Genomic DNA, 50,290 nt, shown 5'->3' with positions numbered 1-50,290 from the left:
CAGGGAGCAAGCTCCCATCCGTCCGCTCGACTTGCATGTATTAGGCACGCCGCCAGCGTTCGTCCTGAGCCAGGATCAAACTCTCCATATAAGAGTAAGATTTAGCTCTGATAAAAAATCAAGATTAACGTTGACGTTTTTGTTCGTTCAGTTTTCAAAGAACAATCTCAGTCGCTCTCTTAAAGCAACTATATTAGAATAACATTTCTTGCAGTCTTCGTCAACAACTTTTTTCAAAACTTAAGTTGAAAGCTTCTGGCGAAAACGACTGCTCACCTATAGTAACACCGATCCTGTATACACGTCAACATCACAATAGATGTTTTTATACATGAAATTTATTCCATTTTTAAAGGCCGGCCGCTGTCTGCGGCCGGCCTTATATATATTATTGAAGGTTATTTCTTAATCGTAATAATATCTTCTTCTTTTATATCTACGCTGCCGGTTTTGTTAATAACAACCGTTTCGCCTTCAGCCAGATTAGTAAATACAATCGGCGTCATAATGGATGGCGCATTTTCTTTTACAAAATCCAGGTCGACCTTCAAGAGAGGCTGTCCTTTTTCCACTCTGTCATTTTCTTTAACAAGTGTTTCAAAGCCCTGGCCTTTCAGGTTGACTGTATCGATGCCGACATGGATCAGTATTTCGCGGCCTGAGTCTGAAAGAAGGCCCAGAGCGTGCTTCGTTGGGAACAGATTGACTATCTTTCCGTCAACCGGAGAAACGATTGTCCCTTCACTTGGAACGATCGCGAAGCCATCGCCCATCATTTTACCAGAGAATACAGCATCCGGAACATCTGTAATCGGCTTGATTTCTCCTTTAATAGGAGAAATAAAGATATCTTCTCCTTTGTGCTCCGTCTGCAGCGCTTCTGGATTTACTTCCTCAATTTGCTGCTCAACACCTTTTTCAGGGGCCTTTTCTACCGGACGCGGTTTTTTGCCGCTCATAATATCCTTCATTTGGCCTTTGATCGTTTCAGATCTCGGACCGAAGATTGCCTGAATATTGTTTCCAACTTCAAGTACACCAGAGGCACCGAGTTTCTTCAGACGGTTTTTATCTACATCTTTAATATCATTTACAGATACGCGCAGTCGCGTGATACATGCATCAAGGTGCGAAATATTTTCCTGTCCGCCCATGGCTTCAAGTATTTCGTATGGAAGATCTCCGCCTTTGCTTGCTCCTCCAGCCTCTTCCTCTTCTTCTTCAACATCTTCGCGTCCAGGAGTCTTAAGGTTGAACTTGCGGATCGCAAAACGGAAGCCGAAGTAGTAGATAACTGCAAAGACAATACCTACCGGGATGACAATCCATGCGTTTGTCTGAGGATTGATCAGACCGAACAGGATATAATCGATCAAACCGCCGGAGAAGGTCATGCCAATTTTTACGTCTAATAGGTGCATTGTCATAAAGGACAATCCGGCAAAAATAGCATGGATACCGAAAAGTACAGGAGCAACGAATAGGAATGAGAATTCCAGCGGCTCAGTAATACCGGTCAGGAACGAAGTCAAAGCTGCAGAAGCCATCAGGCCTCCGACAATTGCTTTTCTTTCCGGACGGGCTTCATGGTAGATCGCCAAAGCAGCTGCCGGAAGACCGAACATCATGAACGGGAATTTACCAGTCATGAAAGTACCAGCCGATAGATCTTGAACACGGTCCTTGATTTCAGCCATGAAGATCCTTTGGTCACCACGCACCAATTCACCTGCATTTGTTGTATATTGCCCAAACTCATACCAGAAAGGCGAATAGAAGATATGGTGCAGTCCAAAAGGAATAAGAGAGCGTTCAATAACACCAAACACAAACGCAGACAATGTCAGGTTGGCGTGAACCATGTTTTGAGAAAAAGCGTTAAGTGCAGATTGGATTGGAGGCCAGATGATAATCATCAAAAGCCCAAGAACTACTGCACTTGCAGCAGTCGCAATAGGTACAAAGCGCTTTCCTGCAAAGAATCCTAAGTAAGACGGAAGCTCAATTTCAAAGAACTTATTGTACATGGATGCTGCGAGAATACCTACAATAATACCGCCGAATACACCAGTCTGGAGAGTCGGTATGCCAAGGACATTGGCATATTCCATACTTCCTTCAAGGTCTTTTGCTTCTATCCCCAAAACGGTACCCATCGTTACATTCATAATCAGGTAACCGATGATGGCAGCAAGGGCGGCTACACCTTCCCCGCCTGCAAGGCCGACCGCAACGCCGACCGCAAATAAGAGGGCAAGGTTGCTGAAGACAATATTACCGGCGTTTTCCATGACGGAAGCGACCATTTCCACTCCGCCATTTTCCAGGAATGGTGCTAAATCCAGCAGCGCAGGGTTTTGCAGGGCATTACCGAAGGCAAGCAGGATACCTGCAGCCGGAAGAAGCGCTACCGGAAGCATCAATGCCTTGCCGACTTTTTGCAAGACACCAAAAGCTTTTTTAAACATGTGAATTCCTCCTTTTTTTATAAGCTCATAAAGCGTTTCCAATACTGAGCACAATTAAGCAGAAAGCAAAAAAGGCATGAGGAAAAAATAACTGAAAGAAGCTGTACAGGTGTATATTACCCATAAAACTTGTTTTCAATTATCTAATCACTCATGCCTGATCGTATCAGTAACACGTAATTATGATATCTATTTGATTTTCTTTTGAAGCCTCTGCAGGTGCATCGTCAAATACACCGCTTCTGCATCAAAAACCTTTTTTCTCAATGCTTGCTGCATCACTTTAATGAGCTTCCAGGAAAGATTGTAACACACAGGATACTCTGACTTCAAGAGGTCTGCAATTTTTTCTGGCTCTTCCACCTGCTCGCCGGTATGGACCCTCTCGATTGTAAACCTTAGATGCCGGACAAGCCTCATATAATCAATGCTTTCTTTATCGATTTTTATATCAAGCTGCTCTTCAATCATATTAACCAGATGGGTCACAAGCTGCGAGTGCTGGTTGACCTCTGAAAGATTCCGGTTCATGACGGCACTGTGGATATGGAGGGCGATGAATCCAACTTCCCCTTCAGGCAGGTGCACCCCCGCCCTTTCTCCAATCAGCTGGACAACATCCTTGGCGACATCATACTCAAAAGGATACAGCGCTTTCGTTTCAATCAGGAAGGGATTTCGCATTTCCATGCCAATGGACAGCCTGCTGACAGCGAACATCAGGTGGTCGGTCAGTGCCACATGGATATGCTCATTCAATTCTGAGTTAGTCCGCTGCTTGATCAGTTCAAGAGAGGAAATGATAACATCCAGCAGCTCATTGTCCACATGCGGGAGAAGCTTAATATAGTTTTCCTGCTCTTTTTCATTCTTCAGGATAAAAAGCTTTTCGACGGAAGCTTCATCAATAAAATCACCTTTCTTATGGCTGAAGCCAATTCCCTTTCCTATGAGGACAACCTCGCCGTGTTCCCGGTGATGGCCGATCAGTACGTTATTGTTTAGTGCCTTTTTCACTTCAAGCGTTTTCATATCCTCTTCCTCTTTTCAGTCTCCATCAAGTAGTTTCATGTTATAAAAGACAAAATCGGAAGTCAATAAAAAGAAAAGCGGAGGGCGCTTGCTCAGCCCCGACAAGCATAAGACGAACAGAGCGAAAGGTTGTTCTTTAACCTTTTGATCTGTTTGGCTTATGACTCGAGGGGCTAGCGCCCGGAGCTGGACAATAAGAAAAGCGGAGGCGACTGTTCAGGTGCGACAAGCATAAGACGAGCAGGACGGAAGGTTGTTCTTTAACCTTCTGGCCTGATTGGCTTATGACTCGAGCACCTAGGAGCCGGAGCTGGACAATAAAAAAAGCGGAGGGCGCTTGCCCGGACCCAGAAGCCCTCCATTACAAAAAATGTATCTTCACTTTCCCTATACACAAAAACAAAAAGAGCCCCCCTAAAAGGAGGCTCCCCAAATGATTATTTCAAGAAGACAAAGTAAAGGACAAACACTGCAAACAGAAAGTACATGATCGGGTGGATCTCTTTAGCTTTGCCTTTTACAATCATGGTGATTGGGTAAAAGATAAAGCCGATTGCGATTCCGGTTGCAATGCTGTACGTTAGCGGCATGGCTATGATCGTCAGGAAGGCTGGAACGGCGATTTCGAATCTCTTCCAGTCAATCTGCCCAAGCGATGATACCATCAGGACGCCCACAATGATCAGGGCCGGAGCTGTAACTGGCGCTGTGATTACATCGAGCAGCGGGAAGAAGAACAGTGAAAGCAGGAAGAATACAGCCGTCACAATGGCCGCGAATCCTGTCCTTGCCCCGGCAGCCACCCCAGCGGAAGATTCAATATAAGATGTTGTTGTTGAAGTTCCAAGTATGGCTCCCGCTACAGTGGCACAAGAGTCAGCCAGCAGTCCTTTGCCTGCGCGCGGAAGTATATTACCCTTCATGAGACCTGCCTGGTTAGCAACCGCGACGAGTGTTCCTGCTGTATCAAAGAAGTCAACGAACAGGAACGTAAGAACAACGACCAGCATTTCGGTCGAAAAGAATGAACTGTCGCCAAATGCTGTAAAGGCAGCTCCGAATGTAGGCTCAAGGCTTGGTACAGCCCCTACAATTTTTTCAGGAGCATTGATCAGTCCGAAAATCATACCGGCTAGAGCAGTCACTGCCATCCCGATGAAGATACCGCCCTTGACGTTTTTTGTCATTAGAATGACCGTAATAACAATACCGAAGATGGCCAAAAGGACATTTCCGTCTGAAAGATCGCCAAGCCCGAGCAGGACAGCATCATCATTGACAATGATCCCGGCGTTCTGGAACCCGATAAAGGCGATGAACAGCCCGATTCCCGCTCCTACTGCAAACTTCAGTTCAGCAGGAATGGCATTGATTATTTTTTCCCTGATGCCCGAAAGCGTGAGAAGTATGAAAATCAGACCGGATATGAGCACTCCGCCGAGTGCATGCTGCCAGGAAATCCCCATCGTCAATATGACTGTATAGGCGAAAAAGGCATTCAAGCCCATCCCCGGCGCAAGGCCGATCGGATATTTAGCAATCAGCCCCATTAAAATTGACCCGATGGCAGCAGCAAGGGCTGTCGCCACGAAGACTGCACCCTGATCCATCCTCATGCTGTCAGGAAGATCCGGAACCGACTGCAATGATAATGTGAGCGGGTTGATGGCCAGGATATAGGCCATTGATAAAAAGGTAGTTAATCCGCCGATGATTTCGCGGCGGTAATTCGTGCCAAGCTCTTCAAATTGGAAATACTTTTTCATTCTTTTCCCCCCTAGTGTAAAAAACCAAATAAAAACGCCCGCCGGTTTCCGGGAGCGTGACAACAGGTTCCTGCCTATAGGGGGAATTTATAATAAGTTCTGTAAAATGATCCCTATAAACATTTACCTCGTAGTCAAGCTATTTACGGCAGCTCGGTAGAAACTTTCAGGCCATATCCCTGATATTATACGACGTAATACGACATATTCAGTTCTTCTTCATTTTAGCAGGAGCTCTATTTTCAGTCAATAAAAAAACGAACATTTTTCATGTTCGTTTTTCTATCGTTCGTATTTTTACTCCCACTCAATTGTTGCAGGCGGCTTACTTGTTATATCATACACAACACGGTTAATATGATCCACTTCATTGACGATTCTGGTGGATATGATCTCCAGCACATCCCACGGCACCCTTGCCCAGTCTGAAGTCATTCCGTCAATAGAGGTTACCGCGCGGATACCGATTGTATAATCATAGGTACGGGCATCACCCATCACTCCTACGCTGCGGATATCAGGAAGAACAGTAAAGTACTGCCAGATATCGCGGTCAAGCCCGGCCTTCTTGATTTCGTCCCGTAAGATGGCGTCTGATTCCCGAACAATTTCAAGCTTTTCGTCTGAAATTTCTCCGAGTACACGGATTCCGAGGCCAGGCCCAGGGAATGGCTGCCTCCATACCACTTCATCCGAAATGCCCAGCTCAGTGCCCAATGCCCTGACTTCATCCTTGAATAAAGTATTCAAAGGCTCGATCAGTTTAAACTGCATATCTTCCGGCAATCCCCCGACATTATGATGGGACTTGATCGTCTGCGCAGTAGCAGTGCCGCTTTCAATAATATCGGTATACAAAGTGCCCTGGGCAAGGAACTCAATTCCTTCCAGCTTGGCCGCTTCATCATCAAACACATAAATGAATTCGTTCCCGATGATTTTCCGTTTCTGTTCCGGGTCGCTGACACCTTTCAGCTTGTTGAGGAAGCGGTCTTTTGCATCTACTTTAATGACGTTCATGTTGAAGCCTTCAGAGAAGGTCTTCATAACACTTTCGGCTTCCCCTTTCCGGAGCAGTCCATGGTCGACGAAAATACATGTCAGCTGATCGCCGATCGCTTTATGAATGAGGACAGCGACAACTGAAGAATCTACCCCGCCGCTTAGTGCGCATAAAACCTTCTTGTCACCGACAGCCTGGCGGATTTTTTCTGTCTCGATTTCAATGAAGTTCTCCATTGACCATTCGCCTTTGCAGCCGCAGACACCAAAGACAAAGTTCTTCAGTATATCATTTCCATATACAGAATGGCGGACTTCCGGGTGGAATTGAACCGCATAAAGCCCGCGCTCTTCATTGCTCATCGCAGCGATTGGGCAGGAAGGATTGATTCCATCAACAGAAAAACCTTCAGGTGCTTCTGTAACAAGGTCCCCGTGGCTCATCCAGACTGTCTGTTCATTCGGAAGTCCCGCAAAAAGCTTTGACTCATGTTCCAGTGTCAGAACAGCCTTGCCATACTCTCTGTGCTTCGCGCGCTCTACTTTGCCTCCGAAGTGCTTGGTCATCAGCTGCATTCCGTAGCAGATGCCGAAAATAGGCAAGCCAAGCTCAAAGATCCTTTCATCGCAGCCGAAGGCATTTTCGCCGTATACACTGTTTGGACCGCCAGAGAAAATGATGCCGCTCGGGTTCATTTCCTTGATTTCTTCTGCTGTGATTGTGTGGGGATGCAGCTCGCTGTATACCCCAAATTCGCGGATCCTTCTAGTTATCAGCTGATTATACTGACTGCCAAAGTCAAGCACGACAATCATTTCCTGGTTTTGCAGTTCTGTTTTCCCCGTCAAATCTGTCCACCTCGGTTATGTTATTTTTTCTTATCCTGCTCTCCCGTCCCTTGCTTTAACCGCAGTCCGAGACAGCATTCCTTATCTCCAGCTCCATATATCCGGTTATCGTTGTCCAGCTGGCTTGCCGTATGCCTGTCCAGCAATCGCCAAGTCAAAAAAAAAACCGGAACTCTCCTCCGCAAATACGCTGAAGGCAGAATTCCGGTTTTTAAGCATAAATGCCATAAAACACTATATAGAATGACCTGCCTTCATAGTCAAGTCATTTAAGGTGACCTGGTAGAGACTTTCGAACCGTATTATCGAGGATATATGAAGGTGCATATTAAATTATGATTCTCGTGAACATTGTATCAACAGGTCATTTTTTTGGTCAAGCTATTGTCTTTTTAATTAAATTTTCCCACAATTCCCGCATCTCTTCCCAGCGTCCTTCTTCAAGGCTGCCTCTGTACAGGACCCTCTCGTACTGGGCAGTGATCCTGCTCATTTCCTGTGTAGAGAAGAAACGATCGATATAAGCAGCATACTCCCTCAGCGTCTGGTCCTGTTTCCTCTTCAAGCCGTAGCGTTCAAACTGTTTGAGCAGAGTCAGATAAGCTGAAACAAAGCGGCCATCCTTCTTTTTCATCCGCCTGAACTTCCAGATGAAATAGGCCGGGAGCCATCTGGACCTTTTCAGGTAAGCCGCCGCTGCGCCCGCAGCAAGAAGCAGCAGGATCAGAGACAGCGTCTTCCAGGAGCCAGCGAAGAATCCTTTTATCTTTACACCCAGGTCAGCCAGCGTAAAGGATGATGCCGTATCGCTATTTTCCTCCGGAGATTCGGGAGCAGCCGGCTCTTCTTCCGGCTGGGCCTCAGTTTCTGCCGTATCCGTTTCAGCTGTGTCTGATGACTGAGTGTCATAGGAATACTGTACATTATTTGAAAAGCCCTGTGTCGGCTCAAAAGGAACCCAGCCAATCTCAGGGAAGTAAACCTCCACCCAGGAATGGGCATTATTGTTCGTGACTTCAAAAACCCTGCTTGTTGCGCTTTCCCTTGCCTGGTATTCTCCTTCTGTATAGCCTTTCACCCATCTGGCAGGGATGCCGAGGCTGCGCACAAGTACGACCATTGAGGAAGAGAAGTTATCGCAATAGCCCCTTTTTGTATCAAACAGGAATTGATCCACATAGTCGTCGCGGGCACCAGGAACGGCTACCTCCGTCTGGTCATAGGAAAAGCCTGACATCCTGAAGTAGCGCTCTATCTCTCTTGCCTTATTGAACCAGTTCGATTCTTTGGCTGTTATCTCCACTGCCAGCTCTTTCACCCTTTCAGGAAGATTATTAGGCAGCTGGGTATACCTCTCAAGGAAACCGCCGTCCAGGGTCTGGGTATCCCCGGACTCCTGGAGTGCAGAAACACTGTATTTCGGCACCTCATAGCTCACACTGTATTCCTTCAGGGGCATCGGCTGGACAGCATAGACTTTTTCAATAGCCGGATCAAGCTCAAAGCTCACATCCCCTTTGGGCTGTATGCTCTCAACACCAAGCGGGTATACAATATGCGGAGATGATTGATACAGATATACTGAACTTGTCTCCGGATTGGTTGTCATCCCCTCTCCAGAAAAAGAGGAAATCGGCACTTCATCTTCCTCAGTGAACGGAATGCGCTCTTCCCCTTCTTCAGAAGCAAGCCATCCCTTGCCTGTATACACATCCTTTGTTTCAACCTTCCAGTAATGGCGCGACTTCACTTCAGTCCGGAAAACAACCTGGTTGTCTCCAATGAAGGGTCCGCCAAGCCTGGAATCATCGACTCCATAGCCTACCCTTGCAACAGAACCGCCTGGTCCGTCCCCGCTGTTTTGGCCATATGACTTTATATACGGAACAGGATCGGGCCAAATAGGCGCTGCCTTGGGAGCGGCAAGGCCGACCGCCACACTCAGGGCAATCATCACCGCAAGCGGGGCCATCCATTTTCTCGAGAAAGTCCTCTTTTTCAAGATCGTCTCCCGCTCCATAAGCCTGTGGAATGTCAGGATCCCCATCACACCGAATCCGGCGATTACAGTACGGACAATGGCGCCGTCTGCCTGGTAGGGAGTAAAGGTATCAAGCACAGTGATATAGGTCAGTGTCATAAAAAAGAAGATAAAGATCTGCCTTCTATTGATCAGCCAATATTGAAGCAGATAGGTCATCAGCCAAATCAGTACAAAGAACAGAAGGCTTCTGAACAAATCCGTGAGCTGCGGCCATTCAGCTGCCGACACAAATCCCAGATTTTCTTTAATCTCCATGAAAAACGGCAGCACCCATTCCGGTGAAAAAAAGGCTCCCTCATAATAAAGATAATGCAGGGAATACAGGATATACAGGCATTTGACAAAGCCGCTGACCACCATATTTACATGAAAATAATACATCACAAGGCCGAGAATAATGAACAAAATAAACACAAGGATGTTAGATGTATCTGTCAGCTGCTCAAGCGGGCGCATCCACTCCCACAGAAGCAGGAATCCGAACATATATAAAATGACAGAAGTCATGGTGCGTCTGTTCTCATCTGCCCTCATCCTCTATTCACCTCCGAAAAAGCCTCCGAAAATTGGCCTTCGTGGACAAGCACAACCTTAACCCCGCGCGCATTGGCAGAAGCCCTCAGTGCGATTTCCTCCTTGGCTGCGGCCTCTCGCTCATTTTTCAGCAGAAAAATGGTGACGGCATTCTTATTGGAAGCATAGTAACTGGCCTTTTCCACCAGCCGCTTCGTCAGCTGGGCCGTGATCAGCATGAGCGAGACATTCTGCTGGGCGAGAAAATTCTCCGTTTCCAGCACCCGGTCAAAGGAAACCGGACAGTCATCCTTCACTTTCGCGAGGTGGTAAAAGAGCTGCTGCTGCTGTCCTTCCCCGCCTCTGACAGGAAATGCCGCCCTTTCTGCACCCATCGTGATCAGACCGGTCTGGGCACCCTTGCGGATGATACCCCTGATGACTGAGGCTGTAAATGATACAATCCCCTCAAACCTTTCGTCAGGGGCGCAATCCATCATAATATACACGTCATGTGATTTCCGCTGCTCAAATTCCTTTGTCATGATGTCATTCCGCCTGGCGGTCGCTTTCCAGTTGATCCAGGAAAAACGGTCTCCGGGCTGATATTCCCGAATCCCGACTGCCATGGAAGTATCCCTCTGGACCCGCTCCTTCGATGCAGTCATTCCCTGGTCATAATGATTGTCGGCCGGCTTATAGATGAGCTCTTCATAAGCAGGATAAACCATGATCCGGCCCTCCAGCTCTACAAGCTTCTCTTTTTCAATCAAGCCGATCGGGTCACCCGTTTTCAGGCGTATATTCTCGAAGATATGCTCGCCGCGCGGCAGTCCATCCACTTCATACTCAAAAGATACCTCCCGCTTGAACCAGGGAAAAACAAAGGATTTTGCCTTATTCCCTTTTGAGGAAAAAGACAGCGCCTCATTCAGGCAGTCCTCGGCAATGAGAAAAAATAGCGGGAAAGAGTTGTCCCGCTTCAATGTGATTTTTACCTTCAGCTTTTCACCGGCATTATAATCCGTCTTTACAAGATCCCTTTCAGCCCGAAAGGTGCCGACTGAATAAAAGGACAGAGCAAGTCCGTACAGGGCAAAAGGAAGGAAGCTGTAAAAAAGGAACCAGCTCACAAACCCTCCCTGGAACATCGCATAAGAAAATGTGGTCAGAATGAGGAGAAATAATACAATCAGCTTCCAGACATTTTTGCCCAGATGTATCAGCTGCTTCATCTTACTTCACAAGCCTTTGGACAGGGACCGGCACTCGTGCAATTACGCGGTCCACAACTTCCTCGGCCGATATGCCTTCAAATTTGGCCTCGCTCTTCAGGATGATGCGGTGGGCCAGCACAGCAGGGGCCAGATACTGGATATCATCAGGAAGGACATAATCCCTGCCGTACATGAAAGCAAAAGCCTGGGCCGACTTCATTAAAGCGATTGACCCGCGCGGGCTCGCTCCCAGATAGACACTGCTGTGGGTCCTTGTTCTGTTGGCAATATCGACAATATATCTCTTAATGGTTTCATTCACATGGACTTCTTTGATCTGCTGCTGCAGCTCCCTCAATTCTTCAAGGTCAATGACGGGCTCCAGCTCATCAATCGGCGGCACCTTCTGCGCGCGGTTCAGCACTTCCATTTCTTCGGCGACTTCCGGATAGCCCATTTTCATCTTCAGCAGGAAGCGGTCCAGCTGTGCTTCAGGGAGAGGATATGTCCCTTCATACTCAATCGGGTTCTGGGTTGCCATGACAAAGAACGGCTTTTCCAGCCTGTGCGTCACCCCGTCTATGGTCACACTGCTCTCTTCCATCCCCTCAAGCAGGGCAGACTGAGTCTTAGGCGAAGTCCGGTTGATTTCATCAGCAAGAATGATATGCCCCATGATCGGCCCGGGACGGAACTGGAACTCCATTTCTTTTGGATTATATATAGAAACGCCTGTCACATCTGACGGAAGCAGGTCGGGAGTAAACTGGATACGGCGGAAGTTGGCACCAACCGATTTTGCCAGCGCCCTTACCATCATTGTTTTTCCAACGCCCGGGACGTCCTCAAGCAGAACATGCCCCCCTGCAAGAAGCGCCACAAGGCTGAGCTCAGCCACATTGCGCTTCCCGATCATAACCTTCTCGATATTATGCAAAATCCTTTCAGCCGCGGGATTCATTTGATCGCGCATCTATATCCCTCCTGTATTATGTCTATTAAGCATGCCAAAAGGCGCGTACTTAACATCAATTTCTCTTGAATTATGATACTAATAACTTATATTCGACAGATTCCATTAAAAACCTGTAAAAAATACGTACCTGGTAAAATATTAAAAAAGAAGGCCAGCATATCTATTGTAGGTAATTTTCAAAAATATGTAAAATGGAAAGATTTCCGGGCATGCCGGAGACGTTTAGGGGCAGTGAGGATTTAAAGAATTATACTTTTCATGAATATGTATTTCCCGCTTAAGGTGATTACAAGCTTAGTAATGTGCGGCATCATAAATTAATGAAAGCATGCCCGCATTAGGCAGGGCATGCTTTCACGTACAATTAATCAAACGTTTGATTAACGATTTCCCCTTAATTTTTCCATCCGTTCAGCCCAGTCATTGATCTTATGGTCGATCCTGTCTACTTCATCATCAATTTCCTGATGCTTGCTGTTGATGATTTCTTCCTGGAGTCCTTCCAATACCTTTTCATGTTCTTCTGTCTTTTGGAGAAGCTCCTCTTCCATGGCGGCATCGATCCATTCATTTTCCTTTAGGTTCGCAATGCCATCCCGGATGCGCCCGGCCTCATTCCTGATTGCGTATCCAAGCCCCATGCCCATCTGATCAATGTCCATCTTCTGGAATGAGACAGCAAATGTATTTTTGGGAGTGGACCACTTAACGCCAATGATGTCTATCAGCCCAGGCACCCACTCATTGGAGATGCTGCTGTTCAGCTGATCGGCATTGTCGGCGCCGATATATTCGCCCTTGCCTGCCTCTGCCACCTTCTTGAGCTGATCCTCTGCTTTCCTATCCACATTAAAGCCGATGATGTTCACCTTCCGGCTTTCGTTGGTTTCAGCAAACAGCCTGGCTTCCTCCACCGGATTTCCGTCGCAAGTCTCCGCTCCATCGCTGACAATATAAAGGGTAATATCCCCCTCATAGTCCATGCTCGCCTCCCTTGCAGCCTTAATGGCACCGGCAAGCGGGGTCCAGCCTTTCGCCTCAACCCCTTCAACAGCCTTGAAGAAGGACTCTTCGTTATAGGACTGAAGAGGATAGACTTCATCAATCGTCGTACAGGAAATCTGTTTGTCCTTGTCCTCCTGTGTGCCAGCATGCCCATACACATAAAGGGAAACATCATTTTCTTCGCCAATGGTCTTGGCAAAGCTTCTGACGGCACTCTTGGCAATCTCCATTTTCTGCTTTCCGTCTACATCAAGCAGCATGCTGGAGCTGGCGTCAAGGAGGAGAAGCGCCTTCCCGTTTTCCCGCTCTTTGCCGGTTTCAGATTCTGATGCCTGCTCCGGCTCAGGCAGGAGCGGTTCATCAAATTGCGGCTCGTAATCCATGATCCTGCCGATGGATTGCTGATAGGCACTGTTGCCAAGATAATAAAGCAGTGCCTTGAATATCATATCCGGATCATCCGTTTCCTTTGTGACCTTTTGCATATGACCCTCAAAGTCCTCCCTGATCCCTGAAAGCGTATTGAAGTCCGGCCAAAGCGCGGTTTCCTTCTCATAGCTGAAGTCCTTTGTCAAAAGACCCGGCTCTGCATTCCGGAACTCTTCCACCGTAGAAGGGATCACAACCGTGCTGATTTCATCTGTGACTTTACTGCCTTCTCCTTTATTATCCTTCTCGGCCTCTTTTTGTTCAGCCGAATCAGCATCGGACTGGGCTGGTTCCGCCTTGTCCACTTTCTTTTCCCCAGAGCAGCCGGCCAGTATAAAGAAGACGGCAAGCATCATCAGCATATATTTTTTTAGCATCTTTCAGCCTCCCTGATCATATTTCTTTTTCAAGTGTTAAAGAATGGTCCTGCCTTTGCTGCGGGACCCTGATGCCTAAAGCCCCCGAGATAATATATAAAACACTTGGCACGAACATCAGAAAAATCGAAATCGGAAAGCTCAAAACGCCAAATGCGATCATCAGCCCTCCAAATAGCTTGTGATTCATTCTGTTTACCAGACAGCCGACAATCAATGCCCCAGCCTGGATCATGAAAAATAATAGCGTGACTATAAAGATAATGCCTGCCGCCTGCTGGTCGTCTGAGGCAGCTGCCACAAAAGCAATAAAAAAACCTAAAAATGATAATAAAATGCCGATGATGCCGCCCACCAGCCCTAACACAAATTCCGCTGTCCTTTTCACTCAATCCAACTCCTATGATGATGCATATATTAATAACTTTTGATAATTGCCTTCCATATTTTTACGTTTGCAGTTTAGTTTCGTTCCTGGGTTTTTGGTCCTGTTTTTTGAATTTCTATTGGTGATTTAGGCCTATCAAGACACGATATGCACTGTATTATTTCTTGCCTCAAGCCAGGTCCCCCAGGAATGCTATTTCACCCTAAAGCGTTCTCAATATCACCCCTGCTGCCATTAGCAGCATAAACACCACCGCAACGAAGATTAACATTGGCAAGGGTTTTTTTCTTGATATAATCAGCTCCCTTTTGATATATTGTTTTGTTTTGGATAATTTTTCTATTTTTAAAAACAAACTTATATTCCCTTTTACCTGCCGATTAAACATAAAAAAAGAGTTCTCCACCGGAAAACTCTTACTTCCCCTTATTCAGCTTATAGCAGCCCCATTGAAAGCCGCCACAAAAGAAAGAAAACTGCAATTGAAATGCCGCCATATACTGCTTTTTTACTTACCCTTTTCCCCTCATCCTTGAGAGAGGCCCCGCTTATGCCAGTAAGAATAAGTCCGATTGAAGCTAACACAACAAATGTGACAATCTGGCTGAAGTACTTTTGGGTATCAATAATCCAGTTTTCCTGGATTGTGTAGGCTTAGATGATGAATCCTCCGAGTACCACTAACGTGTAAATCGTTGCAATACGGGATAGTGTTTTTTTGTTCATTGAATCCCCCCTAAAAGTTCATACTATGCGCCAAAGGAGAAAGAGCATCGCGATGACCGCCCCAGTGCAGAGTGCTTTATTATTCAGCTTCCTGCCTTTCTCCCTTTCACCCGCAGCATCGACTGATGCCAGGAATAGACCAACAAAGCCAAGGACACCAAACAGCAATAATTCATAAAAATGCTCTCCCGTGTCGATAGACCCGCCTTCCTGAACAAAGTAGGCATATATACAAAAGCTAACTAAGACCAATATGGTATATGACACAGAGATAAAAGTGAAAGTCTTCTTTTTCATGATCCTCTCCCTCCCATCTTGAGCTGTTGGAGCTGGAGGCTTAAAAAAGGGAAGCTCCACAAGGAAGCTCCCATTTCTATGATACAGCTAGACCAGGCTTTTCAAATAAAATAAACTGCGAGCCTCCAGACAACTAAGAAGATTGCTAAGGACACTCCTCCATAAACAGCCTTTTTACTGATATTGCTGCCTTTATCCCGTAAAGAAGCTATATCAATAGCGGCCAATATCGCTCCTATCAGAAAAAGAAAGCCAAACAGCAGCAGGTCATATTTGTATTTTCCGGTATCTATCTGACCATCCTCCTGCACCCTGTAATAGTATACGAGGAAGCTGGCAAAAAGCGCCGCCACATAGGTATGTTTAATGATGTTGAGCGTTTTTTTCTTCACCACTATCTCACCTCAAGGGGTTTCTGCAGAAGATAGGCTGTTCCGGCAATGCATTACTTATCTTCTTTAAGGCTGAGGGAACAGGTGGCCCCATCTCTGTTTTAAAAGCTCAAGCAGGTAGTTTACCAGATTAGAAATTTTCTCTTTCACATCCGGAGTCTTCGTAAGCGGAGAAGGAATTTCTTCTCCTTTAGAGTCAGTGAATAGAATATCTGAAGTGTCTACATGCTTTCCGACACTCCATTTTTGTACGTTTTCGGCGCCTCTGATTTCGGCTACTTTGTCGCTGTCAATTAAGACTTCTTTGACTTCAGTTCCTGTGAAGTCAACAATGCTGCCGTGGGCGGCCGATTTGATGATAACCTTGGTTTTCTTCAGGCCTTCCCCTTTAAGGGTGGCGTTTTTCTTGATTGTGATGCCTTCTTTGATTTCAGAGGCGGCATCCATCATGACCAGTGCATTTTTCTCGTTGACAGTAAGCTTTTTCGCTTTATAGCCAACCAGGTTGTAGATTTTATCGTATTCAGGCTCTTCCGGCTGTTCTGGTTCTTCCACGACTGCCGGCTTGAGCGTTGTCTGAATCAGCACTGGATCATGGTCGCTGGCACGGCCGTGTTCTTCCATGAACGCAGAATTGATGTGGACGATGTCGACCTGTGTTCTGTCTGCCAGGTTATTGGATACAAGGATATGATCCAGTACCTGGGCATTGCCCTGGTAGGAGTAAGAATAGCGTTCCTCGGCAGGGACTTTTTCGATCATATTGGTCAGTTCCTGGCCTTTTAGTACCTGCAGCGGGTTCGAGAATTCAAAGTCGTTGAAGTCGCCAAGCAGGACGATATTGGCTTCAGGGTCATCCGCGAGAACGTCTTTTACAAAACCGTTCACAATGGCGGCAATCTTCATGCGCTGTACTTCGCTTCCAAGGACCGGCGGCTGATTTTTGCCGAACAGCGGCTGGTCTCCGCCTTTGGAGTTAAAGTGGTTAGCAACGACAATAACCTTTTCTCCATTGAATTCGAACTGGGCTGCAAGCGGCTTTCGGCTTGAGTCAAATGCCGGGTCAGTCGGTTCGATGCGTCCAGGGTTCAGTGTAAGCTGGCCATTTTCAAAGTCTACAGATTCAGTTGCCGTACCTTTAGTACCTGGCACCAGTGTAACGCGATCTGCTTTATAGAGGAAGCCGACGCGGATGTTTCCGCCTGGCGCTCCGCCGTCCTGGTTATTGACTGGAGCAATATCTGTATAAGAATACTCAGGTCCGCCAAGCTCTTTGATTTTGGCAATCAGTGTTTCATAGCTTTGGCTTGCATCTGTATTTCCGCTGTCTGTCTGGCCGTCATTGTCCTGAACCTCAGTAAGTCCAACGATATCCGGCTGCTTCAGGTTTTGGACGATTGCTTCTGCCAGTCTTGTCACTTTTTCATCATCTGTCTTGGTTGAAAAGTTCTCTACATTGTATGAAGCGATTGTAAGCTTGTCATCGACTGGTGTAATGTCTGTTGTTTCCCGCTCATTATCGCCTTCCACAAATTCCGGAAGACTATTTTTTTCAACGATCACCTTATAGCCGCTGAAGCCGTAGCTCACCACACCTGTGATGCTGCCGTTGAAGCGGTCGCCCATTTTGGCAACAAAGCTTTCGTCATCAATATCTAGTGTGATTCTTTCCGGGTTAAAATCGTCTTTTGTAATGCGAAGTCCGCCTTCATCTGTGTTTGTTGGGACAGATTCAGGAACGACTGTCAGCTCGCCGTATTTCTGCGGCGCGACAACTTTAGGGTTGTCCACCTGGATCAGCATGCCTTCCAGGCTTTCGAAGAAATCGATGCCGTCTTCTTCAGGATCGAATTCTGTCAATCCGTCATTATCAATGATTTCTGTTGGAATCTTACGGTCTGCGCCGATGTTCACCGGCTCCGGAAGCTCCTGGCTGCCTGCAGCAGTGACTGTTGTGGCTGCGATCTCCGTTACCGGCAGATCATTCTGCAGTCTGTCAGAATAGCCTTCCATGACATATTCCTTCACCTGGCCGGATGCTTTGACAACATCGCCAAGCTTTACGCCATGGGCTTTTTTATACACAAGGATACCTTCTGACGTTTTATCATCTTCATCAGGCTGGAGGTCTTGCATGTAGAAATTATTGGAATCCAGTACTTTCACTACAATTCCTTCAATATCATTTACATTCTGGCCTTGATATGGAGAATAATGGCCTGCCCCCTGGATATCATGGATGCGGACATTTTCTTTTTGAATGATATAATTCAGGACTGCTGGCTTGCTGTTTTTCAAGCCTTCTTTTACACCAATGGCTTTGATGGTTGTATCTTTTGTAATCTCGATTGGCGTTTCATACAGCGTGCTGTCCTCAGTAGGCTCGGTGCCGTCAGTTGTATAGTAGATGGCGGCTCCTTCAGTGCCTGTTGAGAGTGTGACTTTATCGCCTTCTTTAATCAGTCCTGGTGCCGGCGAGGCAACGATCGGCTGGACAGTCGAAGAATCAGCGATGATATCCCCTGCGTTGCGCGGGATCAGCTGGTATACATCCCTGTAAGAACCAAGGACTCCTGTAATAGAATCATAGGAAGTATTGATAGTAAGCAGTCCTGCTTCCTCTGGGCGAATCTGGAAGGACACGCCGTTTTCATCAACAGCTGTGTAGTTGCCGCTGCTGAATGACTGGATTTCAACATTTTTCAGAGTCAGCAAAGTGGCTTCTTTGTCTTCTTTCAGGTCAGCAGCAGTTACTTCCTCTGCTGCAGGGAGTTCTGTTTTTTCTAAGACCTTTACATCGCTTGCTGCTACTTCAATCTCAAGGAGAGAATTGTAGTCTGTCAGTTTGCCTGAAGCCTTGACTAAATCGCCCGGCTCCACATTCAGGCCATTCCCGTACAGCACGATGCCGCCGGTCTCATCCTGAATATAAGTGGCAGCGCCAAGAACAGCTGTCACTGTTCCTTCTGCAAAAACAGTAGTTTCAAGCGGAAGCGCTCTGACTTCAGAAATCGTGAGCTGCTCTGCAATCGTATAGTCGAATTGTGATACTTCGCTATTGTCCAGCTCTTCGGCTGAAGCAAAAGCTTTGATGGTTGCTGGTTCATTAATCGTGATTGGGCTGCTGTAAACAGGACTGCTTTCGTCCGGTTCGGAGCCGTCAAGGGTATAGTGGATCACTGCATTTTGTGTAGCTGTCGAGAGTGTTACTTCGGTGCCAGCAGGAACTGCGCCGGCTCCTGGTGAGGCAGTGACACGTTTGACGGTTGTGGTGTCTTCTTCAATGATTGAAAAAGCGGTTGGGCTTTTAAGGCCTGGGACCGAGAAGTAAGACTGGAGTGCTCCTGTAATCTGGACTTTCTTGCCCAAGTTTTCCGGGTGGTCCACAAGATTGAGGGCTGTGCGGATGCTGCCTGTTGGAAGCTGCACCGGCAGGATTTTCTTTGTGTCTGTTTCAGAGGGAGAATCAGCTATGCCCAGGTTGGTATCCACAGTGAATGGTGCCGCCTGTTCATAGGTTGGTCCTGATTTCGCCCCTCCGACAATATAGCCTTCCACTGTTGCCGTGCCTTTATTGTTGGCAATGGCATCTGCAACCGAAATAACATCAGCCGCTTTCGCAGTGGAGGATTGAAATGGAGAAACAAGGCTAAAGATTAGTGCAAAAATGAGTACAAGGCTGAACGATTGACGCTGTCGTATTCCCATCTTTTTGATCCTCTCCAGTATGAGTTTTTTAGCAGGATGCTTAAGTCCCGGGCTCTAGCCCAAAAGGCTGAAGACATCCTGTTCCATCTACTAGTAAAGCACCCCGGAATTAGGGTTTCAATAAATTATTGTAAATTTTGTGTAAATATCGAAAAATGAGATTTTGGCACTATGCGTGGGGTGGGTAGAAGGTTGGGTGCTGCCGGCTGACACGGGTGCCAGGTACCGTAAAAAGACACTTTCCTGTGTTTTGTCCTTTTATGGTGCCAGGTACCACAAAAAGACACTTTACCTCTATTTGTCCACGGGGGTGCCAGGTACAGATTTTTTGCGCTTTTGTGAATCCCTGCTTTATAATTCCCCTGATAAACAGTAGAATAGAGACATCTATGGGGTAAGCGAGAAAGGCAATGGAGGCTTTGCAATGAGAGCACGCTATGAATTGAATGATATGAATCTGACATTGAGCAATGTCACGCTGAGGGATGCGGCTGAAAGCTATGTCCTGCTGAAGGCTTCCGATGAATCCGGCAATGAAGTGACCATCAAGATTTCGCACGATCAGGCGGAGTATCTGGAAATGGAGTTCAAGGATCTTAACAGGCGCCGGCATGGGCACAGGCCAGCTGAAGTCCGCAGGCAGGATCCTGTTGAAGAACCAAAAGAAGACGCAGCGGAAGAAGAATACAATTTATTCAATATGGATCTGTTTCCGGACGAATAAACAAAGAAACCCTCACAAAAGCCTTATTGGAGCAAGGTTTTTGTGAGGGTTTCTTGTTTTTTGTTATTGGCGGTTATGTGCGGTGCCAGGTACCATAAAAAGACACTTTACCACTTTTTGTCCACGGGTGGTACCTGGCACCATAAAAAGACACTTTACCTCTTTTGTCCACGGATGGTACCTGGCACCATAAAAAGACACTTTACCGCTTTCTGTCCACGGATGGTACCTGGCACCATAAAAAGACACTTCACCGCTTTCTGTCCACGGACGGTACCTGGTACCTAATACACACCTACTGCATACCCTCTATCTCCATCCCCCTTACCGGCAGGGAGCTTTCTCCTGTGTCGAGGTAGGTGACGTTTACTTTGTCATTTTCCTGAAGATAGATGCTCATTGGGCTGTTTTCTGATGAGACGATATAGCTTTTTCCATCATCGAGCAGGAAGTAGACGGTTGTGTAGTCGCCGGTTTTTTCTTTGTAAACCCGTACGACTGTGCCGCTGATCTGCTTTTCTTCGGCCTTGGAGCTGCCATTGACGCTTCCGCCGCCGCGCTGCAGGGCTGTTTTATACAGCTTGAGCGCCTGGTTTGGCGTATTGGCATAAGCGGAGATTTCCGGGTTTGCCGCTGAAACGATAAAGTAATTCTGCAGGAATCCGTTCGCATCCAGCACCGGCGTCAGCCAGCTGGCTTCTCCGTAGAAGTTGTACAGGATCGGCATTTCGCCGCTCCATTTTTTCTCAATGAATTTCTTTTCTATAATCTGCAGATTGCCCTGTGAATCCATATAAGATTCTTCCAGATTTCCTGTGTAGAAGGTCGCTTCGCCGGTCCTAGAGTTTGTCAGGGAGTAGCCAAGCATGCTGTCCACCCCTTCTTTCGGCGAGGTGAAATCTGTGAAGTAATACATATCACCGTTCTCGTCGAAGATCGGGCTCACGTTCACCTCGGTACCTTCATCTGAAGGCAGCTTCACTTCAGATTTTCCGAAGACGCTGTTCCAGAAGCCCTGGACATAATTTCCATAATAGCTGTTCTGCAGGCTGACGGTTTCAGGTGATACCGCGCCATCGATGAAGCCAGGTGCATCTGCCAGTTTATACGACTTCATTTTTCCATTCTGCGGATCAACCACTACGATTCCCTCCGCATTAAATCCATTCCTGGCAGAGATAAACTCTCCATAGGTGCGTACATAATAAGGCTTTCCGTTATCATCAACTTCAAGCTGCACATCGCCGTTGAATATTCTCTTTGGATAGTTGTTCCGGATATGGCGCTCAATGTTTTTGTTAAAATAAGATGAAGGCGTGTAGGTCATCTTTTCCTTCATAAACTTAGGATTGGCATTGGAATCCGTCGCACTGATGGTAAAATAGCCCGGCGTTTCGTCGCCCTTCATCCACTTGAAGAATCCCGAGAACTCGACTGGAGCAATAAAGACATAATCGCCGTTCACCTTCTGGATCTGCAGGCTGCCGAGCTCATAATAACTCGTATCCGGCACCTGGCCAAATGCCTTTTTCATCTTATTGCGTGCGAATTTCGGCGGCACGCTTGCCGGTGTCTTTTCTTCATCAAAAGCTTCGATTTCCGTCTTTACATCCATCTTCGCTGATTCATACTTTTCATCTGCGTTAAAAACGAATGCGGTCAAAAGGTAAATTCCGGCCAGCAGTGATACCAGGAACACAATGCTCTTTACAAGCCGCTCCCTCCCTGCCGCCAAAAAGGCGCCAACACCTGAAGCCAGGATCAGAACCAGCCAAACGGAAGAAAAATTCCGGTCCAGGTTTGTTAAATAGTAAAAACCGAATGCGGTGATAATAGATATTATTGCTACCACTGTCATGCCAACGGGGCTGAAGCGGCTCTTCTCTTTTTTATCCTTTTTCCCGCTCCTCCCGCCTTGAAGCGGCACAAGCAGAACTGCAGCCACCAGTCCGATTATAATTGAAAATATAAAAATGCTTCCCATATGCTTCCCCTTTCAGGAGTTAGTATTTCTTGATGCATAGTATGTATACGGATGAGGGGCGATGGGGTTTCGTTTTGTTGGGAAAAGGCTCAGTTCATGTCACTTGCGTGAATTCCTCATTAGAGGCAGGCTTTTTTCCTTGAAGTCCTTTTTCCCCTGTACCTCCCTATTAAGCCGGAGCGATTCCTGGATATTCTCCTTATCAATCTTTAGTTCCTTTCCATCGAGGCCTATTTCAAAGGTGGACATGGACTTTTCTAATTCTTTCTCATTGGTTTCCATCGCTGCTTTCAGGAGGCCTTTGAGCTTAGGAGCATTCACTTTACCTGAAGAGACCAACTCATAAATACGTTTATATGCCGGGGCCATTGTCCGCTCTATCAGCCCGAAAGTGTACATAATAATACTGTACCTTTCAAACTCTTCCTCCATTTTCCGCAGAAAAGCCAGGTTAAAATAGCCTCTTTCCCTCGTAATCTCCCTTTGATAGGCCATCGCCTGTTTAAGGCTGAATGGCTCCTTATCAGTTTTAACAACATTTTTTCTCCATTCTGCTTTATCCAATATTTCTAATTCAACAATGTACTCCCGGCCTTTAATTGGTGATCCTTCAGGCCAGCGGGTTATTCCATTGCCATATTCGGAAGTAAAACTGATTGTGTGGCTGTTGTTTGTTCCTTTTATACTAACGGAATACCTCTTGTTTCGAACTTGATATTATATATAGCCAGATCGTACGATTCTCAAATCACTTCGGATTCATCAGAAGCCTATAAAGATCTTCCTTATTATCCAGCTCATCCACTGGAGTATCTTCCTTCACCATTTCCCTGAGCTCAGGCATCTCCCTCCCTGTTTCAGAATCGCTGCTCAGCATTTTAGGTTCATTTCTCATGAACCAGATATAATCCAGAAGGAGAGATGGCTTTTTGAAAAATACGGTATGTAGGTAGGCTAAAATTTCCTTACGATCTCTTTCCGTCTTAAGCTGCTCATCATTTTTACGGACGGCTGCCCTTACCATTTCCACCACACAGGCTCTTACTTGCTGTTGGGTTTCCTCTGTTACGATCTCTGTATCATTGGCCTCTACCAGAAGGTCTGTTCCTTTTTCGACGCTGTTAAAAATGATATCCTGGTCTTCCCTTAATCTTTTGGCAGAGTCCAGGCAGTGGTTTATGCTTTCCATAATTTCTGGAGGAGCAATGGCTTGAAGCTTGCTCTTCAGCGATGTGAGGACTTTTTCCCATCTACGGTACAGTTTGGCTGAAGGTGACAGCGCCCACTCTGCTCCGGTTGTGACTATAGTTGCGCCTGCAGTCTGATAGACATGGACAATGAGAGTTGCCCGTTTCACTTCTTCGTAAGGAGGGACGGAGCCATCCTCCCTGATATAAAGGTCCTGAAGGGTTGGATAGTAGCTTATCGCGTAGTATATTTGCCCATTATAATGAAATTTTGAAGGCAGGCAGTCGATCCTGTTGCTGGAGGGGTCGTATTCTTTGGCTACTTTTTTGATATGGTCTGGCAGTTTTTTATAGTCGAGCATCGGCATATCCCCTTTCACTATATTTTCGCTTCAAATTCCCGACTATTTTTATAAAAAAGCCATTAAATAAAACCCGGGATTTAATATTCCGGGTCTTATTTATTTGCGCTTATATCATTAGTTCTCAAATCTTATTTTCTTAAGGTGATTCTTCCTCATAAAAGGAAAGACTGCTCCTATAAACAGGGGTATTAGAGGCAACTTCCCATCCAACACTAGCCAATCTAATAAGAATGCGGGAATGTATATAAGATAGATAAACACCATGCTCAATAGATAAATCCATTTCCACTTTCTTTCTTTTTTTGAAACGATTTTCCCCATCCCTTTCTTAACTATGAATCGTTAGACTGCCTTCCACTCATTATATAGATTGGTCACAATGATAGTCTGCAGTGGAAGCAGCAGCATAAGAAGCAGAATTTTTACAATAAGTAGTGTGAAATATACATCTGTATAAAAAGTCAAAAGGGTTATCAAAACATTTTCAAAAAACAATTGAGTAAAAGAAAGCAGGATAATTAAGAAAAACGCCTTGAAGAAATTTTTCTTCATAAAGCTTACTGATTTCTTGATGGCAACTTTAAAACTTTTCACGCTATCAGTAAAAAAGTAAGGCACAAAGTAAAACAGCAGCAATACTGCTAATCCAGGCAAGACAAAGAAAAGTCCTCCAATAAAAATCAGCAGAGAGTAAAGGCAGGCAAAAAGATAAACCGGGATCGCCTTTTCAAGAGAGAAGGAAATAGCTTTTTTCAACAGGTTTTCCTCTCCCTCATCCTCAAGTAAGGTATATTTGATAAAAGGAATTTGCGCTATAGTCAAGAATATCAGCATAAAAACACCATTGGCTACATCTCCTATTAAGTTAGGATAGGCAGTATACAGCGTTTGCTCATAAATATAGTTGACAATGAGTGCATGTGCCAACAGCAGCGGAACATAGGTAAGCAGCGACAGAAAAATAAGTTTATAAAATTCTTGTGCATACAGGCTGAATGAATTAGAGAAGATTTTTTTCATGGGCCTCTCCTGATTTATGATTTCTTATTAGCAGTGCTGATGTTTTTTCGAAATCTTTTTCGCCCTGAGCCGACCTATTTTGACTTAGAGATTCTTTTATATTATTTATGTCGATATCTAGAGAAACTCCCTCAGAATCCTTCTCATAGGTTGACATGGATCTCTCAAGCTCTTTTTCATTTGTCTCAATAGCAGCCTTTAATAGGCTTTTCAATTTTGGTGCCGTGACTTTCCCTGAATCCAGAAGACGATACATCCTTTGATACTCCGGCTGCATTTTACGCTCCCTAATGCCGTACGTATATTTAATTTCGCTGTATCGCCCGAATTCATTTTCCATTACTCCCAAAAAATCCTTGTCAAAGTATCCTCTTTCTCTGGTTACTTCTCTTTGATAGCCGCCCAAAGTATAGACGATATCTCTTACATAAGATGCTTCCTGGATATTCTTCTGGGTATAGTCGATTATTTGGTCTATAGCTCCGCTTAATCCCGGATCCTGTTGAACGAGCTCGGCTTTATGGGTATTCAAAAGCTCAATCATGTCCTCATGAGGCTTCATATTCTCATTCATTCGCGGTGCAATGCCATTAATGGTGTTATGCACCAATGTGTTATAACTGATCAGATAATAGGCAGGCTCCTTTGCCAGACTGTAAGGCACTTCATCACCATTTTCATTTAAAATCAAATAACCGGTGATGCCACCGGTTATTGAATTATAGGCAGTCATAAAATAGTATGTGCTGCCGTCATAGTAGGCAAAGTCCCACATGTCCCACTTTTCCAAAAACTTTTTGTGTTTCTTTATGTTTTTAATATGTTCTTTTGTTGGCTTTACATTAATCATATCTGCACCTCATTATCCAAACACTGACTTGAAGAAACCTTTTACCGTATCTTTTGCTTTATTAAACTTCTTTTTGACATCTTTGACAATTTTCTCTCTGTTTCTATACATTTTATGCCCAAGGCTCGCAAGACTTAATACGCCGCCTACAACAACCATTCCAGCAGCAATCGGCTGCGCTCCTGGAATCAGTGCCACTGCCGGGGCTAGACCTGTTATAATTTCTCCGGAATTGCCCACAAGATCCCAGGCTGCTGCGGTTTTCTCTTCTGATGTACCGGCACTATTGAATTTCTTAACGTTATTCACTGTATCATTGACAGCAAAGGGCAGTGTTACAGCCGAAACAATAGCATTCCCTGGAGTAAAGGTTTTACCGGCCCGGTATAGATCATCGAATTTTTCCGCTGCCTCTATAATATCTCCAGCTTTTTTCAGGTCGTTAATTTTCCTGAACTCATCGAAGGTTTTAGCCTTTTGATAAAGATCCTTTGAACTTTTATATATTGAATGAGAATCATGGATGGCATCTAAAGTAGGATCTCCCTTTGTTAATGTCTTAAAACCATTAACCGCGAGACCTTTTTTATAGTCCAGATAATCTTTAAGCTCCAGCTCATTCCCTCTCACAACTTTATCTGCCAGATTAATAGTTCCACCTACTATATCTTTCGCAGAATATTTTAGGACATTATAAGGATCTGGAGGATTGACAGTTAGGAAAGGATCTTCAGGCTGATTACTTTTATTTGACGGTGGGTTTTTTGTCTGATTCAGCTGGTCAAGTGTTTCCAATCCGGGGTTTTTATAGTCTTGGCTGTAAGGCGGACCAGGCGGGGGATTGTTGGTGCTGCCGCCAGGCACTGTTGAAGGGTTGCTGGGATTGCTTCCTGGATTGTTTCCATTCGGGTTGCCGGAAGGCCCATTTGGGTTATTACTGCCAGGACCTGAATTCCACTCTGGCTTAGTTTCCCACGGTTTGGTGTTCCATTCAGGTGCTGTCTCCCATGCAGGTTTGGTCCAGTCTGGCTTTGTTTGCCATTCAGGTGCTGTTTCCCATGCAGGTTTGGTCCAGTCTGGCTTTGTTTGCCATTCAGGTGCTGTCTCCCATCCGGGATTTGTCCATTCAGGAGAGCTCTCCCAGCCAGGACTGCTCCAGGTTGGGTTGTTATTCCAGCCAGGATTTGAGTTCCACGTTTCCCAGGCATAAGCATTTATAGCCAGAAATCCGGGGTTCATGAAAAATAGCACTGCCAATGCCATAAGGGAAACAAATATCCTTTTGACACTCTTCATTTTTTACCCTCCAATCTTTTTAAAGTGGCGACAGATTAAGACTCCAACTCATAGCTTCTGCAAAATCAAAACTTGGGCCCTGCCCTCTTTGTTTGATGTAACGCTGATTTTCAGAAAAATACTCGTCGAACTTTACTGCCTTATATCGTGTAGAGGTTTCTACCTCGATCCTGTTTTTATCGTTTAGGAAGATGGCTGTTTCTTCAACCTTTCCATTATTTCCCGAAATATTTGCGCCGACTTCATAGGGGATTTGACTCTCCGCATTAGTTAATTCAGCCAAAACCTTTTCTTGAAGCAGCCCATTGCCTGGAAGTTCTCGTTTGAGGACATTATTAATTGCAATATGTTTCTTTTCATATTGCTTGTAGTCCGCTGGCAAGGCATTAATTTCATCGTCAACCTTTTCCCGCAGCTTCTCAAGGTCCAAATCCGGATCTTCCAGAAGGCGTCTAATAACCTCTTTATCGTATTCAGATATCGCTGTATTAAGAGCCTCCAATATAATCCCTGATGCTACAAGGCTTGCCTGTTCGGCATTATTCGAAGCATGCTGCTTTTCAATTAGTACATTTGCAAAGTTTGCAATCATCATAAACATCAGGGCAAAAATCCCAAAAAAACTAATCATAAATAAAGTAGTATTGCCTTTTTCATTATTCAAGTGTTCCACTTAATCCATCACCCTGCCATTGATCGACCTGGCAAATGATATATTCGGCATCGATCCCGTATATTTTTCAGGAATAAAAATCAGTCTTAGATCCACATTGAGTGTAAGTGTAAAGTTCTTGCCGTCTCCTCCGCTTTTAGCGACTCCGTTGAAATTAAGATTCCCTCCTGCGTTAGATAAGACAGTACTTGCTGCAATATTAGCTTCGCCCATATCTCCTGAGGTTGAATAAACCTTGGCTGCCTCATTCACTGCAGACTGAGCCACCATGACGGCGTATCCTGCTACCAGAAATTGAACAAAAATCATCAATATCAACAAAACAAGGGGCACCATTGCGAGGAATTCAATGGTGGCCGAGCCCCGTTCACTTTTCAGCTTTTTCACAATGCGCCCCCCCCTCTTTGCTGTTTAATTGGATACATTTTTTTCATATAATTCATCTATTTGCTGCCTAATACTTTCCATATCAGATTGTTTTGCATCAATTAATACGTTTGCCAAATCATCAATTACTTCCCTTTGGCTTTTGTAATAGTCATCTCTGAAGTCAGTTAATTGCGAAAGCTGCTCATCAGTTATTTTGCCCTTTTGCTTTATTTGACTTAATGATGTCGTGATTTTTGCCTTTTCAATATTATGATTCTTCACCCAGTCGTTCTTAATGGAACGGATATCCAGTTTCTGAGAATTGAAGTCTTCCAGGGAATTCATTCGTTCTTCGTAATACCAGGTCCGCCATTTTAAGGACTCCTCTACAGCCTTATTCAGCTCATTATTGAGCTGCTGCTGGCTGGTAACATTCTGATAGGTGCCTCCTGCAGCTTTTGCTACTTCCTCCAGCTGCTGCTGATCCTTCCCCTTAACATCAAATCCAATGATATTGACAACAGGGGCTACACCGGAATCTTTCAGATTTTTTGCAGCCTCTACTGGATTACCGCCGCATGTCTCAATCCCGTCACTGACTACATAAACCATATTCTTATTATCCTGCCCTTCAAACTGGGACAAATCCTTTTGGGCTTCTATCAGGGACTGTGCAAGCGGCGTCCAGCCCGCTGGATTGAATTTATCCAGTGCACTGTTCAGTTCACCTTCAATATAAGGCTGGGGCGAATACACCAGCTCATTGGATGAGCAGGACATTTTTTTATCTGAATCTGATCCTGTTCCTTTATGCCCATATACTCTTAAACTTATATTTGCTTCTTCAGGGAGGGAAGAAGCAAATTCTTTTATAGATTCTTTCGCTAATTCCATCCGGGTCTTGGAACCTAGTTTATTAGCCATACTTCCGCTGGCATCCAGGACAATCTCAACATTAAAACTGGCGGGTGATTCCTGGGATCCGCCCTCTGATTCAGGTCCTTCCACCTCAGATGCTGAATCCATGATAGCCCTTGGGTCCTGATATTCCATTTTGTACAGAGAATACAGGTAACCAAATACCTCTTTAACCTCTTCATCAGATGCATCTTCTGGCACTGCAGGAACTGCATTCAACGCAGCCTCTGTATCTGCAGTGTCTATGCTTAAATCCTCACTGGAAAAGGATCCCTCAGGATAAGAGAAGATTTCCTCCAATGATACGGGCAAAGGAGGACTTTCAAGCTTTGTCGGGTTGTCAGCATTGCCAACAGCCTGATCAGCATCAGCCTTCTCTTTCTCGACTTCTTGTTTTTGAACCTGCTTATCATCTTCTCCTCCGCTTGCGGAGCACCCGGAAATGATACTCCCAATGAGAAGAGGAGCAAAGAGAATTCTTGATAATTTACGCATAGATGTCCTCCAAGCTTACTAAAACAAAATTAGTTCCCAATTGACTCGATCATATCTGAGATTTTCCCAACGATAGCACCTGCGAGTCCGCTTCCCTGTCCACTCATCGCTCCGGCAACTGCAAACATTAATGCTACAACAACTGCTGCCAGTCCAACCCATTCAATTGTTGAAACACCTGCTTCATTTTGAACCTTGCTTTTTGCATTCGCATATAGCCCAATCACACAATTGTTCATTTTTGTTAACATCGTTTTCATTATAAATTCCTCCTAATTTTTAATTATCTATTAAATCCTTAGTACACATTCATCCGGAACGAATAATTTTCGGCATCACCCCTTCCAAGTTTCGGCATTAAGGATACTACGTGGTGAAGAACTGTAACAGACTATTTTCACCGTAAATCATATTCAGCAGCACCAGCCCGATAATCAGCAGCATGATTAATGGAGCAATGATGAATGATGTGATCATTGTAACTTTAGGCGATGCTTTTGCTGCCTTTTCTTTCACCTGCTCCAAGCTGATTTTCCTGATATCCTCCGCCTGGCTTTTTAATGTAGAGGCCATCGGAACTCCCAATCTCGTCGCTTGAATTAATGACTTTATAAAACTTTGAAACTCTTCGTTGTCATTTCTTTCGAGCAGGCCTCCATAGGCTTTTTCCCTCGGAACCCCTAAGTCGATCTCCTGCAGGAATATGGAGAACTCCTCTTTTATTGGGCCTGAAAAATATTTAATGACTTCCTTTAAAGCACTATCCAGATTGGAGCCCGCTTGCAAGCTCACGCTAACGGTATCCAGAAAATCTGGCAGATCACTCCTTAACTGCTGCTGTCGTTTTTTTGCCTTTGAACGGACCAGGAGTATAGGAACGAAGAAGCCAAAGATAGGAAGTGTTACAAACGCTATATTGGATAAAGGAAGCCCTAGTAATACCGCGAACAATCCAGCAATGAACCCTATAATCACACATACAATTTTAAAACCTTGAAAGCGGCCAACTGTCATCTCAAATGGATTGCCTGCTTTCCTAAGGAGTGTTTGAATTTCAGCTGATTCGCTTAATAAGTTCACTCTCTCACCAATAGTAGAAAAATCGTCAGCATATCTCGCTAAGAAAGTGATAATTTTTTCGGATCCACTCGTCTTCTTGGAAACGTCGAACGCAGAGGAAGCGGCAATTTCATCAATATGAAGCTTTAAAACTTCCTTTCTTTTGGCAAACTGGTAAAGGTTAATTAATCCGAGGACTAGCGTCAGCCAACAAAGTATAACAGTAATCAAAATGATGGAATCCATAGCTACACCTTGATATTGGTAACAGCTCTTACCAGAATAAGAGCTACTGCCATCCCGATTATAAATATTGTCATTAAAATAGCTCCTGGAACTGTAAATATAAGGTCGATAAATCCATCCATAATATTATTCAGCATGAATAATAAAAAAATAGGCATCGCAGGCAGAATATATGAGACAAAACGCTGCTCTGCTGTTGCTGTTTTTATGGTTTGCCGCAAAATTTTCCGTTCCTCAAGTGTTTGCGCCATTTCATAAAGTACTTTTGTTAAGTTTCCTCCCGATCTTTTTTGGATCATCAATGCGGAAATAAAAAGCTTATATTCTCTCGTTTTAATTCTTTTTTCCATCTCGGCTAGAGCACGTTCAAAATCCAGTCCAAGCCTGATATTTTGCGTTAACACTTTAAATTCCTCTCTTGCGGGGGAATTTATTTCTGAGGCAACAACTTCCAGCCCCTGAGTAATGGTCATTCCTGATTTTGTAGCATTTCCAAGCAGTCTGCATGCCTCTGATAACTGATTATTTAATTGCTCTGTGTACTTATTTTTTCTGATAAAGAATATGAACCAGTATGCTGCAAATACCCCTATGGCAGATATTCCAGCACTAATGATTAACGGTATGTTAAAAAAGCCAAATAATAAAATTGACATCAGGAACCCGATAAATATGAGGATTGCATAAAACTCGGAAGGCAAAATAGGGATATTAGCCTGAACCAGCTTCTTTTTCAAATCCATTGCATAATCTGTTTGATCGAAGCGGTCTCCAACTTTTGCTATAAAACTGCTTCGCTGTTTTTCTGTTTTAAAAAGTTCTTCGTATTTCTTTTGAATTTCCTTCTTCTCTTTCCTGTACCCAAGGTAGTTGTACATCCCCCAAATAAACAGCAGCACAGCTGCCCCGAATAAGACGGCACTTTCCATCAGGCTCACCTCCTATGCGGTAAATAGTGTATCTGGAATATCAATTCCAAAGACCTTTATTCTTTCCAGGCACTTTGGCAGATGTCCTGTAGGGGTAAAATACCCGTCCACCTGGCCATTGCCCTTCAGTCCATTCCTTTTAAAAGTAAAGATTTCATTTATTGTGATTTCACCGTTCTCATTGCGGTAAATTTCGCAGATAGAGGTGATCTTTCTTGTGCCGTCCGTCAGCCTGGAGCTTTGGACTATAATATCAAGGGCACCGACGATATATTCACGGATGATGCTTGAAGGAAGATCCATTCCTGCCATAATAACCATCCCCTCTACACGCCTAAGGGCATCAAATGGGGTATTGGCATGAACTGTAGTAATAGAGCCTTCATGTCCTGTATTCATAGCCTGCAGCATATCAAATGCTTCAGCTCCACGGACCTCACCGACAATAATTCGATCCGGTCTCATCCTCAGAGAGTTTTTCACTAGGTGACGAATAGTGATTTCTCCTTCGCCTTCCATGTTTTCCGGCCTTGCTTCCATTCCTACAACATTGGGCTTATCCAACCGAAGTTCAGCTGAATCCTCAATAGTGATGACCCTTTCCTTAGCGGGTATGGAATTTCCAAGTACATTCAGCAGTGTTGTCTTCCCGCTTCCTGTTCCGCCCGAAATCAGTACATTGAGCTTAGACTTTACGATGGCATCCAAGAATACTGACATGTCATCATTCAAAGTTTCAAAGTTTAAGAGATCTGACATTTTGAACGGGTCTTTCCGGAATTTACGTATAGAAACAAGAGGCCCATTCAAGCTGATTGGGGGAATGACTGCATTCACACGGCTCCCATCCGGAAGCCTTGCATCGACCATTGGCGAGCTGTCATCAATTCTTCTGCCCAGCGGAGCGACGATCCGGTCAATCACATGGCGGACATGACTGTCGTCCCGGAACGAAATGGGTGCAGGCTGCAGCTTGCCGAGCTTCTCAATATATATTTCTTTCGGTCCGTTAATAAGTATCTCTGTAATGGTAGCATCATTCAGAAGAGGCTCTAAGGGACCATATCCTATAGATTCGTCAATGATTCTCGTGAGCAGCAATTCCTTGTCATGCCTAGGAAGGATAATTTTTTCCTCACTCATATATTGGCTGATTAGCTGTTCAATTCTCAGCCTCATTTCTCCCTGCGGCAAATTCGTAAGAACCTCGAGATTAGCCTCCTTCAATATCCTTGTCTTATAATGGTCTACCAGTTCAGAGATATAATGATTTTCCAATAGTGTTCTGGAAGATGATCGGCTTGCCTTTTTTTCTGTTTTTTTTTCAAATAGTGACACAGCTCATCAACCCTTTTACTCTAAAATTTGGCTTACCCATTTTTTAATGGATTTAGTGAACGGGATAAGTTTCTTTTCTGTGGCTTCTTTCCTGAATGGCTCGCTTTTATTGATATGGGCCTGAACCCCTTTGATATCCCGAGGAATTTTATAAGCTACCGGATATTGGATGACACTTTTAAGATCAGCGGGATTAATTTCATTCTCACGTCCGACTTCATTAAGAAGAAGTTCCATTCTGCCTTCTGTTTCAATTCCGAGCCTCAAAAATAACCCTTCTACCTGCTTCAGCATGCTTATTGATGGCGTATCCAGATTAAGAGTATAGTAAATTTTATCTGACTCCTCTAAAGCGGAATAAGTATGCTCATTCATGGCTGCAGGCAAATCCACAAGCACAAAATCATAACTTCTCCTGCAAGTCCGCAATAAACGGGAAACAAAGCCTTCCGGCAGATTTTCCGCAACTTCGGCATCACGCGGGCTCAGCAGAATTTCCAATTTGGAATACCTCTCCTTCTCCGACACATTTCGGATATGGCTTTCATTTAGTTCCTCGATTACAGGGAGCAGATCAGCCAAAGACCTGTTTGATTCAATAGATAGGTAAGTTTCGACTCCGCCGAACTGGAGATTCAAATCAATCAAGATGACTTGGGCAGTAGATTCCAGCTTTAATGTTTGAGCAAATGCGCTGGATATAATCGTTCTGCCGCTTCCTCCTTTTCCGCTGTAAAAAGAGAAGATTCTTCCCCTCCCCCTCTTAAACGACTGGCTTGCTGAAGCGGTCTCCGATAGCTGCTGCTTTCTTTGCACAGCCATCTGTATGATGCTGTCCAATCTTCCATAAAGCATTGTATTTTCATCTGGCAGGACAAAATAGTCCACGACCCCTGCCCTAGTAACATTTCTTAATAAGTCAAAGTCCTGCGAGAAGGCAATGAATACAATCGGAAGCATTGGGCTTGCCGCATGGATATAATCAATGGTATCAACAGTAGCTTCTCCCTCAGACTCAATCAAAAACACCAGGTCAGGCGCCAAGCGGTCCAGTTCAGTCCTGACCTCATTGTGGCTTATCATCTCTACCTGTTTAAAATCTGTAAAAAGACCTCTGATACTTGTGAGTGATTGTTCTTCATCGCTTACAAGCAGAATTTTAATTTCGTCACCCATGTTCGTCCTCCATTACTATCTGGTTGATTGGCCTTTAACTTCCCGTGCCATTGGTTTTCTGCTGCTCTTCCTGTTTTTTCTTGTCTTCCTGCTTCTTTTTTTCTGCAGCAGCTTTTTGTTCTGCAGCTTTCTTATCTGCAGCTGCCTTCTGCTCTGCTGCTTTCTTATCTGCAGCGGCTTTCTTATCTGCAGCAGCTTTCTGCTCTGCTGACTTCTGTTCTGAAGCCTGGGCTTCGTTTGCCTCAGCAGCTTCTCCTTCTGCCGGTTCATCTTTGCCCACATTGGCTTTTAGTATTCTCATGCTATCTGCGTAATTTTGCATGTGTATGACTTGCGGAGCATCTTCATCCGCAATCTCTACAACAATTCCTTTAAACTTTTTATTGCTTTGAAGCACCGCTGCTACTGGAACATCCTTCATAAATGTCTCTGTTACAGGCTTGTCATTAAATTTGTGCGATACGATAATGTCAACCCTATCTAAAGCTTCCAGCTGCTGATCGAAATTGACTTTATCTGACTGCGGAATCATCACAAGCCTATTATTCTCGTCTTTGACATTAGATACAGGCTTAATCATCGTTTTAGTAATAACATCCTCTGCAGCTAACGGTACAACTAGTACCTTGTTAATTAGTTCTTCAACATTGGTTACATGGGAGTTATTTACATACCTCTTAGGAATTTCAACAGTTTTCACCTGTTCCCTCTCAATAAGGGTCCGGGAAGGTATATCACTGGCAGCTACATAAACCTCTGTCATCCCTCCTAGCTCCGAATTCAGCTCGCTGACTTTCTTTAATACGAAAAATCCCGCTGCTGCTGCTAATAAAACTGATACAAGAATAAATATGATAGCTCTCCTCTTCGACTCCAACATCCTGCGGCTTCTCTCCTATAGGTAATTTTTATTTTTACAAGAAAATCTTTCCTTCAATTTCACTACTATTTACCTTGTTTAAACCGTTCCAAAACAAGTGAACTTCAAAATTTTTCTTTTTATATACTATATATTAACTATCACGCGTTCACATTTCCGTCAAACAAGCATTCAGTTTTGTCGAATTTTGTCTGTAATTTTCTGCCTAGCATCCCTTTAAATCAAGATTTTTTTCCGAGACAAAAGTTGGGCAAGCAAGCAGGTGAAGAGTTATATTACCGCCTTTATATTGGAATATTTTAGGTTGTTTATTTTACAAATGTTAAAATTTCTGGGTCTTTGGAATTGTTTTTTAGGGAAATGTATCTAGAACCCGCTTGGGCAGCGTTTTGCCAGTTTAACTTTTAATTTTTTTGCTTTCTAAAGAGTAATTTTTCACTAAATGTAATTGTTTAACTCATTAAGAATATTTCCTGGTCTGCCAAAAGTCTGTGTTTTTCCATAATTTATTTTTCGGTTTAAAGTGCTGCCGTCTTCTTTTCTTAGTTAAAAAGGAGCACTTTCCAAATAAAAACAAAAAGGCTCCCGGCTACGGGAACCTTTTTCACCCCGAGTTTCTTCTATTAATATAGAATCAATCTCGAAGTAAGAATATATGATTTAAAGTTATTATGTTTCATGATGACTAAGGCAGATGCTGAAGTGTCCTGCCGATTCTTTTTCAGTCTTTATCTGCTGCTTGATGCTGCCTTATCTACTGCTTAGGACATAAACTGACTCCCCGTCTTATACAAGGTGACAGACTGGCGTATTCCTTTTTCGACATAGACTAAAAGCATTTTGAGGAAGGCCCTCAGCCAGCTTATAAATTTCTGGTGGCGCTTTTGCTACAGTCTGCCGGATAGGCAGTTTGCCTGAATATTCTGCTACATCGGAGCCGGCCTCCAAAGCCTTTCAAAACCAGCCATATTAAACTGATCATCAAGGGTGAATTTGTAAATATCCGGTTTGTTTGTTCTTTGATGAAAATCAAAATTAAATGTCTCATCAAAATTATTCAGCATGCAGGTCATGATGTGTCCATGGATGCCGATAGCAATTTTTCTGCCGCGATATTTAGAAACAGCTTCTCTTAGCGCACATATCCCCCGTTCCTGGATTTCCAGGTTTGATTCTCCGCCTGGATACTTAAAGCCAGGGTTATCATACACATATTTCAATGCTTCCAGCGGCATTTCAAAATGATGGCTCCTCGATGCCAAATCCCCTTCCCGGAAACGCGGGTCCGTTTCCACTTTTATGCCTAAGTTCCTTGCCAGTCCTTCCACTGTTTGAATTGCTCTCACGTAAGAGCTTGAGAGAATATGCTGAATTCCCTCTGCTGCCAATAGATCAGCTACCCTGCGGGCGTCAGACCAGCCACGCTCAGATAATCCTCTTGTTTCTTCATGCGCCAGCGAAAACTCAGAATGAGCATGTCTTATAAAATAGATCTTAGTATTCATATTCATTCACCATTTTTCCCCTTTTTAATTTCAGTATAAATGACAGATAGGGCCTCAACCAATAAAAAAAGCCCGTCTCCCAGACGGACTCCAGCACTATTCATTCTTAATAAAACTTTCCAGCTCATTTGTTCTTTCTCCATCCAGCATATAAGCAACGCCTTCGCTCTCTCCGGCTGCTCCATTTAGCGCAATGTTCAAGTCATTCAGAAGCTTCCTCACATAGGTATGTGCTTGAAACAGCCTTTCACTCGGCTCCTTGAACTGATCCTTATACTTGAATGGATTCTCGTTTTCAAGGCCTAAGTGAGCATATCTATTTTGATGCTCCTCATAGACGATTGCTGCTGCATCCCTCAGATTCTTCAAGTCTTTTTCAATAGCTATTCCCTCTGCTTTATAATGCTTATCCAAAAAATAAGAAATTTGAGATCCGCCTATCCAATAATACAATGCTGGGTCATCACTGAAATGTTCCGGTGCTCCGTTCTTATATATTTCATCCAGTTCTGCAATAAATTCCTGGACATTTTGAGAATCCAGTTCAGTCAGCCCTTCTTTATTGGTACGGTCTTCCCACGCCTTTTCATCGACAGCTGCATCACTTGCTGCCACGGCATCATCTGCTGCAGAAGGGGTGCTTTCCTTGTCAGCCTTTACCATTGTATGGCTTTCCCCTGCAGCCCCCGGAGTTTGATCTATTTCACTGTAGATGAAAGCTCCTCCTCCGGCAAAAACCAGGACTGTTGCAGCATACAAAACAAGCTTTTTAACAAAAGGTCTTTTAGCTTTTTTTTTCGCCGGAGATATGCTCATTAAAACGTTCCTCTTTTCATTTTCGGAATAAGAGATATCTCCGTAGGTTTCTTTATCAAGCATTTCTTTCAGGTAAGGAAAGTCTTTTTCGCTCATCGTTCAAACCGTCTCCTTTCCAGCTCTTTTTTTAATAAAAGCTTGCCCCTTCTCAGCCTTGTTTTAATGGTTGATTCATTAAGGCCGATCACTTCGCTGATTTCCTTCAGCTTCAGCTCTTCGTAATAAAAGAGGAACAGGATTTCCCGATACTTGGCAGGAAGGCCCAGTAGAGAGCCTGTGACTAGGCTGCTGGTGCTCTGATCAATCACCTTCACTTCCGGGCTCTTCTCCTTTGACTCTGCCGTCAATTTGCTGAAGGGGAGGATCCTTCTGAAGGCATTGCTTTTCAGCACATCCTTTGAACGGTTCACCGCTATCCGGTAAATCCATGTTCTATAAGAGGAATGCTGCTTGAATGAATCTAAATGATGATAGCAGTTCACAAACACATCCTGGGCAATGTCTTCTGCCAGATTAATGTCCTTCACATAAGTAAAAGCTATCTTTTTCACCATATCCCCATAGGCATCCATAAGATCTGCCAGTATATCTTCCTTGGCCTCTGCATCTTGCTGTGCCGATAAGTGAAGCTCATAATTCAACCTTTAGCACCTCCCCTTTGGAAAAATTCAACCTTTAGACGACAAAGAATGGAAAAGGTTTCAAAAAGTTATGTATCACTTCATGATCAATGGGATTTCACTCTGCCCCTTTATTTGATATCCTAGTACATATGCCAAGAAGGCAGCTTAGGAGTGTTAAAGAACATGAACAAAAAAGATATCGCCCAAATTCGGAAGCAGTTCAAGATCAATAATGATCTGCTGAAAATCTCCGATATTTTTAATGTGTATATCATGAAGGATTCCAGCGACATTTTTCATTATCAGAGCCAGCCTTTTGAAATGCTGGATCAGGAGCAGCAGGAGCTGTTTCTGCACAATTTTAAAAAGATGCTGGCCGGCCAGCTCGATGAGAAGCTTTTCGAATTGAAGTTCCAGCGCGATGCGGACAACAGCAGCCAGCTGATTCTCCATCAAGGGCTGCTCAGCAGTGATGTGGAAGGCTGGGCAGAGCAGATGCTCAAGATTGTGGAAAAGCTGCTTGCAGTACGGCAATATGAAAAAGATATCGTCATCACATTCATACGCGGGGAGTATTACAAGCCGACGAAGCGCCGCAATGATGAAGCAGAGGAAAGCGAACGGGATACCGTCTATTCCCACCCATTCATTCTCTGCAGCATCAATAACACCCAGGAGCCGAAGAAGGAACTGCTTTTTGACTATGTTGAAAAAGAATTCAGATACCACTTTGTCATGGATCCAATCATCAATCTCAATGCCCCGCTCTCCGGGTTCTTATTTCCATGTTTCACTGACAATGCGGCAGATGTCAACCATGTTCTCTATTCAGCAGGCAAGGTCCACGAGCCTGACCACCTGTTCATAGAGGATGTGCTTAACGGGGAAGAAACGATGACAGCCCAGGATGATAAAATTGTCTTCGAGGAAATCATCAAGGACGTTACAGGAGATCAGCTGAGCACCTCTGCACTCTCCACGGTCTATGAGGAAATCAACCGCATGATAGTGGAAAATGAAGAAGAAGAGCCGCCAAAGCTCGATTCCAAAGACGTAGAACGTGTTCTCAAAATGAGCGGCTTTGAAGATATTGATACCGAAAAGGTTGAGTCATCCTATCAAAAGATCATCGACGACGACAAATACGAAATTAAAGCCAGCAGCGTCCTGCCAAAATTTACGTCTAAGTCCATAAAAATCAGCACCAAAGTCGCCAACATCTCCATCAGCCCCCCAGACCTGCGCTACGTGAAGCAGATTGTAGTGGATGGGAAACGTTATTTGATGATTGAGGTGGAGGAAGAGACAGTGATTGAAGGGTTTACGATGATTCCGGAGGCATTTGGCGGGGGAGATGCAGAAGAATAGATCAACAAATTAAAAACCCGGTATCCTTTTGAGAAGGAACCGGGTTTTGTCTGGTAAAAAGAAGACCCCTTCCAATTCAGCAGACTGGCAGGGGTCTTCTTCTTAAGCCTCATGTAAGGGGGTTATGATGATTACATCATGCCGCCCATTCCGCCCATTCCGCCCATATCAGGCATTGCAGGGCCGGCATTTTCTTCCGGCTTGTCAGCAACTACAGCTTCTGTAGTCAGGAACATAGCCGCAACAGATCCAGCGTTTTGAAGGGCTGAACGAGTTACTTTAGTTGGATCGACGATACCAGCTTCGATCATGTTCACCCATTCGCCAGTAGCAGCGTTGAAGCCAGTGCCTACGTCTTCGCGCTTCAGGCGGTCAACAATGACAGAGCCTTCAAGGCCTGCATTGTGGGCGATTGTGCGTACAGGCTCTTCCATTGCGCGAAGCACGATGTTGATACCAGTCGCTTCGTCGCCTTCAGATTGAAGGGAAGCCACTTTATTATATACATTCAGAAGGGCAACGCCGCCTCCGGAAACGATTCCTTCTTCTACTGCAGCACGAGTAGAGTTCAGGGCGTCTTCGATGCGAAGCTTGCGCTCTTTCAGTTCAGTTTCAGTTGCAGCTCCAACCTTGACAACTGCTACACCGCCAGCCAATTTAGCCAGGCGCTCCTGCAGCTTTTCACGGTCGAATTCGGAAGTTGTTTCTTCCAGCTGGGCGCGGATTTGGTTCACGCGGCCTGCGATTTGAGCGCTGTCCCCAGAGCCTTCAACGATTGTTGTGTTTTCTTTGGAAACAACCACTTTAGAAGCGCGTCCTAAAGAATCGATTGTCGCAGATTTAAGATCGCGTCCAAGCTCTTCAGTGATCACTTCACCGCCAGTAAGGATGGCGATATCTTCAAGCATAGCTTTGCGGCGGTCGCCGAAGCCAGGTGCTTTAACAGCAACAGCATTGAATGTGCCGCGAAGTTTGTTCACTACTAGCGTAGCAAGCGCTTCGCCTTCCACATCTTCAGCTACAAGCAATAATGGCTTGCCTTGCTGTACAACCTGCTCAAGAACAGGAAGAATTTCCTGGATGCTTGTGATCTTTTTGTCAGTGATCAGGATATATGGATTTTCAAGAACAGCTTCCATTTTGTCAGAATCAGTTACCATATAAGGAGATGCATATCCGCGGTCGAACTGCATACCTTCTACAACATCCAATTCAGTTGTGAAGCCTTTTGATTCTTCGATTGTGATAACGCCGTCGTTGCCAACGCGCTCCATTGCTTCTGCGATCAGCTGTCCGACTTCATTGTCAGCAGCAGAAATTGAAGCAACCTGTGCAATGGACTCTTTGCCTTCGATTGGCTTTGAAATGGCTTGGAGCTCTTCCACAGCAGCCTTTACCGCTTTTTCAATTCCTTTGCGGATGCCCATTGGGTTAGCGCCTGCTGTTACGTTCTTAAGACCTTCACGGATCATAGCCTGTGCAAGGACAGTTGCAGTTGTTGTACCGTCACCGGCAACATCATTTGTCTTGCTTGCTACTTCAGCTACAAGCTTAGCACCCATGTTTTCGAATGCATCTTCAAGCTCGATTTCTTTTGCGATGGTAACACCGTCATTTGTGATAAGAGGTGAACCGAATTTCTTCTCAAGAACCACGTTGCGTCCTTTAGGTCCAAGAGTAACTTTTACTGCATTTGCAAGGGAATCCACTCCACGCAGCATGGCGCGGCGGGCTTCTTCACTGAACTTAATCTCTTTAGCCATTGTAAAAAAACCTCCTCAAGTATTATGGTGTGTATAATTTCCGGCGTACGGGGGCTATTAGCCTACAATTGCCAGGATATCGTTTTCGCGTAAAATTAAGTATTCTTTGCCTTCGTATTTCACTTCTGTACCGGCATATTTTGAGAAGATAATCGTGTCGCCAGCAGCAACTTCCAGTGCAACACGCTCGCCATTCTCAAGAACGCGCCCTGTACCTGCAGCTACAACTCTGCCTTCCTGAGGCTTCTCTTTAGCTGTGTCTGGCAGTACGATGCCGCTTGCAGTCTTTTCTTCCGTTTCAACAAGCTCGATAATAATACGATCACCTAGTGGCTTTAACAAGTGAAACAACCTCCTCAAATCTTTTATGTAGTTATTTATTAGCACTCTCATCTAATGAGTGCTAACACAATTATTATATTAATGAATCTTCACTTTATTTGCAAGTGGGACGCATAAAAAATTTTGTTAAAAATGGGCTGTTTCTATGTATAGGGCTTGTTAACAGAGTTTCACACGGATGAGCCTAAAATGAAAAAGGAACACTAAAAAAGCCATGTGAAAATGGCCAACCCTTCAAGTATATGGAGGAAGGTCAGATTTTATTCTATGTAATCCTGGCGGCGCCCTCTTATTTGTGATCTATGCTCATTATTAGTAGAATGGTATGTATGGCATGTTTTTAGATAAAGGAGAATAAACTTTTGAAGAATGAATATTGGATAATCCTGATTGTTTATATAGGCATGCAGTTATCGAGCTACCTTGGAGTTCCGCTCTTTGCAGTTATCGGAACTATATCCGGCGGCAGCCCGGCGGAAGTGCAGGCGCTTTCTGTCGCCTACTGGCTTGTTTTCAGCTTTACAGCTGCCCTGATCCTTGTTCTCTTCCTGCTGCGGAAGGAATTTAAATCAAAGGAGACGCTTGACCGAAGTGCTTCGTCCCCGCTTGCTTCCATCGCCTGGGCAATTGCCGGTGTCTTTCTGGCATTGTTTGCACAGTCGCTTGCAGCTAATATCGAAAATCTGATCGGCATTGAAATGGGCTCTGAAAATACCCAGCAGATCATCAGGATCATTGAGACCCTGCCGCTCGTCGTGATTGTCAGCAGCATCATCGGCCCTATTCTTGAAGAAATCGTCTTCCGGAAGGTCATCTTCGGCGCCCTTCATAAAAGGATGAACTTTTTCCTGTCGGCCCTGATCAGCTCAGTGATTTTTGCATTCGCGCATCTTGAGCCTGAGCATGTGCTCCTGTATTCTGCAATGGGCTTCACATTCGCGTTCCTGTATGTGCGGACTAAGCGGATCCTTGTCCCGATTTTTGCGCATGTGTCGATGAATACATTGGTAGTCATCATTCAAATCAATCAGGATAAACTACAAAAGTGGATAGAAGAAATGGAACAAATTCAAAGTTTTATTGGGGGATTTTAAATGAGGCAGTCACCGCTGTTTTCCGGATTCATCTATATATTCCTGGGCGTGCTGTTTACTTACTTCGCGATTCAGAATATAAATGAAACCGGTGAATGGGGATTTTTCACGTATCTGCTCGTGCTTCTGGCAACTTTTGATTTCGGTTCAGGCCTTCGGATGATTGCCTTTCACTATAAAATCAAACAAATTAAAAATAACCAAAAAAAATGAGCCTTATTTCAGGCTCATTTTTTATTTGGTTTCCATTTCCCTTGCCTGCAGCTCTTCGGCCTCCAGTACTTTCTTATATGAAAACCTGGAGATGAAAATGCTCAGTTCATATAAAAGCAGCAGCGGCACTGTTACCATCATATGCGACAGCAGCTCAGGCGGCGTGATGAAGGCCGCGATGACAAGCAGCACAAAATACGCATATTTACGAATGCTTGACAGGAACATCGGTGTGACAATGCCAAGCCTGGTCAGGAACATGATGACAACCGGCAGCTGAAAAAGGATCCCGAAAGGAATCGTCAGCTGGAACAGGAACTGAAAATATTCATTGATCCCAATCACCTGATTGATATCAAGCCTGTCCGCAATCCGGGTCATAAAGTCCACAACAAACGGAAAAAGAATAAAGTATGAAAACGCCACCCCGCCAATGAACAATATCACAGAGACGGGAATATAGCTCAGTGTGACCTTCCGTTCCTTCTCATACAGCCCCGGACTGATGAACGCCCAAAATTGGTAAAGGATGACCGGAGATGTCATGACAAAAGCTATGATAAAAGCAAACTGCATATAGATTTTGACTGGATCGGTCAGGCGGAATGCGTTCATCGTCAGCTCTTTCGCTTCATCGGCGCCCTGCAGATACACAATCAGGGGCTCAGCAAGGAAAAAGCTTAAAATCATCGCGCAGAACAAGAAAACGACTGTCATGACAAGCCGTTTTCTTAATTCGCCTATATGTTCGTAAATTGTCATATCCTTATGACTCATACATATAACATCCTTATGTTACTTAACTTCTTTTTTCTTCTCTTCATCATCGTCATTCATAAGCCCTTTGGTAGCGGATTTGAATTCACGGAGGGTATTGCCGGCAGCTTTTCCAAGCTCAGGCAGCTTCTTCGGTCCAAAAATCAGCAAAGCGACAAAAACAATAAGCAAGAGGCTTCCCATTCCTAAATTCATCATTGCGCCTCACCTCCCTTTATCTATCATATTGATGATACCACTAACGCCTGTATAATTCTATCCGAAATGCTAACTTTGCTATAATTGTCACATTCCGGTACCTTACTCTTCTGCTTCCGCTTCCTGGAGGACTTCCATTGGATAATGCTTCAGGAAATAGACCAGCGACTGCAGCTCTACAGCCAGGTCGATATGATGTACCCGTATGGCAGAAGGAACAGTGAGCCTTGCCGGTGTAAAGTTGAGGATGCCCTTGATGCTTCCTTTTACAAGCCTGTCCGTTATGGCTTGTGCAACCGGCGCCGGCACAGTCAGAATAGCGACTTTAATGCCGTGCTCTTCAGATATTCTTTCCAAATCATCCATATGGAAAACAGGCACCCCGCCAATATCTGTGCCTACTTTTCCGGCATCCACATCAAATGCCGCTTCTATCTTTGTATTATTATTCTTCAGGAAGTTATAGTTCAAAAAAGCGGTCCCGAGGTTGCCTACCCCGATGAGGGCAACCTTTGTCACTTCATCCTGGTCCAGCGTCTTGCGGAAAAAAGACAATAGATAGTTGACATTATAGCCATAGCCTTTTTTCCCAAGCGCACCAAAGTAAGAAAAATCCCTTCTGATTGTAGCAGAATCCACCTTCACAGCTTCACTGAGCTCCGCCGAGGATACTCTTTGCTTGCCTGAAGAGTGGAGATTTTTTAAAAAACGATAATACAGCGGCAGTCTCTTGGCCGTTGCCTGCGGTATTTTAATGGCTTCATTTGACATAGCTTTTCCCCCCACCCTGCTGATTTCTATTGTATTTGTCTGCTATTCTTTTTTGAAGTCCCCATTTTTTCCGCCTGTCTTTTCAACAAGATAGGTCTGGCCGATAACCATTCCCTTATCGAGAGCCTTGCACATATCATAGACTGTAAGCGCACAGGCACTGGCAGCTGTCAGCGCTTCCATTTCTACTCCGGTAGACCCTTTTGTCCTCACCTGGGCAGAAATATTAAGCCGGTAATCTTCTTCTGTTTGTTCCCATCCAAAAGAAATATCGATGCCGGTCAGCGGAATGGGATGGCACATAGGAATGATTTCCCACGTCTTTTTGGCGGCCATGATGCCAGCTACCTGGGCAACTGCCAAAACATCGCCTTTTTTCATGCTGTTGCCGGTTATTTTTTCGTATATTTCACTGTTAACCGTTATACTTGAATGAGCGGATGCAGTCCGGACACTTTCAGGCTTGCTGCTGACATCCACCATGCGGGCTCTGCCCTCTTCGTTAAAATGTGTGAATTCTGACATTCATAAACACCTCTCTAAAGAATCATACACTATTTTAAATGGGTATGTAAGCTATATTGTATGATGTTTCACAAATTTCATCTTATTGCTGTGAGAGAATGAATGCGATACACTAACCTTTAGAATACAGAGGTGAGAACAATGATTTTACTTCAAGTAAATCAGCTGTCAAAGTACTTTGGAGCTGACTTGATTTTATCCAATATAAAGCTTGAGGTGCAAACGCGTGACCGGATTGCCCTGGTAGGCAGGAACGGCGCGGGCAAATCAACGCTTTTGAAAATAATAGCAGGGCATATGTCCCATGATTCAGGCGAAATCATCAAACCGAAAGGCGTTACAATCGGTTACCTTGCACAGAATACAGGGCTAGAATCCGCCCTTTCCATATGGGATGAAATGCTTTCGGTCTTCAAGGACCTGAGGGAGATGGAAGCTGAGCTCCGCCGGCTGGAAGAAAAAATGGCAGACCCCGGCGCATTCAATGAGCCTGGTTCCTACGAGAAGATTCTTAAGGAATATGATCTGCTGCAGGTACAGTTCAAGGAACAGGGAGGCTATCAGTATGAGGCCGATATCCGCTCCATCCTGCACGGACTGAATTTCCATTCCTTTAGTTATGAGACAAGCATATCTGTCCTGAGCGGAGGGCAAAAAACAAGGCTGGCTTTGGCCAAATTGCTGCTGACCAAGCCTGATATCCTGATCCTGGACGAGCCCACCAACCACCTGGATATCGCAACCCTATCCTGGCTGGAGCAATATCTGCAGGGCTATGAGGGAGCCATTCTAATCGTTTCCCATGACCGGTACTTCCTTGATAAGGTCGTCACACAGGTATACGAAATAACCCGCCAGCAGATTTCTAAGTTCCCGGGCAATTACAGCTATTATTTGGAGAAAAAGGCCGAGAACTATGAAAGGGATTTGCGCCAGTATGAGAAGCAGCAGGAGGAAGTGGCCAAGCTGCAGGACTTTATCCAGCGCAATCTGGCACGCGCCTCAACAACCAAGCGGGCACAGAGCCGCCGGAAGAAGCTTGAAAGGATGGAGCTGATGGACAGGCCGCTCGGCGATGAGAAATCAGCTGCGTTCAGCTTTGATATTTTAAAGCAGACCGGCAACGATGTGTTAAAGGTCAACTCCCTTGAGGTCGGTTACAGCGGAAAAAAGGTCTCTGAGAATATTTCTTTCCGCATGTCCCGCGGTGACAGCGTCGCACTTGTGGGCCCCAATGGTGTAGGCAAGTCGACCCTGCTGAAGACCATCATTAAAAAACTGCCGGCGATCGGCGGCGGGATTGATTACGGGTCAAATGTAGAGATTGGCTATTATGACCAGGAGCAGGCTGAGCTGAAATCCAATAAGCGTGTCCTGAATGAATTATGGGATGACTATCCGCTTCATAATGAAAAAGAAATCCGCACAGTCCTGGGCAATTTCCTTTTCTCTGGCGATGATGTCTTAAAGCCTGTATCCGCTCTGAGCGGAGGGGAAAAAGCGCGTCTCGCCCTTGCGAAGCTGATGATGCAGAAAGCCAACTTCCTGATCCTTGATGAGCCGACAAACCATCTGGATCTCGACAGCAAGGAAATACTTGAGAACGCCCTGATAGATTATCCGGGCACGATTTTATTCGTATCCCATGACCGCTATTTTATCAACCGGATTGCATCAAAAGTGCTGGAGCTGGAAAACAGCGGAGCAACGGAGTTCCTCGGGGATTACGACTATTATGTGGATAAAAAGCAGGAACAGGCTGAGCTTCTGGCGCTGGAGACAACAAAAGAAGAGAAGGCTGCACCTGTAAAAACAGATAAGCAGTCATATATGCAGGATAAAGAAACAAAGAAGCTTGAAAGGCAGAAGATGCGAAGGCTTGAAGAAATAGAAGCACGGATTGAACAGCTGGAATCATCTATTGAAGATTATGAACAGCAGCTTTGCGAGCCGGAGATCTATCAGGACCACGAAAAAGTTTTAGCCATCACTAAGGATAACAGCGAGGCAAAAGAAGAACTCGAACTGCTAATGGAAGAATGGGCTGAGCTTGCTGAATAGGCTTTCATTTTAATCAACAGAACCAGGCGTCCCCAGCCTGGTTCTTTATTTAGGTTATTCACATTTTTATGCACAGACAGAGTGTATATTTAACTGTACTCCACAGGGTTTTCCACATTATCCACATTTAAAGATGTTTTTATCCACATTACCCACAGTTTCAACAGGTTTCCTAATAGTTATCCACATCTTTATCTGTTAACAATAGATTCAGAAATTTAAATCTGTTGATAACATTACTGGAGGCATAAAAAAGCCGGTTCCCCACCTTTGCTGGGCTATGAACCGGCTTAGATAATATTAGTTATGAAGAGAGAGGTCCAATCCTGGGTTAGCATTAAGTGCAAGGTCTGACCGGATCCCTTTTTCGTATAAAATGGTGCCGGCTGCAGCGATCATGGCTGCATTATCGGTGCAAAGTGAAAGCGGAGGAATCACCAGTTCGGCTTCCAGAAGGCTGAATTCTTGTTCCAGTGCAGCGCGCAGCCCTTTATTGGCAGCCACTCCACCGGCAAGCAGCACTTGTTTTACATCGTATTCCTTGACTGCTTTTAGCGTTTTGGTTACGAGCACATCTATGACACTTTCCTGAAAGCTTGCAGCCAGGTCTTCAGGCGCAATTTTGATGCCTTTCTGCTCCGCATTATGTACGGTATTGATGACAGATGATTTAAGTCCGCTGAAGCTGAAGTCATAAGACCCTTCCTCCAGCCAGGCCCTCGGAAATTGGATGGCCGGGATTCCCTCATGGGCGAGGCGGTCAATATGAGGACCGCCGGGATAAGGCATCCCAAGAATGCGGGCAACTTTATCATAAGCTTCACCTGCCGCATCATCCCGCGTTTCCCCAATTACCTCAAAATGGCCATGCTCTTTCATATATACCAGCTCAGTATGCCCTCCAGATACGACAAGCGATAAAAGCGGGAACTTCATCTCTGTAATCAGACGGTTAGCATAAATATGGCCGGCAATATGATGAACACCGATCAGCGGCTTATTATGGGCAAACGCAAGGGCTTTGGCAGCATTGACTCCGATGAGCAGCGCCCCTACAAGACCTGGTCCTTCCGTTACGGCAACTGCGTCTATTTCCTTCATGGAAATCCCGGCCTGCTGCAGGGCTTCTTCCAGTACAAGCGTCACCTGCTCTACGTGATGGCGGGAAGCAATTTCGGGAACGACGCCTCCAAACCGCTTATGGCTTTCAATCTGCGATGCCACTACATTTGACACAATTTCTGTCCCATTTTTAATGACTGCAACAGCTGTTTCATCACAGCTTGTCTCAATTCCTAGAATTAATGTATCTTTATTCATCTAATTTCACCCACATTACAATCGCATCTTCCTGATTGTCTGTATAATATTTTTTCCTTATGCCGCCGTTTTGGAATCCCAGCTTTCGATACAATGACTGTGCGGCAATATTCGTAACTCTTGCTTCAAGTGTCATGGTGACAGCCCCCAGCTCTTTGGCTGCTTCCATCATTTTCTTCATCAGGGCCTCTCCAAGCTTCCTTCCCCTGTATTCAGGGAGGACAGCTATATTGGTAACATGCGCCTCATCTACAACTATCCAGGCTCCGCAATAACCTATAACAGCATCATCAGCCTCAAGTACAAGATATACCGCAAATTGATTTTTAGTCAGCTCATTGATAAAAGCATCCCTGCTCCACGGGAGTGTAAATGACTTATGCTCAATGACCATCACCTGGTCGATATCTTCCTCTGTCATAAAACGAAATGAATAACCCATGATCTTATTGCCCGGCTTCCGGCTTATTCTTGCTTTCCAGCCATTTTGCTTCTGCCTCTGCCAAACGGATATAGTTTGGAACAAATGTGTGGACATCGGCGCTTTCTTTACCTTTTCCCAACAGTGCCAATTCAGAAGGCCGCGGATTATAATCAGTCATGCCTGCAAATCTTGCCTGGTCTCCAAGCGCATTTGCTATCACTTCTTTATGGAGAGGAACATCATTTCCTGTAAACAGGACAGGCTCATCGTATTGCTTCAGACTTTCTGCCCAATCAGCAGATAATAACAGCTGATCTTCAATAATGTTCACAAGGCTGCCCGCTTCATACCGGTAAAGCCCTGTATACACCTGCCCCCTCCTGGCATCTGTCAAGGGGGATACAAGCCCGTTAAAATAACGTCCTGCAGATGCGGCGGAAACTGCAAGGCTTGAGACACCACTAAGGGGAACCTGCAGGGACCAGGCCAATGTCTTGGCTATCGTAACACCGATCCGGACACCTGTGTAAGACCCAGGCCCTTGTGCAACAACGACTTTTTCTATATCTGCAGCCGTCAAATCACAATCTCTTAACAAGGTTTCAATTGCAGGCATGATCCGGACAGAATGGTTTTTTTTCAAATTCGTTATATACTCGCCTATAACTTTCTCATCATCGATTATGGCTATTCCCAGCACATAATTGGATGTGTCAATCGCTAATACCTTCATCCCAATATCTCCTTACATAATTCCTCATATCTAACGCCATATGGTTTAAGGATAAGCATTCTGCTTCCTGCCTCACCGTGCCGGATATCAATCTGAAGCCTTTTTTCCGGAAGCTGATCTTCAATGAGATGGGCCCACTCGACAACGGTAACACCCTTGCCCTCAAAATATTCATCAAACCCAAGATCCTCAAAGGAATCCTCTACTCGGTACACATCCATATGATAAAGCGGCATACGGCCCATATATTCTTTAATGATGGTAAAAGTGGGGCTGCTTACATTCCGCTTGATGCCCAGTCCCTGGGCAAGGCCTTTTGTAAAAGTCGTCTTCCCTGCACCCAGATCTCCCTCCAGGGTCAATACATCGCCCGGCAAAAGACGTTCTGCAAGCCTTTTTGAAAAATCCATTGTTGTATCCGGGCTGCCGGAAACAAACTCAAACTGCTTCATATTATAGTCACCTTTATCAGTAAAGTAATTGTCGTTTGAAAAACCAATTAAGCACAGGAGCTTATAAATTATATCTTATATAAGTGTACATGATTTTAAGGCATTGGGCAAAAAGACCGGATTCAGCCTTTAACATGCCATTAAGTACATTTTAACTTTTTTGCAATAAAATAAGACCCGGCGGTTTGCCGGGTCTTCATATTTGAGCATAAAAAAAACGAAACTCCGTTCCGTCTGATAAACTTCGAAATTATTAAAATGGCGGTCCCGACGGGAATCGAACCCGCGATCTCCTGCGTGACAGGCAGGCATGTTAACCGCTACACCACGGGACCGTAATAGCAGTTATTATAGCCTTAATCTGCTGTCATCCTTATGTAAATGGATTATTGCGGGGGCAGGATTTGAACCTGCGACCTTCGGGTTATGAGCCCGACGAGCTACCGAACTGCTCCACCCCGCGACGATAAAAGTAAAATTTTCAAACAGCCCGGCAGCGTCCTACTCTCACAGGGGGAGAGCCCCCAACTACCATCGGCGCTGAGAAGCTTAACTTCCGTGTTCGGTATGGGAACGGGTGTGACCTTCTCGCTATCGCCACCAGACT

General features: G+C 44.8%; 46 protein-coding genes, 2 tRNA genes, 2 rRNA genes and 2 riboswitches. Of the genes, 5 read left to right on the top strand and 45 right to left on the bottom strand.

The window, feature by feature from the left end; all coding sequences use genetic code 11:
• From LCM00_RS23755 to LCM00_RS23690, 14 genes are all read right to left on the bottom strand, one after another.
• Window positions 1-91 (bottom strand): 16S ribosomal RNA (locus LCM00_RS23755); the annotation flags it as partial.
• A 307-nt stretch (window positions 92-398) separates the two neighbouring features.
• On the bottom strand, window positions 399-2,468 hold the full coding sequence (gene ptsG, locus LCM00_RS23750) for a glucose-specific PTS transporter subunit IIBC (protein WP_224906657.1): 2,070 nt from the start codon (window positions 2,466-2,468) through the stop codon (window positions 399-401).
• A gap of 189 nt (window positions 2,469-2,657) precedes the next feature.
• Window positions 2,658-3,500: a glucose PTS transporter transcription antiterminator GlcT gene (gene glcT / locus LCM00_RS23745; RefSeq protein ID WP_148951072.1), complete on the bottom strand. Its 843-nt coding sequence runs from the start codon at window positions 3,498-3,500 to the stop codon at window positions 2,658-2,660.
• A 437-nt stretch (window positions 3,501-3,937) separates the two neighbouring features.
• Window positions 3,938-5,266 carry an NCS2 family permease gene (locus tag LCM00_RS23740; RefSeq protein WP_224906655.1) on the bottom strand — a complete coding sequence of 443 codons (1,329 nt, stop codon included), beginning with the start codon at window positions 5,264-5,266 and terminating at the stop codon, window positions 3,938-3,940.
• Between the two features lie 111 nt (window positions 5,267-5,377).
• Window positions 5,378-5,479: riboswitch (purine riboswitch) on the bottom strand.
• An 84-nt stretch (window positions 5,480-5,563) separates the two neighbouring features.
• Window positions 5,564-7,084, bottom strand: coding sequence for a glutamine-hydrolyzing GMP synthase (gene guaA, locus LCM00_RS23735; RefSeq protein WP_224906659.1), 1,521 nt, complete (start codon window positions 7,082-7,084; stop codon window positions 5,564-5,566).
• 53 nt (window positions 7,085-7,137) lie between these two features.
• Window positions 7,138-7,275 (bottom strand): hypothetical protein, encoded by a 138-nt coding sequence (locus LCM00_RS23730; protein ID WP_224906653.1) that lies wholly within the window; start codon window positions 7,273-7,275, stop codon window positions 7,138-7,140.
• Window positions 7,276-7,354: 79 nt separating this feature from the next.
• A riboswitch (purine riboswitch) is annotated at window positions 7,355-7,456 on the bottom strand.
• A 37-nt stretch (window positions 7,457-7,493) separates the two neighbouring features.
• Entirely contained in the window at window positions 7,494-9,695 is a 2,202-nt protein-coding gene (locus LCM00_RS23725; RefSeq protein WP_224906651.1) for a DUF4129 domain-containing transglutaminase family protein, read from the bottom strand.
• Window positions 9,692-10,909, bottom strand: coding sequence for a DUF58 domain-containing protein (locus LCM00_RS23720; protein ID WP_224906649.1), 1,218 nt, complete (start codon window positions 10,907-10,909; stop codon window positions 9,692-9,694). The genes LCM00_RS23725 and LCM00_RS23720 overlap by 4 nt, the downstream gene beginning before the upstream one ends.
• A gap of 1 nt (window position 10,910) precedes the next feature.
• Window positions 10,911-11,864, bottom strand: a complete 954-nt coding sequence (locus LCM00_RS23715; protein ID WP_224906647.1) for an AAA family ATPase — start codon at window positions 11,862-11,864, stop codon at window positions 10,911-10,913.
• A 383-nt stretch (window positions 11,865-12,247) separates the two neighbouring features.
• Window positions 12,248-13,678 (bottom strand): vWA domain-containing protein, encoded by a 1,431-nt coding sequence (locus LCM00_RS23710; protein ID WP_224906645.1) that lies wholly within the window; start codon window positions 13,676-13,678, stop codon window positions 12,248-12,250.
• Window positions 13,679-13,694: 16 nt separating this feature from the next.
• On the bottom strand, window positions 13,695-14,066 hold the full coding sequence (locus LCM00_RS23705) for a DUF4064 domain-containing protein (RefSeq protein WP_224906643.1): 372 nt from the start codon (window positions 14,064-14,066) through the stop codon (window positions 13,695-13,697).
• 744 nt (window positions 14,067-14,810) lie between these two features.
• A complete protein-coding gene (locus LCM00_RS23700; RefSeq protein WP_224906633.1) occupies window positions 14,811-15,089 on the bottom strand; it encodes a hypothetical protein in 279 nt (92 codons plus the stop codon).
• 101 nt (window positions 15,090-15,190) lie between these two features.
• Window positions 15,191-15,481, bottom strand: coding sequence for a hypothetical protein (locus tag LCM00_RS23695; protein WP_224906631.1), 291 nt, complete (start codon window positions 15,479-15,481; stop codon window positions 15,191-15,193).
• A gap of 66 nt (window positions 15,482-15,547) precedes the next feature.
• Window positions 15,548-19,189: a chitobiase/beta-hexosaminidase C-terminal domain-containing protein gene (locus LCM00_RS23690; RefSeq protein WP_224906629.1), complete on the bottom strand. Its 3,642-nt coding sequence runs from the start codon at window positions 19,187-19,189 to the stop codon at window positions 15,548-15,550.
• A 424-nt stretch (window positions 19,190-19,613) separates the two neighbouring features.
• On the opposite strand from LCM00_RS23690, the gene LCM00_RS23685 reads away from it, so the two are divergent.
• Window positions 19,614-19,913, top strand: coding sequence for a hypothetical protein (locus LCM00_RS23685; RefSeq protein ID WP_224906627.1), 300 nt, complete (start codon window positions 19,614-19,616; stop codon window positions 19,911-19,913).
• Window positions 19,914-20,208: 295 nt separating this feature from the next.
• Here LCM00_RS23685 and LCM00_RS23680 read toward each other — a convergent pair whose 3' ends face one another.
• The 18 genes from LCM00_RS23680 to LCM00_RS23595 form a co-directional block, all read right to left on the bottom strand.
• On the bottom strand, window positions 20,209-21,897 hold the full coding sequence (locus LCM00_RS23680; RefSeq protein ID WP_224906625.1) for a hypothetical protein: 1,689 nt from the start codon (window positions 21,895-21,897) through the stop codon (window positions 20,209-20,211).
• A 99-nt stretch (window positions 21,898-21,996) separates the two neighbouring features.
• Window positions 21,997-22,461 carry a hypothetical protein gene (locus LCM00_RS23675; RefSeq protein ID WP_224906623.1) on the bottom strand — a complete coding sequence of 155 codons (465 nt, stop codon included), beginning with the start codon at window positions 22,459-22,461 and terminating at the stop codon, window positions 21,997-21,999.
• Between the two features lie 184 nt (window positions 22,462-22,645).
• The gene (locus tag LCM00_RS23670; protein WP_224906622.1) at window positions 22,646-23,446 is read right to left on the bottom strand and encodes a hypothetical protein; all 801 of its coding nucleotides are present in this window, start codon (window positions 23,444-23,446) and stop codon (window positions 22,646-22,648) included.
• A gap of 345 nt (window positions 23,447-23,791) precedes the next feature.
• Window positions 23,792-24,469, bottom strand: coding sequence for a hypothetical protein (locus tag LCM00_RS23665; protein WP_224906620.1), 678 nt, complete (start codon window positions 24,467-24,469; stop codon window positions 23,792-23,794).
• Window positions 24,450-25,319: a hypothetical protein gene (locus LCM00_RS23660; protein WP_224906618.1), complete on the bottom strand. Its 870-nt coding sequence runs from the start codon at window positions 25,317-25,319 to the stop codon at window positions 24,450-24,452. Before LCM00_RS23660 ends, LCM00_RS23665 begins: the two co-directional genes overlap by 20 nt.
• Before the next feature lie 12 nt (window positions 25,320-25,331).
• Window positions 25,332-26,615, bottom strand: a complete 1,284-nt coding sequence (locus tag LCM00_RS23655; protein WP_224906616.1) for a hypothetical protein — start codon at window positions 26,613-26,615, stop codon at window positions 25,332-25,334.
• A 19-nt stretch (window positions 26,616-26,634) separates the two neighbouring features.
• Entirely contained in the window at window positions 26,635-27,279 is a 645-nt protein-coding gene (locus LCM00_RS23650) for a hypothetical protein (RefSeq protein WP_224906614.1), read from the bottom strand.
• Window positions 27,280-27,288: 9 nt separating this feature from the next.
• On the bottom strand, window positions 27,289-27,675 hold the full coding sequence (locus tag LCM00_RS23645; protein ID WP_224906611.1) for a TadE/TadG family type IV pilus assembly protein: 387 nt from the start codon (window positions 27,673-27,675) through the stop codon (window positions 27,289-27,291).
• 24 nt (window positions 27,676-27,699) lie between these two features.
• Window positions 27,700-29,070, bottom strand: coding sequence for a vWA domain-containing protein (locus tag LCM00_RS23640; RefSeq protein ID WP_224906609.1), 1,371 nt, complete (start codon window positions 29,068-29,070; stop codon window positions 27,700-27,702).
• A gap of 29 nt (window positions 29,071-29,099) precedes the next feature.
• Window positions 29,100-29,330: a hypothetical protein gene (locus LCM00_RS23635; RefSeq protein ID WP_009795824.1), complete on the bottom strand. Its 231-nt coding sequence runs from the start codon at window positions 29,328-29,330 to the stop codon at window positions 29,100-29,102.
• Between the two features lie 106 nt (window positions 29,331-29,436).
• On the bottom strand, window positions 29,437-30,375 hold the full coding sequence (locus LCM00_RS23630; RefSeq protein ID WP_224906607.1) for a type II secretion system F family protein: 939 nt from the start codon (window positions 30,373-30,375) through the stop codon (window positions 29,437-29,439).
• A gap of 2 nt (window positions 30,376-30,377) precedes the next feature.
• The gene (locus tag LCM00_RS23625) at window positions 30,378-31,304 is read right to left on the bottom strand and encodes a type II secretion system F family protein (RefSeq protein WP_224906605.1); all 927 of its coding nucleotides are present in this window, start codon (window positions 31,302-31,304) and stop codon (window positions 30,378-30,380) included.
• Window positions 31,305-31,316: 12 nt separating this feature from the next.
• A complete protein-coding gene (locus tag LCM00_RS23620) occupies window positions 31,317-32,642 on the bottom strand; it encodes a CpaF family protein (RefSeq protein ID WP_404802189.1) in 1,326 nt (441 codons plus the stop codon).
• A 15-nt stretch (window positions 32,643-32,657) separates the two neighbouring features.
• Window positions 32,658-33,818 (bottom strand): AAA family ATPase, encoded by a 1,161-nt coding sequence (locus LCM00_RS23615; RefSeq protein WP_224906601.1) that lies wholly within the window; start codon window positions 33,816-33,818, stop codon window positions 32,658-32,660.
• 34 nt (window positions 33,819-33,852) lie between these two features.
• On the bottom strand, window positions 33,853-34,698 hold the full coding sequence (gene cpaB, locus LCM00_RS23610; RefSeq protein ID WP_224906599.1) for a Flp pilus assembly protein CpaB: 846 nt from the start codon (window positions 34,696-34,698) through the stop codon (window positions 33,853-33,855).
• A gap of 926 nt (window positions 34,699-35,624) precedes the next feature.
• Window positions 35,625-36,203, bottom strand: a complete 579-nt coding sequence (locus LCM00_RS23605; protein WP_224906597.1) for a histidine phosphatase family protein — start codon at window positions 36,201-36,203, stop codon at window positions 35,625-35,627.
• A 96-nt stretch (window positions 36,204-36,299) separates the two neighbouring features.
• Window positions 36,300-37,115 (bottom strand): hypothetical protein, encoded by an 816-nt coding sequence (locus LCM00_RS23600; protein ID WP_224906595.1) that lies wholly within the window; start codon window positions 37,113-37,115, stop codon window positions 36,300-36,302.
• The gene (locus tag LCM00_RS23595; RefSeq protein WP_224906592.1) at window positions 37,112-37,660 is read right to left on the bottom strand and encodes a sigma-70 family RNA polymerase sigma factor; all 549 of its coding nucleotides are present in this window, start codon (window positions 37,658-37,660) and stop codon (window positions 37,112-37,114) included. Before LCM00_RS23595 ends, LCM00_RS23600 begins: the two co-directional genes overlap by 4 nt.
• 165 nt (window positions 37,661-37,825) lie before the next feature.
• Here LCM00_RS23595 and LCM00_RS23590 point away from each other — a divergent pair, with 165 nt between their 5' ends.
• Entirely contained in the window at window positions 37,826-39,010 is a 1,185-nt protein-coding gene (locus tag LCM00_RS23590) for a DUF4317 domain-containing protein (protein WP_224906590.1), read from the top strand.
• Between the two features lie 131 nt (window positions 39,011-39,141).
• Here LCM00_RS23590 and groL read toward each other — a convergent pair whose 3' ends face one another.
• Window positions 39,142-40,773: a chaperonin GroEL gene (gene groL / locus LCM00_RS23585; protein ID WP_129614104.1), complete on the bottom strand. Its 1,632-nt coding sequence runs from the start codon at window positions 40,771-40,773 to the stop codon at window positions 39,142-39,144.
• Window positions 40,774-40,830: 57 nt separating this feature from the next.
• On the bottom strand, window positions 40,831-41,115 hold the full coding sequence (gene groES, locus LCM00_RS23580; protein ID WP_129614105.1) for a co-chaperone GroES: 285 nt from the start codon (window positions 41,113-41,115) through the stop codon (window positions 40,831-40,833).
• 362 nt (window positions 41,116-41,477) lie between these two features.
• Between groES and LCM00_RS23575 the strand changes: the two genes are divergently transcribed.
• Together LCM00_RS23575 and LCM00_RS23570 are read left to right on the top strand one after the other, a co-directional pair.
• Window positions 41,478-42,209 carry a CPBP family intramembrane glutamic endopeptidase gene (locus LCM00_RS23575; RefSeq protein WP_224906588.1) on the top strand — a complete coding sequence of 244 codons (732 nt, stop codon included), beginning with the start codon at window positions 41,478-41,480 and terminating at the stop codon, window positions 42,207-42,209.
• Entirely contained in the window at window positions 42,210-42,422 is a 213-nt protein-coding gene (locus tag LCM00_RS23570; RefSeq protein WP_009795809.1) for a YdiK family protein, read from the top strand.
• Between the two features lie 21 nt (window positions 42,423-42,443).
• On the opposite strand, the gene tatC is transcribed toward LCM00_RS23570, so the two are convergent.
• The 4 genes from tatC to moaC all read right to left on the bottom strand — a co-directional run bounded on the left by tatC (window position 42,444) and on the right by moaC (window position 44,693).
• Window positions 42,444-43,199, bottom strand: a complete 756-nt coding sequence (tatC, locus tag LCM00_RS23565; RefSeq protein WP_224906585.1) for a twin-arginine translocase subunit TatC — start codon at window positions 43,197-43,199, stop codon at window positions 42,444-42,446.
• An 18-nt stretch (window positions 43,200-43,217) separates the two neighbouring features.
• A complete protein-coding gene (locus tag LCM00_RS23560; RefSeq protein ID WP_129614108.1) occupies window positions 43,218-43,397 on the bottom strand; it encodes a twin-arginine translocase TatA/TatE family subunit in 180 nt (59 codons plus the stop codon).
• A gap of 102 nt (window positions 43,398-43,499) precedes the next feature.
• Window positions 43,500-44,168, bottom strand: coding sequence for a redox-sensing transcriptional repressor Rex (locus tag LCM00_RS23555; RefSeq protein WP_101552859.1), 669 nt, complete (start codon window positions 44,166-44,168; stop codon window positions 43,500-43,502).
• A 42-nt stretch (window positions 44,169-44,210) separates the two neighbouring features.
• Window positions 44,211-44,693: a cyclic pyranopterin monophosphate synthase MoaC gene (moaC, locus tag LCM00_RS23550; RefSeq protein ID WP_101552857.1), complete on the bottom strand. Its 483-nt coding sequence runs from the start codon at window positions 44,691-44,693 to the stop codon at window positions 44,211-44,213.
• Between the two features lie 141 nt (window positions 44,694-44,834).
• On the opposite strand from moaC, the gene LCM00_RS23545 reads away from it, so the two are divergent.
• Entirely contained in the window at window positions 44,835-46,754 is a 1,920-nt protein-coding gene (locus LCM00_RS23545; protein ID WP_224906583.1) for an ABC-F family ATP-binding cassette domain-containing protein, read from the top strand.
• 300 nt (window positions 46,755-47,054) lie between these two features.
• Here the strand turns inward: LCM00_RS23545 and tsaD are convergent, their stop codons facing one another.
• The 7 genes from tsaD to rrf form a co-directional block, all read right to left on the bottom strand.
• Complete coding sequence (gene tsaD, locus LCM00_RS23540; RefSeq protein WP_224906581.1) at window positions 47,055-48,074, bottom strand: tRNA (adenosine(37)-N6)-threonylcarbamoyltransferase complex transferase subunit TsaD; 1,020 nt, start codon at window positions 48,072-48,074, stop codon at window positions 47,055-47,057.
• Window positions 48,067-48,516 carry a ribosomal protein S18-alanine N-acetyltransferase gene (gene rimI, locus LCM00_RS23535; protein WP_224906579.1) on the bottom strand — a complete coding sequence of 150 codons (450 nt, stop codon included), beginning with the start codon at window positions 48,514-48,516 and terminating at the stop codon, window positions 48,067-48,069. The genes tsaD and rimI overlap by 8 nt, the downstream gene beginning before the upstream one ends.
• A gap of 4 nt (window positions 48,517-48,520) precedes the next feature.
• The gene (gene tsaB / locus LCM00_RS23530; protein WP_224906577.1) at window positions 48,521-49,231 is read right to left on the bottom strand and encodes a tRNA (adenosine(37)-N6)-threonylcarbamoyltransferase complex dimerization subunit type 1 TsaB; all 711 of its coding nucleotides are present in this window, start codon (window positions 49,229-49,231) and stop codon (window positions 48,521-48,523) included.
• Window positions 49,228-49,683: a tRNA (adenosine(37)-N6)-threonylcarbamoyltransferase complex ATPase subunit type 1 TsaE gene (tsaE, locus tag LCM00_RS23525; protein ID WP_224906574.1), complete on the bottom strand. Its 456-nt coding sequence runs from the start codon at window positions 49,681-49,683 to the stop codon at window positions 49,228-49,230. Before tsaE ends, tsaB begins: the two co-directional genes overlap by 4 nt.
• Window positions 49,684-49,942: 259 nt before the next feature.
• Window positions 49,943-50,018 (bottom strand) — tRNA-Asp (locus LCM00_RS23520).
• A 54-nt stretch (window positions 50,019-50,072) separates the two neighbouring features.
• Window positions 50,073-50,146 (bottom strand) — tRNA-Met (locus LCM00_RS23515).
• A gap of 25 nt (window positions 50,147-50,171) precedes the next feature.
• Window positions 50,172-50,288: ribosomal RNA gene (gene rrf / locus LCM00_RS23510) — 5S ribosomal RNA — on the bottom strand.
• Window positions 50,289-50,290: the final 2 nt, after the last annotated feature.

Origin of the sequence: Bacillus infantis (assembly GCF_020171945.1) — a bacterium.
GTDB lineage: Bacteria > Bacillota > Bacilli > Bacillales > Cytobacillaceae > Bacillus_AB > Bacillus_AB infantis_A.
Note: the sequence above shows the minus strand (reverse complement) of the source record. Positions and strands in the feature narration are given on the sequence as shown.

What these genes read in the sequence shown, in the direction of transcription:
- ptsG (WP_224906657.1), bottom strand. Translation starts at nt 2,468, where the DNA reads ATGTTTAAAAAAGCTTTTGGTGTCTTGCAAAAAGTCGGCAAGGCATTG.
- glcT (WP_148951072.1), bottom strand. Translation starts at nt 3,500, where the DNA reads ATGAAAACGCTTGAAGTGAAAAAGGCACTAAACAATAACGTACTGATC.
- LCM00_RS23740 (WP_224906655.1), bottom strand. Translation starts at nt 5,266, where the DNA reads ATGAAAAAGTATTTCCAATTTGAAGAGCTTGGCACGAATTACCGCCGC.
- guaA (WP_224906659.1), bottom strand. Translation starts at nt 7,084, where the DNA reads ATGATTGTCGTGCTTGACTTTGGCAGTCAGTATAATCAGCTGATAACT.
- LCM00_RS23725 (WP_224906651.1), bottom strand. Translation starts at nt 9,695, where the DNA reads ATGAGGGCAGATGAGAACAGACGCACCATGACTTCTGTCATTTTATAT.
- LCM00_RS23720 (WP_224906649.1), bottom strand. Translation starts at nt 10,909, where the DNA reads ATGAAGCAGCTGATACATCTGGGCAAAAATGTCTGGAAGCTGATTGTA.
- LCM00_RS23715 (WP_224906647.1), bottom strand. Translation starts at nt 11,864, where the DNA reads ATGCGCGATCAAATGAATCCCGCGGCTGAAAGGATTTTGCATAATATC.
- LCM00_RS23710 (WP_224906645.1), bottom strand. Translation starts at nt 13,678, where the DNA reads ATGCTAAAAAAATATATGCTGATGATGCTTGCCGTCTTCTTTATACTG.
- LCM00_RS23700 (WP_224906633.1), bottom strand. Translation starts at nt 15,089, where the DNA reads ATGAAAAAGAAGACTTTCACTTTTATCTCTGTGTCATATACCATATTG.
- LCM00_RS23690 (WP_224906629.1), bottom strand. Translation starts at nt 19,189, where the DNA reads ATGGGAATACGACAGCGTCAATCGTTCAGCCTTGTACTCATTTTTGCA.
- LCM00_RS23685 (WP_224906627.1), top strand. Translation starts at nt 19,614, where the DNA reads ATGAGAGCACGCTATGAATTGAATGATATGAATCTGACATTGAGCAAT.
- LCM00_RS23680 (WP_224906625.1), bottom strand. Translation starts at nt 21,897, where the DNA reads ATGGGAAGCATTTTTATATTTTCAATTATAATCGGACTGGTGGCTGCA.
- LCM00_RS23670 (WP_224906622.1), bottom strand. Translation starts at nt 23,446, where the DNA reads ATGCTCGACTATAAAAAACTGCCAGACCATATCAAAAAAGTAGCCAAA.
- LCM00_RS23665 (WP_224906620.1), bottom strand. Translation starts at nt 24,469, where the DNA reads ATGAAAAAAATCTTCTCTAATTCATTCAGCCTGTATGCACAAGAATTT.
- LCM00_RS23660 (WP_224906618.1), bottom strand. Translation starts at nt 25,319, where the DNA reads ATGATTAATGTAAAGCCAACAAAAGAACATATTAAAAACATAAAGAAA.
- LCM00_RS23655 (WP_224906616.1), bottom strand. Translation starts at nt 26,615, where the DNA reads ATGAAGAGTGTCAAAAGGATATTTGTTTCCCTTATGGCATTGGCAGTG.
- LCM00_RS23640 (WP_224906609.1), bottom strand. Translation starts at nt 29,070, where the DNA reads ATGCGTAAATTATCAAGAATTCTCTTTGCTCCTCTTCTCATTGGGAGT.
- LCM00_RS23635 (WP_009795824.1), bottom strand. Translation starts at nt 29,330, where the DNA reads ATGAAAACGATGTTAACAAAAATGAACAATTGTGTGATTGGGCTATAT.
- LCM00_RS23630 (WP_224906607.1), bottom strand. Translation starts at nt 30,375, where the DNA reads ATGGATTCCATCATTTTGATTACTGTTATACTTTGTTGGCTGACGCTA.
- LCM00_RS23625 (WP_224906605.1), bottom strand. Translation starts at nt 31,304, where the DNA reads ATGGAAAGTGCCGTCTTATTCGGGGCAGCTGTGCTGCTGTTTATTTGG.
- LCM00_RS23615 (WP_224906601.1), bottom strand. Translation starts at nt 33,818, where the DNA reads ATGGGTGACGAAATTAAAATTCTGCTTGTAAGCGATGAAGAACAATCA.
- cpaB (WP_224906599.1), bottom strand. Translation starts at nt 34,698, where the DNA reads ATGTTGGAGTCGAAGAGGAGAGCTATCATATTTATTCTTGTATCAGTT.
- LCM00_RS23605 (WP_224906597.1), bottom strand. Translation starts at nt 36,203, where the DNA reads ATGAATACTAAGATCTATTTTATAAGACATGCTCATTCTGAGTTTTCG.
- LCM00_RS23600 (WP_224906595.1), bottom strand. Translation starts at nt 37,115, where the DNA reads ATGAGCGAAAAAGACTTTCCTTACCTGAAAGAAATGCTTGATAAAGAA.
- LCM00_RS23590 (WP_224906590.1), top strand. Translation starts at nt 37,826, where the DNA reads ATGAACAAAAAAGATATCGCCCAAATTCGGAAGCAGTTCAAGATCAAT.
- groL (WP_129614104.1), bottom strand. Translation starts at nt 40,773, where the DNA reads ATGGCTAAAGAGATTAAGTTCAGTGAAGAAGCCCGCCGCGCCATGCTG.
- LCM00_RS23570 (WP_009795809.1), top strand. Translation starts at nt 42,210, where the DNA reads ATGAGGCAGTCACCGCTGTTTTCCGGATTCATCTATATATTCCTGGGC.
- tatC (WP_224906585.1), bottom strand. Translation starts at nt 43,199, where the DNA reads ATGAGTCATAAGGATATGACAATTTACGAACATATAGGCGAATTAAGA.
- LCM00_RS23560 (WP_129614108.1), bottom strand. Translation starts at nt 43,397, where the DNA reads ATGATGAATTTAGGAATGGGAAGCCTCTTGCTTATTGTTTTTGTCGCT.
- LCM00_RS23555 (WP_101552859.1), bottom strand. Translation starts at nt 44,168, where the DNA reads ATGTCAAATGAAGCCATTAAAATACCGCAGGCAACGGCCAAGAGACTG.
- moaC (WP_101552857.1), bottom strand. Translation starts at nt 44,693, where the DNA reads ATGTCAGAATTCACACATTTTAACGAAGAGGGCAGAGCCCGCATGGTG.
- LCM00_RS23545 (WP_224906583.1), top strand. Translation starts at nt 44,835, where the DNA reads ATGATTTTACTTCAAGTAAATCAGCTGTCAAAGTACTTTGGAGCTGAC.
- tsaD (WP_224906581.1), bottom strand. Translation starts at nt 48,074, where the DNA reads ATGAATAAAGATACATTAATTCTAGGAATTGAGACAAGCTGTGATGAA.
- rimI (WP_224906579.1), bottom strand. Translation starts at nt 48,516, where the DNA reads ATGGGTTATTCATTTCGTTTTATGACAGAGGAAGATATCGACCAGGTG.
- tsaB (WP_224906577.1), bottom strand. Translation starts at nt 49,231, where the DNA reads ATGAAGGTATTAGCGATTGACACATCCAATTATGTGCTGGGAATAGCC.
- tsaE (WP_224906574.1), bottom strand. Translation starts at nt 49,683, where the DNA reads ATGAAGCAGTTTGAGTTTGTTTCCGGCAGCCCGGATACAACAATGGAT.